The organism is Bradyrhizobium sp. dw_411, from assembly GCF_018449695.1.
GTDB lineage: Bacteria > Pseudomonadota > Alphaproteobacteria > Rhizobiales > Xanthobacteraceae > Bradyrhizobium.
Map to the genome: position 1 here is coordinate 288,151 of NZ_JAAVUY010000008.1, position 56,121 is coordinate 344,271.

The 56,121-nt window shown below is 61.8% G+C and carries 49 protein-coding genes, 1 other RNA gene and 1 riboswitch (1 of these 51 only partly in view); of the genes, 28 read left to right on the forward strand and 22 right to left on the reverse strand.

The features are described 5' to 3' along the window. Together serB and HB676_RS16360 are read left to right on the forward strand one after the other, a co-directional pair. Positions 1-505: the 3' portion of a phosphoserine phosphatase SerB gene (gene serB, locus HB676_RS16355; protein WP_213738861.1), read on the forward strand. Its footprint begins 389 nt before the window's first position; 505 of the gene's 894 nt are visible here — the last part of the coding sequence; the start codon falls outside the window, past its left edge; its stop codon occupies positions 503-505. Between the two features lie 4 nt (positions 506-509). After that, on the forward strand, positions 510-746 hold the full coding sequence (locus tag HB676_RS16360; RefSeq protein ID WP_213738862.1) for a DUF2442 domain-containing protein: 237 nt from the start codon (positions 510-512) through the stop codon (positions 744-746). Positions 747-877: 131 nt separating this feature from the next. Here HB676_RS16360 and HB676_RS16365 read toward each other — a convergent pair whose 3' ends face one another. The 5 genes from HB676_RS16365 to HB676_RS16385 form a co-directional block, all read right to left on the reverse strand. Beyond that, the gene (locus tag HB676_RS16365; protein WP_213738863.1) at positions 878-2,404 is read right to left on the reverse strand and encodes a Do family serine endopeptidase; all 1,527 of its coding nucleotides are present in this window, start codon (positions 2,402-2,404) and stop codon (positions 878-880) included. Positions 2,405-2,681: 277 nt separating this feature from the next. Continuing rightward, positions 2,682-2,882, reverse strand: coding sequence for a DUF2065 domain-containing protein (locus HB676_RS16370; protein ID WP_213738864.1), 201 nt, complete (start codon positions 2,880-2,882; stop codon positions 2,682-2,684). 88 nt (positions 2,883-2,970) lie between these two features. Further along, positions 2,971-3,873 (reverse strand): protease modulator HflC, encoded by a 903-nt coding sequence (locus HB676_RS16375; protein WP_213738865.1) that lies wholly within the window; start codon positions 3,871-3,873, stop codon positions 2,971-2,973. Further along, positions 3,870-5,027: an FtsH protease activity modulator HflK gene (hflK, locus tag HB676_RS16380; RefSeq protein WP_213738866.1), complete on the reverse strand. Its 1,158-nt coding sequence runs from the start codon at positions 5,025-5,027 to the stop codon at positions 3,870-3,872. Before hflK ends, HB676_RS16375 begins: the two co-directional genes overlap by 4 nt. 160 nt (positions 5,028-5,187) lie before the next feature. Beyond that, complete coding sequence (locus tag HB676_RS16385) at positions 5,188-5,700, reverse strand: dihydrofolate reductase (RefSeq protein WP_213738867.1); 513 nt, start codon at positions 5,698-5,700, stop codon at positions 5,188-5,190. A gap of 313 nt (positions 5,701-6,013) precedes the next feature. Here HB676_RS16385 and HB676_RS16390 point away from each other — a divergent pair, with 313 nt between their 5' ends. Then, on the forward strand, positions 6,014-6,877 hold the full coding sequence (locus HB676_RS16390; RefSeq protein WP_213738868.1) for an alpha/beta hydrolase: 864 nt from the start codon (positions 6,014-6,016) through the stop codon (positions 6,875-6,877). A 10-nt stretch (positions 6,878-6,887) separates the two neighbouring features. Here HB676_RS16390 and HB676_RS16395 read toward each other — a convergent pair whose 3' ends face one another. From HB676_RS16395 to HB676_RS16410, 4 genes are all read right to left on the reverse strand, one after another. Next, entirely contained in the window at positions 6,888-7,376 is a 489-nt protein-coding gene (locus tag HB676_RS16395) for a GNAT family N-acetyltransferase (RefSeq protein WP_213738869.1), read from the reverse strand. Between the two features lie 31 nt (positions 7,377-7,407). Further along, on the reverse strand, positions 7,408-8,202 hold the full coding sequence (locus HB676_RS16400; RefSeq protein WP_213738870.1) for a thymidylate synthase: 795 nt from the start codon (positions 8,200-8,202) through the stop codon (positions 7,408-7,410). Positions 8,203-8,415: 213 nt separating this feature from the next. Then, positions 8,416-8,940, reverse strand: a complete 525-nt coding sequence (locus tag HB676_RS16405) for a chromate transporter (RefSeq protein ID WP_213738871.1) — start codon at positions 8,938-8,940, stop codon at positions 8,416-8,418. Beyond that, complete coding sequence (locus HB676_RS16410; RefSeq protein ID WP_213738872.1) at positions 8,937-9,539, reverse strand: chromate transporter; 603 nt, start codon at positions 9,537-9,539, stop codon at positions 8,937-8,939. Before HB676_RS16410 ends, HB676_RS16405 begins: the two co-directional genes overlap by 4 nt. Before the next feature lie 90 nt (positions 9,540-9,629). Between HB676_RS16410 and ssrA the strand changes: the two genes are divergently transcribed. The 14 genes from ssrA to HB676_RS16480 all read left to right on the forward strand — a co-directional run bounded on the left by ssrA (position 9,630) and on the right by HB676_RS16480 (position 22,039). Further along, positions 9,630-9,988: a transfer-messenger RNA gene (gene ssrA, locus HB676_RS16415) on the forward strand. Positions 9,989-10,123: 135 nt separating this feature from the next. Next, complete coding sequence (locus HB676_RS16420; RefSeq protein ID WP_213738873.1) at positions 10,124-10,645, forward strand: ClpXP protease specificity-enhancing factor SspB; 522 nt, start codon at positions 10,124-10,126, stop codon at positions 10,643-10,645. Between the two features lie 81 nt (positions 10,646-10,726). After that, positions 10,727-12,160, forward strand: coding sequence for a class II fumarate hydratase (gene fumC / locus HB676_RS16425; protein WP_213738874.1), 1,434 nt, complete (start codon positions 10,727-10,729; stop codon positions 12,158-12,160). 189 nt (positions 12,161-12,349) lie between these two features. After that, positions 12,350-12,532, forward strand: coding sequence for a hypothetical protein (locus HB676_RS16430; protein ID WP_213738875.1), 183 nt, complete (start codon positions 12,350-12,352; stop codon positions 12,530-12,532). Between the two features lie 11 nt (positions 12,533-12,543). After that, a complete protein-coding gene (locus HB676_RS16435) occupies positions 12,544-12,747 on the forward strand; it encodes a DUF4169 family protein (RefSeq protein ID WP_213738876.1) in 204 nt (67 codons plus the stop codon). Continuing rightward, positions 12,744-12,995, forward strand: a complete 252-nt coding sequence (locus HB676_RS16440; RefSeq protein WP_213738877.1) for a ribbon-helix-helix domain-containing protein — start codon at positions 12,744-12,746, stop codon at positions 12,993-12,995. The genes HB676_RS16435 and HB676_RS16440 overlap by 4 nt, the downstream gene beginning before the upstream one ends. Positions 12,996-13,296: 301 nt before the next feature. Continuing rightward, positions 13,297-14,226, forward strand: a complete 930-nt coding sequence (locus HB676_RS16445; RefSeq protein ID WP_213738878.1) for a cation diffusion facilitator family transporter — start codon at positions 13,297-13,299, stop codon at positions 14,224-14,226. Positions 14,227-14,613: 387 nt separating this feature from the next. Continuing rightward, a riboswitch (cobalamin riboswitch) is annotated at positions 14,614-14,834 on the forward strand. Between the two features lie 126 nt (positions 14,835-14,960). Next, the gene (locus HB676_RS16450) at positions 14,961-17,876 is read left to right on the forward strand and encodes a ribonucleoside-diphosphate reductase subunit alpha (protein WP_213738879.1); all 2,916 of its coding nucleotides are present in this window, start codon (positions 14,961-14,963) and stop codon (positions 17,874-17,876) included. Positions 17,877-17,904: 28 nt separating this feature from the next. After that, positions 17,905-19,032, forward strand: a complete 1,128-nt coding sequence (locus tag HB676_RS16455) for a ribonucleotide-diphosphate reductase subunit beta (protein WP_213738880.1) — start codon at positions 17,905-17,907, stop codon at positions 19,030-19,032. A 343-nt stretch (positions 19,033-19,375) separates the two neighbouring features. Continuing rightward, positions 19,376-20,149 carry a hypothetical protein gene (locus tag HB676_RS16460; RefSeq protein WP_213738881.1) on the forward strand — a complete coding sequence of 258 codons (774 nt, stop codon included), beginning with the start codon at positions 19,376-19,378 and terminating at the stop codon, positions 20,147-20,149. 11 nt (positions 20,150-20,160) lie between these two features. Further along, positions 20,161-20,556 carry a DUF6152 family protein gene (locus HB676_RS16465; protein WP_213738882.1) on the forward strand — a complete coding sequence of 132 codons (396 nt, stop codon included), beginning with the start codon at positions 20,161-20,163 and terminating at the stop codon, positions 20,554-20,556. 4 nt (positions 20,557-20,560) lie between these two features. Continuing rightward, positions 20,561-21,067, forward strand: a complete 507-nt coding sequence (locus HB676_RS16470; RefSeq protein ID WP_213738883.1) for a DUF6644 family protein — start codon at positions 20,561-20,563, stop codon at positions 21,065-21,067. After that, positions 21,067-21,570, forward strand: coding sequence for a DUF6644 family protein (locus HB676_RS16475; RefSeq protein ID WP_213738884.1), 504 nt, complete (start codon positions 21,067-21,069; stop codon positions 21,568-21,570). Before HB676_RS16470 ends, HB676_RS16475 begins: the two co-directional genes overlap by 1 nt. Positions 21,571-21,574: 4 nt before the next feature. After that, complete coding sequence (locus tag HB676_RS16480; RefSeq protein ID WP_213738885.1) at positions 21,575-22,039, forward strand: hypothetical protein; 465 nt, start codon at positions 21,575-21,577, stop codon at positions 22,037-22,039. Between the two features lie 55 nt (positions 22,040-22,094). Here HB676_RS16480 and chrA read toward each other — a convergent pair whose 3' ends face one another. The 3 genes from chrA to HB676_RS16500 all read right to left on the reverse strand — a co-directional run bounded on the left by chrA (position 22,095) and on the right by HB676_RS16500 (position 26,626). Then, positions 22,095-23,489 carry a chromate efflux transporter gene (chrA, locus tag HB676_RS16485; protein WP_213738886.1) on the reverse strand — a complete coding sequence of 465 codons (1,395 nt, stop codon included), beginning with the start codon at positions 23,487-23,489 and terminating at the stop codon, positions 22,095-22,097. Beyond that, positions 23,486-24,304, reverse strand: coding sequence for a sulfurtransferase/chromate resistance protein (locus HB676_RS16490; protein ID WP_213738887.1), 819 nt, complete (start codon positions 24,302-24,304; stop codon positions 23,486-23,488). Before HB676_RS16490 ends, chrA begins: the two co-directional genes overlap by 4 nt. Positions 24,305-24,529: 225 nt before the next feature. Further along, positions 24,530-26,626 (reverse strand): TonB-dependent receptor, encoded by a 2,097-nt coding sequence (locus tag HB676_RS16500; protein WP_346347354.1) that lies wholly within the window; start codon positions 26,624-26,626, stop codon positions 24,530-24,532. A gap of 524 nt (positions 26,627-27,150) precedes the next feature. On the opposite strand from HB676_RS16500, the gene nikR reads away from it, so the two are divergent. Both nikR and HB676_RS16510 read left to right on the forward strand, forming a co-directional pair. After that, a complete protein-coding gene (gene nikR / locus HB676_RS16505; RefSeq protein WP_213738890.1) occupies positions 27,151-27,627 on the forward strand; it encodes a nickel-responsive transcriptional regulator NikR in 477 nt (158 codons plus the stop codon). Between the two features lie 382 nt (positions 27,628-28,009). Continuing rightward, positions 28,010-29,260, forward strand: coding sequence for an MFS transporter (locus HB676_RS16510; protein ID WP_213738891.1), 1,251 nt, complete (start codon positions 28,010-28,012; stop codon positions 29,258-29,260). 148 nt (positions 29,261-29,408) lie between these two features. Here HB676_RS16510 and HB676_RS16515 read toward each other — a convergent pair whose 3' ends face one another. The 7 genes from HB676_RS16515 to HB676_RS16545 form a co-directional block, all read right to left on the reverse strand. Then, on the reverse strand, positions 29,409-34,667 hold the full coding sequence (locus HB676_RS16515; protein WP_213738892.1) for an autotransporter domain-containing protein: 5,259 nt from the start codon (positions 34,665-34,667) through the stop codon (positions 29,409-29,411). Between the two features lie 299 nt (positions 34,668-34,966). Next, on the reverse strand, positions 34,967-38,704 hold the full coding sequence (locus HB676_RS16520; protein WP_213738893.1) for an AsmA-like C-terminal region-containing protein: 3,738 nt from the start codon (positions 38,702-38,704) through the stop codon (positions 34,967-34,969). 172 nt (positions 38,705-38,876) lie between these two features. Further along, positions 38,877-40,109, reverse strand: a complete 1,233-nt coding sequence (locus tag HB676_RS16525; protein ID WP_213738894.1) for a cytochrome P450 — start codon at positions 40,107-40,109, stop codon at positions 38,877-38,879. Between the two features lie 100 nt (positions 40,110-40,209). Then, positions 40,210-41,499 carry an MFS transporter gene (locus tag HB676_RS16530; protein WP_213738895.1) on the reverse strand — a complete coding sequence of 430 codons (1,290 nt, stop codon included), beginning with the start codon at positions 41,497-41,499 and terminating at the stop codon, positions 40,210-40,212. An 81-nt stretch (positions 41,500-41,580) separates the two neighbouring features. Continuing rightward, on the reverse strand, positions 41,581-42,027 hold the full coding sequence (locus tag HB676_RS16535) for a hypothetical protein (protein WP_213738896.1): 447 nt from the start codon (positions 42,025-42,027) through the stop codon (positions 41,581-41,583). A 56-nt stretch (positions 42,028-42,083) separates the two neighbouring features. Continuing rightward, a complete protein-coding gene (locus HB676_RS16540) occupies positions 42,084-42,500 on the reverse strand; it encodes a hypothetical protein (RefSeq protein WP_213738897.1) in 417 nt (138 codons plus the stop codon). A gap of 153 nt (positions 42,501-42,653) precedes the next feature. Further along, positions 42,654-44,072: an FAD-linked oxidase C-terminal domain-containing protein gene (locus HB676_RS16545; protein ID WP_213738898.1), complete on the reverse strand. Its 1,419-nt coding sequence runs from the start codon at positions 44,070-44,072 to the stop codon at positions 42,654-42,656. A gap of 179 nt (positions 44,073-44,251) precedes the next feature. On the opposite strand from HB676_RS16545, the gene HB676_RS16550 reads away from it, so the two are divergent. Beyond that, positions 44,252-44,701, forward strand: coding sequence for a thioesterase family protein (locus HB676_RS16550; RefSeq protein ID WP_249780292.1), 450 nt, complete (start codon positions 44,252-44,254; stop codon positions 44,699-44,701). A gap of 10 nt (positions 44,702-44,711) precedes the next feature. Here the strand turns inward: HB676_RS16550 and HB676_RS16555 are convergent, their stop codons facing one another. Beyond that, a complete protein-coding gene (locus HB676_RS16555) occupies positions 44,712-44,885 on the reverse strand; it encodes a DUF1328 domain-containing protein (RefSeq protein ID WP_213738900.1) in 174 nt (57 codons plus the stop codon). A gap of 303 nt (positions 44,886-45,188) precedes the next feature. Here HB676_RS16555 and HB676_RS16560 point away from each other — a divergent pair, with 303 nt between their 5' ends. The 5 genes from HB676_RS16560 (at position 45,189) to HB676_RS16580 (ending at position 51,417) form a co-directional block, all read left to right on the forward strand. Continuing rightward, positions 45,189-47,810, forward strand: a complete 2,622-nt coding sequence (locus HB676_RS16560) for a UvrD-helicase domain-containing protein (RefSeq protein ID WP_213738901.1) — start codon at positions 45,189-45,191, stop codon at positions 47,808-47,810. Positions 47,811-48,168: 358 nt separating this feature from the next. Continuing rightward, positions 48,169-49,293, forward strand: a complete 1,125-nt coding sequence (locus tag HB676_RS16565; RefSeq protein WP_213738902.1) for a DUF2336 domain-containing protein — start codon at positions 48,169-48,171, stop codon at positions 49,291-49,293. 30 nt (positions 49,294-49,323) lie between these two features. Beyond that, entirely contained in the window at positions 49,324-49,536 is a 213-nt protein-coding gene (locus tag HB676_RS16570; protein ID WP_213738903.1) for a hypothetical protein, read from the forward strand. A gap of 199 nt (positions 49,537-49,735) precedes the next feature. Next, positions 49,736-50,659: an ABC transporter ATP-binding protein gene (locus tag HB676_RS16575; RefSeq protein ID WP_213738904.1), complete on the forward strand. Its 924-nt coding sequence runs from the start codon at positions 49,736-49,738 to the stop codon at positions 50,657-50,659. Continuing rightward, positions 50,656-51,417, forward strand: coding sequence for an ABC transporter permease (locus HB676_RS16580; protein WP_213738905.1), 762 nt, complete (start codon positions 50,656-50,658; stop codon positions 51,415-51,417). The genes HB676_RS16575 and HB676_RS16580 overlap by 4 nt, the downstream gene beginning before the upstream one ends. Before the next feature lie 76 nt (positions 51,418-51,493). Here HB676_RS16580 and HB676_RS16585 read toward each other — a convergent pair whose 3' ends face one another. Further along, the gene (locus HB676_RS16585; RefSeq protein WP_213738926.1) at positions 51,494-51,817 is read right to left on the reverse strand and encodes a hypothetical protein; all 324 of its coding nucleotides are present in this window, start codon (positions 51,815-51,817) and stop codon (positions 51,494-51,496) included. A 329-nt stretch (positions 51,818-52,146) separates the two neighbouring features. Here HB676_RS16585 and HB676_RS16590 point away from each other — a divergent pair, with 329 nt between their 5' ends. From HB676_RS16590 to HB676_RS16600, 3 genes are all read left to right on the forward strand, one after another. After that, the gene (locus HB676_RS16590; RefSeq protein WP_213738906.1) at positions 52,147-52,968 is read left to right on the forward strand and encodes a L,D-transpeptidase family protein; all 822 of its coding nucleotides are present in this window, start codon (positions 52,147-52,149) and stop codon (positions 52,966-52,968) included. Between the two features lie 143 nt (positions 52,969-53,111). Next, positions 53,112-54,035 carry a glycerophosphodiester phosphodiesterase gene (locus HB676_RS16595; RefSeq protein ID WP_213738907.1) on the forward strand — a complete coding sequence of 308 codons (924 nt, stop codon included), beginning with the start codon at positions 53,112-53,114 and terminating at the stop codon, positions 54,033-54,035. 73 nt (positions 54,036-54,108) lie between these two features. Continuing rightward, positions 54,109-55,527, forward strand: coding sequence for a TAXI family TRAP transporter solute-binding subunit (locus HB676_RS16600; protein WP_213738908.1), 1,419 nt, complete (start codon positions 54,109-54,111; stop codon positions 55,525-55,527). 143 nt (positions 55,528-55,670) lie between these two features. Here the strand turns inward: HB676_RS16600 and HB676_RS16605 are convergent. Then, positions 55,671-56,121 (reverse strand): integrase core domain-containing protein (locus HB676_RS16605; protein ID WP_213738909.1); only part of this gene is annotated, 451 nt, incomplete at its 5' end.

Sequence of the window (56,121 nt, forward strand, 5' to 3'; positions counted from 1 at the left end):
CGAACGCGTCGCGCTGTTGAAGGGACTGCCGGTCAGCGTGGTCGACGAGGTCTTGAAAAGCCGCATCACGCTGACGCCGGGCGGCCGCGAACTGGTCGCGACCATGCGCGCGCACGGCGCCTGGACCTGTCTCGTTTCAGGCGGCTTTACGCTGTTCACCAGCGCAGTCGCCAACATGATCGGGTTTCAGGAAAACCGCGCCAATCAATTGCAGGTCGAGGACGGCAAGCTCACGGGCGAAGTCATCGAGCCGATTGTCGGCCGCGCCGCCAAACTGGCCACGCTGACGGAGCTTCGCGAATCCTTCGATCTCGACAACATCGACACGCTGGTGGTCGGCGACGGTGCCAACGATCTCGGCATGATCGAGCAAGCCGGCCTCGGCGTCGCCTACCACGCCAAACCCGCCGTCGCCGCCGCAGCCGCCGCCCGGATCGACTACGGCGATCTCACGGCTTTGCTCTATGCGCAGGGGTACCGGCGCGAGGAGTTTGTGGGGGGATAGGGGCATGATTGACGTCGGCGATATCAGGCCGGTCTCGGTTGCCTTCACTGCGGACGAACTCGTGGTGACTTTGGCGGATGGCCGCAAGATTGCGACCCCGCTCGCATGGTATCCGCGATTGCGGGATGCCGGGGCAACTGCGCGCGGCCGGTTCGAACTAATGCCGATGGGCATTCACTGGCCTGACCTGGATGAAGACCTGGGCATTGCTGGAATGCTGCGGGGCCGTCCGGCGGTGTGAAGCAGATTTTTCCCACGGCTTGTTATGCAGGGGGATGTTGCGAGATTTCTTTTTGATTACTGACGACGGTGGTTATGGGTCCCGGCTTTCGCCGGGACGACACTTCACTTTTTGTGCGCGCGCCGACCCGACTACTGCACACTCAGCGCGACAAACCGCAATTCGCCGTCGGCGTTCGACACCAGAAGCAGGATGGATTTCTTGCCGTCCTTCTTGAGCTGGTCGACACGCTTCTTGACGTCGGCGGCGTTGCTGACGGCTTCCTGCGCGACCTCGACGATCACGTCGCCGGCGCTGAGCCGCTTCTCGGCCGCGTCGGAGGCGCCATCGACATTGGTGATGATGACGCCCTTGACGCTGTCCTTGATCTTGTAACGGCTGCGCAGGTCCTTGCTCAGGGTGGCGAGATCGAGACCGAGCGCCTTTTGCGTCACCGGCTTCTCGACCGGCTCCGGCGTCTTGTTGGACGCCTGCACGGCCTTCTCGCCGTCTTCGAGGCGGCCGAGCGTGACCTTCTTGGTTTCTTCCTGGCCCTTGCGGATCACGACGACGTCGACTTCCTTGCCCACCGCGGTATCGGCAACGACGCGCGACAGATCCTTCGGCTCCTTGACGTCCTTGCCGTCGAACTTGACGACGACATCGCCGGGCTCGATGCCTGCCGGTTTCGCCGGGCCCTTGTCATCGACGCCTGCAATCAAGGCACCGCGCGCGGGCTTGATGTTGAGGCTTTCGGCGATTTCATCCGTAACCTGCTGGATGCGCACGCCGAGCCAGCCGCGGCGCAGTTCGCCGAACTGCCGGAGCTGCTCGACCACACTCGCCACCGTCTTCGAGGGCACCGCAAAGCCGATGCCGATCGAACCGCCGGTCGGCGAGATGATCAGCGTGTTGACGCCGATCACTTCGCCGTCGAGGTTGAACAGCGGTCCGCCGGAATTGCCGCGGTTGATGGCGGCATCGGTCTGGATGTAGTTGTCATAGGGCCCCGAGGCGATGTCGCGGTTGCGCGCCGAGACGATGCCGGCCGTCACCGTGCCGCCGAGGCTGAACGGATTGCCGATCGCGATCACCCATTCGCCGAGCCGCATCTTGTCGGAATCGCCGAACTTCACCGCGATCAGCGGCCGTGGCGGCTTGAACTTCAGCACCGCCAGATCGGTCTTCTTGTCGACGCCGACCAGTTCGGCCTTGATCTTGGTGCCGTCATTCATGATGACGTTGATCTCGTCGGCATCGGCGATGACGTGATTGTTGGTCACGACGATGCCCGAGGTGTCGACGATGAAACCCGATCCGAGCGAGTTGGTCTTGTGCGGCTGTAGATCGCCGCCCTTGGGACCGCCCGGACCGCCGCGGCGGTTCTTGAAGAAGTCGTCGAAGAATTCCTCGAATGGCGAGCCTGGCGGCAATTGCGGCATCGCGCCCCGGTCGCCACCACCGCCGCCCGGACCACCCTTGGCTTCCACGGTCTGCGAGGTCGAGATGTTGACCACTGCGTCAATCACTTTCTCGGCAACGTCGGCGATGCCATCGGGGCCGCGCGCCAGGGCCGGCGCCGCGGTCAGGACGCTGGCGGCGCCAATGCTGGCGCTGAGCCACATCGCGGCCATCAACGGGCGCAGGCGATGGCTCAAGGCTGGGGTCGCACCGGTCATATCAGATCTCTCTTCTTGAAAACGGGACGGGATTTAAATGCCACAGTGCGCCCGAACGGGGTGGCGGCGCAAGCATTTGAGCCCAGCATTCCGGCGAAAAACAGACCGCGCCCGCTCACGATGGCGTTGATATGGCAGCCTTTTTGAGAGGCAGTGAAGGAGCCGTCATTCCGGGGCGGCGCGTGAGCGGCGAGCTACGATGTGCGGTTGCACATCGGAGAATCTCGAGATTCCGGGTTCGCGCCAAGATGCGCGCCCCGGAATGACGGCAGTTCTTTTACCGCCGGACCACCCAGATCAGAATGAGGCCGGCGACCGCCGAGCCGATGCCGACCACCCGCAGGATGTTGTCGGGCGTCGCCAGCGCGCTCTTCATCGCCCGGCGCATCCAGGCCGGGCTCGCCGCGAACAGCAGACCTTCAAGCACAAAGAGAATTCCCACACCGATGAGGAAGTCGGCGAACGCTATGGACCTCATCGGATGGGAACCTCCCGGTTGCTGTTGTTTTTTCTTGAAAGAAAGCGAAGCGAACCCGCTTCGCCGCCGTCTTGATGTGTGCGGCGCCTTACGGCTTCGCCGGTTCAGCCGCGACCGGCGCCTTGCCGGATGCGTTGCTGAAGAACTTGAAGAAGTCGGAATCCGGCCGCAGCAGGAACCTGGTGTCGCTGCTCTTCAGCCCGTTCTCATAGGCTGACATCGAACGGTAGAACGCAAAGAAATCGGCGTCCTTGCCATAGGCTTCGGCGAACAGCCGGTTGCGCTCGCCGTCGCCCTCGCCGCGCACCTGTTCGGCGGTCGAATTGGCTTCGGCGACGATCACGGTCGCCTCGCGGTCGGCGTTGGACCTGATTTCCTGCGCCTTCTGGCCGCCCTGTGCACGGAATTCGGCGGCCTCACGCTGCCGTTCGGTCTGCATGCGCTGGTAGACCGCCTGGCTGTTCTGTTCGGGCAAATCGGCCCGGCGGATTCGCACGTCGACCACCTGGATGCCGTAACCGCCGGCCTCCTTGTCGAGCTGCTCGCGGATCTTCCCCATCAGGGCTTCACGCTCGTCGCGCACCACCTGAATGAAGGTGACCTCGCCGAGCACGCGGCGCAGCGACGCGTTAAGCAGCGTCGTCAACTGGACGTTGGCGGCCTGGATCGAACCGATGCTCTGATAGAACTGCAGGGCGTCCTTGATGCGATAACGCGCAAACGCATCGACCACCAACCGCTTCTGATCGGAGGCGATGACTTCCTGCGACGGATTTTCCAGATCGAGAATCCGCTTGTCGATCGGAATCACCGTGTCGATGAAGGGCGCCTTGAAGTGCAGGCCCGGATCGGTGGCCACATCGACGGGCTTGCCGAGCCGCACCACCAGCGCCTGCTCGGTCTGCGACACCGCGAACACCGAGCCGTAGCCGATGATCACGAGCACGAACAGCAACAGCAGCGTAACAATACCTGTAACGGGCGATCTCATCGGGTTGCTCCGCTCTGCGGTTGCTGCGGCTGGCCTGTTGTAGGCGCAGCCGGGCGTCGCGGCGTCAGTTCACTTAAAGGTAGATACGGCACGATGCTTTGTCCTGACGACGACCCGCCGCCGTCATAGACCAGCTTCTCGGAGCCGCCGAGAATACGCTCCATCGTTTCCAGATAGATGCGCTGCCGGGTGACGTCAGGCGCCTTCTTGTATTCGTCGTAGACTTTCAGGAAGCGCGCGCTCTGGCCCTTGGCTTCGGCGACGGCCTGCTGCTTGTAGCCTTCGGCCACCTGTATGATCTGCGCGGCACGGCCCTTCGCATCGGGGACGACACGGTTGGCATAGGTCTGCGCTTCGTTCTGCAAACGCTCGAGGTCGGCACGGGCCGCCTGTACGTCGCGGAACGAATCGATCACCTGCGCCGGCGGATCGACCTTCTGCATCTGCACCTGCTGCACCAGGATGCCCGAACCGTAATTGTCGAGCGTCTTCTGCATCAATTCCTGAACGCTGGCTTCGGTGGTGGTGCGCGCGCCGGTCAGGATCGGCTGGATGTTGGATTTGCCGACGATCTCTCGCATCGCGCTTTCGGCCACCGCCTTCACGGTGCCTTCAGGATTCTGGATGTTAAAGAGGAAGTCGGCGACGCCTTTCGGCTTGATCCGCCACAACACCGTAAAATCGACATCGACGATGTTCTCGTCGCCCGTCAGCATCAGGCTTTCCTCGGGCACGTCGCGCATGGTGCGGCCGCGGCGAGCCGGATCGTCGATCAGCGTCATGCCGATGCTGAGCGTCGAGACGCGCAGCGCTTTGGGCAGCAGCACGGTCTCGATCGGATAAGGCAGATGGTAGTTCAAGCCGGGCTGCGCATCGCGAACATACTTACCGAAGCGAAGCACGACGCCGAGTTCTTCCGACTGAACGCGATAGAAGCCCGACATCGCCCAGATCACGATCGCTGCAAGCAGCACGATGGCGATGCCGATGCCGCTGAAATACCCGCCCGGCAGCAATTGCTGCAGCCGGTCCTGCGCGCGGCGCAGAAGGTCTTCAAGGTCGGGCGGCCTCGGTCCCACCGGCTGCGGGCCGGACCCCCAGGGTCCCTTCGGACCCGAGCCCCATGGGCCTCCGCCTTGATTCTTCCACGGCATGAACGCTCTCCTTCGCGGGCTTAAAGGGGCCAAACTGCCCCGCCTCGCAGTATTCCGCAGGCTTTATAGGGGACGGCCCCCGCCCTTACAACGCAAGCTTACGGCCTGCAGGAGCTATGCTTGAGGCCATAATTGTCAATGTAAACATTGGTGGGTGGGGTTAACGCGCGGCCCGGCGGCGATATGTGACAAAGGAGAAGTCGGCGCTATCGTCCGGACCGGCCGAATTGCGAACCCGCGCCACCTCTTCCCACACGGCCGTATCAATAGTGGCGAAATAAGTATCGCCTGCAGGCTTTGTGTGCACTTCGGTGATTTCCAGCCGGTCGGCGGATTCCATCCATTGCTTGTAGATTTCCGCACCGCCAATGACCGCGATTTCAGTGGCTAAACGCCGCAGCGCGTCGCCGGTCGCGACTGCACGGGCGTCCGCCAGCGAGGTCGTCACGACGGTGCCCGCGGCCCGAAAGTTAACGTCGCGGGTCACGACAATATTGGTGCGTCCCGGCAATGGCCGGCGCAGCGAGACGAAGGTCTTGCGCCCCATCACGATCGGCTTGCCCAGTGTCAGCGTCTTGAAACGTTGCAGGTCGGTCTTCAGCCGCCATGGAATGGCGCCGTCCGAACCGATCACGCCGTTATCCGCAACGGCAACGATGAGGACGATTTCCATCACACCACTACCCCCTGCCAAGCGACCGATCAGGTCGACTTCCGATCTCAGCGAAAACGACGGGAAATCAAGGAGGCCACCTGAGGGTGCATCATCAACTCAGGCATTTACCCCGGCGGAAATGTTTATGGTCTGTCTACGATGTTTGCAAGTTATCGGGTCTTCACCGAGACCTGTAACTATAAGGAGTCGGACGTTCAAACTTATCCGACCATCCTGTAGTCAGACCCGTGAAGCCTGGATGAACATTGCCATCCGCTGCTATTCACCGCCCCGGGCGACAATAAGCCGATCCGTTGCAGGAGTTGAGCTTATGATCGAGACCAAACGCATCCTGATTGCGACTTTGCTGGTTGCGACCTTGCTGACCGCCGCGGTGATCCCTGGTCTATCGATCGCTCAGACCCGGCCTCTCCCCGATCGTGGCGATAGCCCGCTTCAGCAAGATGCGGCTGTGAGCGCCGACGCGAATGAGCGGATCATTGACGTGCCGCTGACGGGAGGTGAGCGCCAGCGAGTGCTCTACGCGGCGCCGGCGCGGCCCAAAGCGACCATCGTCATGCTCCCGGGCGGCGCGGGTAAAGTCGGCCTGCGGCGCGACGGCGAGGTGCGTCACGGCGACAATTTCGTCGTTCGCACACGCGCCCTTTGGATCCAACGCGGTTACGCCGTGTTGATCCCTGACACGGTGGATCATGCAAACCTCCGAGGCTTGCGCAGTTCGCCCGAGTATGCGGCGCTGGTACTGGATTTGGTCCGCGTTGCCCGGGAACAGGCGCCCGGCCCGGTTTTTCTGCTGGGCACGAGCCAAGGCTCTATCGCCGCCATGAATGGCGCTGCCCACGCCCCGCCGGGCGCGATAGCTGGTGTGGTGCTCACCGAATCGGTATCGCAGATGGGCGGTAGCGGAGTGTTTAGCGCCGCCCCGCAGGATGTGCGTGTGCCGGCGCTCATTGTCTCGAACAAGGATGATCAGTGTAACGTCGCGCCTCCGGCAGATGCCCCGCGTATCGCTGCCGCCATGACGAATTCGGTGAGTGTTCGCGTGCTGTCAGTCGCCGGCGGCGTTCAGAAGTCGCGCAAGCTGTGCGGCTCGCTGACTCCTCACGGCTACTTCGGAATAGAGTCTGAGGTTATCAGCCAGATCGACAATTGGATGCAACAACGCAGCCAATGACCTGAACGGGTCACACTGCTTTTGCTTGCGCCAGCGCAGTCAGCGCTTCGCCGCCAACCCGGCATACCGTCCACTCGTCCATCAAGACGGCGCCGAGCGATTTATAGAATTCGATCGACGGCGTGTTCCAGTCGAGCACCGCCCATTGCAACCGCGACCAGCCGTTCGCCACGCACTCTTTCGCCAGATGCGACAGCAACGCCTTGCCGATGCCTTGGCCGCGTTGCGCCGGGCGCACGAACAAATCTTCCAGATAAATTCCGGCGCGGCCGCTGAAGGTGGAAAAATTGATGAACCAGACCGCGAAGCCCGCCACCTCGCCATTCCATTCGGCGATGTCGCAGAACAGCCCGGGGTTATCGCCGAACAACGCCGCGCCGATACCGGCTTCGGTGGCTTCGACTTCGTGAAGCAGTTTTTCGTATTCGGCGAGTTCGCGAACCAGTGACAGCACAAGCCCCGCTTCATCAGGGCGCGCGCGACGGATCAGGAGCGACATTCGACGCTCACACCGCGATTCATACAGCCACTCATACAGCAACCTGGGCCTTGATATGCGGGTGCGGGTCGTAACCTTCGAGCGCGAAGTCTTCATAGCGGAATGCGAAGATATCCTTCACGGCGGGATTGATCTTCATGACCGGCAACGCGCGCGTCGGACGTGTCAGTTGCAGCCGCGCCTGCTCGAGATGGTTCGAATAAAGATGCGCGTCGCCGAGCGAATGGACGAAATCACCGGACTTGAGACCGGTCACCTGCGCCACCATCATCGTGAGCAGCGCATAGGATGCGATGTTGAAGGGCACGCCGAGAAACACGTCGGCCGAGCGCTGGTAAAGCTGGCAGGATAATTTGCCGTTGGCGACATAGAACTGAAACAGGCAATGGCATGGCGGCAGCGCCATCTTGTCGACATCGGCCGGGTTCCACGCACTCACGATCAGGCGGCGCGAATCAGGATTGCGCCGGATCATGTCGACGACATTGGATATCTGGTCGATGCTGCGCCCGTCCGGCGCCGGCCAGGAGCGCCACTGCGATCCATAGACCGGACCGAGATCGCCATTGGCGTCAGCCCACTCATCCCAGATCGAAACGCCGTTGTCCCTGAGATAGCCGATATTGGTGTCGCCCTTGAGGAACCATAACAGCTCGTGGATGATCGCTTTCAGCGGCAGCTTCTTGGTGGTCAGCATCGGAAATCCGGCGCCGAGATTGAAGCGCATCTGATGGCCGAAGACCGACAGCGTACCGGTGCCGGTGCGGTCATGCTTTTCCGCGCCGTCAGAGAGAATCCGTTCGAGTAGGTCGTGGTACTGGTTCATGGCTTAATGCTGCGGACCTTTGGCGAGCCGATGGGGCTGGCGGGTTTTAACGTCCGGGCTGCCGGTTCGACAGCCGATTCGGCCGGTGGGATCGCTTATACCCCAAAAAATGAGGGTCCGGCCGGCCAACGGCAAGGGGACGTCCGAGGGGATATCCAAGGGCAAATCAAAGCGTGGAACAAAGGCAGAAAAGGAGAGTCTCCGGCCCTTCTCTCAGCCGATCAGGCCGGCAAATCCCAGGCATCCCCCGGCCAGCAGTATCCAGAACGGATTAAGCTTGGTTCCGGCGGCCAGTGCTGCGGCCCCGATCGTAAACACGGCGGCGACCCAGGTATGGTCGGAAGCCCGCGCCAGGATGAAGCCGCTGGCGCCCATCAGCCCGATCGACAGCGGAACCAGCGCCGACTGGATGATGGCAGGCCAGCGCGAATGGCTGGATTTGGTCAGGATGCGGCTCACGCCATAGGCCATCAAGGCGGTGGGAAGGCACATCGCCAGGGTCGCGACCAGCGCACCGGTGATGCCCGCAACGCTGTAGCCGATCAAGGTCACGATCAGCACATTCGGGCCCGGCGACAGTTGCGAGATCGCGAACGCATCCGCGAACTGCTTGTCGGTCAGCCAGTGCTGAACATCGACGGCCACCCGATGCATTTCCGGCAACGCAGCATTGCCGCCGCCGACCGCGAACAGCGACATCACGCCGAAGGTCCATGCCAGCGTCCAGACCGGGTTCATGCCGACTTCCTTTGCCGGACGATATAGGTGATGGCGATGCTGACCGGGATCGCGACCAGCAACACGCTCGCCAGTGGCAACCGCAACACCCCGATTGCGATAAACACCGCGGCCAGGATCATAAGCCCGATCACATCGCGCTTGTTGATCAGCGGCTTCATCATCCGGAACACCACCGCGATCAGAAGGCCCACCGCGGCGCAGGACACGCCGGCCAGGATCCGCCGCAGCATTTCGATCTCGCCGAAGTGCTGATACAATATCCCGAGGATCGTCATGATCACGAGAGGCGGCCCCAGCAGGCCGGAAAACGCAGCGATCCCGCCGGCAATGCCGCGAAAGCGCGATCCGAACACCATCGTGAAATTGACGATGTTGGGGCCGGGCAGGAAATGGCACAGCGCGAAGGTCTCGTTGAACTCTTCGGCAGTCATCCATTTGTGCTGGTCGACGATGCCGCGCCGCGCCCACACCAACACGCCGCCGAAACCCGCCAGCGACATCTTGGCGAACGCGACAAACAGCGCGGCCAGAGTGGGGGGCGATGAGATCAGGGGATGCGGCGCCGGAACGGCGGCCGGCGGCGAATCCGGGGGCATGGCCTGAGATTTAGAACGGCCGCGGCGCAAGGCCAACCCATATTTGGGGTATTCCAAGCCTGATTGTTCCCGGTCCAGTCAGGCTTTCCGGCCCTGTTTTTCTCGACTTTTGCGCCCTATATTAAGGGCGCCGGTTCGCCGGCTACGGAAATAAATTGCCGTCGCAATAAACCATTCGGACCCGGGGGCAGCACCCGGCGCCTCCACCCAAGCCCGCCGCCTCAAAACGCGGGCTTTGGCGGGGGCGAAACAGGATCGACGAGGGCGTAAAGGACGTGTTTTTTCCCGGTATGGTTCCGCCGTTATCGGGCTATGCAATAGTTGCAAACGACAACTATGCTCCGGTTGCTCAGGCCGCTTAAGCGGTTTGAAAAACCAAGTCTGAAGTCCTGGTGGGTTAAGCTCCGCTAGGCGGGGTCCGGAGGCACCTGGCAACAGAAGCCTCCACTTCAATCTGCTGGTATATCCACCGCCGCCGACGGCAACGCCTGCTGACCTCAGGGCGCTGCCGGGGTAGCATGCGGCTTGGGCGAGTCGGGTTACCGCATCCTCGCCGGCCAAATCTGAACGCGACAGGACCAATCATGGCGACCGATCACATCCGATATGACGTCCTGGCGCGCGATGCATTGCGCAGCGTGTTGCGCCGTGTGCTGGCCGACGCCGCCGAGCACGGCCTGCCCGGCGAGCATCATTTCTTCATCACCTTCCTGTCGACCGCCGAGGGCGTGAAGCTGTCGCCGCGGCTGCTGGCGCAATACCCGGAAGAGATGACGGTCATTCTCCAGCACCAGTTCTGGGACCTGGTCGTGACCGACGATCGCTTTGAAGTCGGGCTGTCGTTCGGCGGCATTCCCGAGCGCCTGGTGGTGCCCTTCAACTCGATCAAGAGCTTCTTCGACCCGTCGGTGCAGTTCGGCCTGCAATTCGAGCCGGCCGATGCGGCAGAGGCTGCGGCTGCGACCAACCTTCCGGCGGTGCCTGCCGCGACGTCTTCGGCGCTGGCGGTTCCTCCTGTGGCTGTTGCCGAGACAACCGACGACGAGCCAGCCAAACCAAGCGAGGGCGCCGAAGTCGTGCGGCTGGATCGCTTTCGCAAGAAATAATCCGCGCGCCAACTGCAAAGCTGCCTGTAGAATGGATGTCCTGCCGCGAAACCGATCGCGGCGCGTAACGGACATTCATCCATGGCTCGATCGACCACCGCCTCCTCCACTCGTTCCAATCCCTCCAGTGCCACGCGCTCGGAAACCGACAGCTTCGGTCCGATCGAGGTTCCGGCCGATCGCTATTGGGGCGCGCAGACCGAACGCTCCCGGCAGAATTTCCGCATCGGCCAGGACCGGATGCCGATCGCCATCATTCATGCCCTCGGCATCGTCAAGCTCGCCGCGGCGCAAACCAACCGCGAACTCGGACTGCTCGATCAACGCCGCGCCCGCGCCATCATCCGCGCCGCGCAGGAAGTGATCGACGGCAAGCTCGACGATCATTTTCCGCTGGTGGTGTGGCAGACCGGCTCCGGCACGCAGACCAACATGAACCTCAACGAGGTGATCGCCAATCGCGCCAATGAACTATTGGGCGGCAAGCTCGGCGCAAAGTCTCCGATTCATCCCAACGACCACGTCAATATGAGCCAGTCGTCGAACGACTCGTTCCCGACCGCGATGCACATCGCCGCCGCGACGCGCATCACGACCGACCTCATCCCCGCCCTCGAGATCCTGCACCGCGCACTGCGGAAAAAAGAAAAAGCCTTCGCCCGTATTGTGAAGATCGGCCGCACCCATACCCAGGATGCGACGCCGCTGACGCTCGGCCAGGAATTTTCCGGCTATGCCGCGCAGGTCGAAAACGGGCTCGCGCGGTTGCGCATCGCAGTCAGGGAACTCTATCCGCTCGCGCAAGGCGGCACCGCTGTCGGCACCGGCCTCAATTCAAAGCCCGGCTTCGCGCGCGCCTTTGCCAAACACGCAGCCAAGATCACCAAACTTCCTTTCACCAGCGCCGCCAACAAATTCGAAGCGCTGGCTTCCAACGACGCCTATGTGTTCGCCCATGGCGCTGTTAATTCGATGGCGACCGGCCTGTTCAAGATCGCCAACGACATCCGCCTGTTGGGATCGGGGCCGCGCTCTGGCCTTGGCGAATTGATCCTGCCGGAAAATGAACCGGGTTCCTCGATCATGCCGGGCAAGGTCAATCCGACTCAGTGCGAGGCGATGACCATGGTGTGCTGCCAGATATTCGGTCATCATGCGTCGATCACCGTCGCCGGCAGCCAAGGCCATTTCGAGTTGAACGTCTATAAACCGGTATTGGCATATGGCATGATGCATTCCATACAATTGATGGCCGACGTCGTCAGGTCGTTCACCGAGCATTGCGTCGACGGCATACGCGCCGACGAAAAACGCATCCGGGAACTGATGGAGCGTTCGCTGATGCTGGTGACTGCGCTCGCTCCAAGAATCGGCTACGATAATGCCGCGAAGGTTGCCAAAACGGCCCATGCGCATGGCACGACGTTGAAAGAAGAGGCCGTGAAGCTCGGTTTCGTTTCTGCCGATGAATTCGATCGGCTGGTCAAGCCGGACAAAATGACGCGGCCCGGGTGACCCGCACGCAGCAAACCCGTTGAATTACGGGCTCTAAATTTTTTGTTAGGGAGCATATCCCCGTAAAGAACTGACGAGACCGGCTATCGCACTTGCGCTGTCGCGTGGTACGGCTCAAAATATTTTGGTTTTCGCAGAGCGAAACGCATTTATTGGTGTTATCAGTGGTCTTAATGGGGATTTTCTTAAATGACGATCGAAATGCCTAACGCGCGTCCCGGCAGACGGGATGCGGGTTTTGGGAATAGCATGCGCGCGAAATTTATTGTTCACAGTACTTTCATATCGCTGACCGCATTTTTTCAGATGAACGGAACGCCTTCCGATTATCGTAGCTTTCATCAATCCTTTGCGCGTCGGCTGGTTGGATGATGGAGGCTGGCATGGGGGATGTCGTCAATCTGAAACGTTTCAAGAAGCGCACTGAGCGACAGCAGTCGGAGCAGCAGGCCGAGACCAATCGCGCGCGGTTTGGCCGAACCAAATCCGAACGCGTTCTGGACGAGCAGCGTGCCACGCGCGCCAGCGATCTCCTGGATCAGCATCGCATCCTGGATCAGCATCGCGACGGCGAGGACGCGTCATGAAATCGCCAGTCGTCAAACGATCGATCGTGGTCGCCGGTCACAAGACCAGCGTCAGCCTCGAAGAGGCATTCTGGAACGGCATGAAGGAAATTTCCGGACTGCGGAACATGACACTGTCCGAACTGGTCGGCGAGATCGACAGCAATCGCCAGCAAGGCAATTTGTCGTCGGCGATCAGACTCTTCGTGCTGGATTATTTTCGCTCGCGTGCGATGGCCGCCACGCCGGAAGTCAAGCCGCAGGTATAACGCCGCTGTTGCACAGTACCCTTGCAGGGTGGGCAAAAGCGCGCTTGCGCCGTGCCCACCGAATGCAACGAATGCCGAAAATGGCGGGCACGCGGAGCCCGTCATCGGGCGCACATTCACGCACCCCGTTGGCTTTGCCCAGCCTATGCATCCGATTGAATTTTCAAACAGCCAATTCCGTCATTGCGAGCGTAGCGAAGCAATCCATTTCGCCGCGGCGCCGTAATAGTATTCGCTATCACCCGGCTGTAAGTTCGGCTCGTGCGAAACAAAGTCCGATCGCAAAAGCCGGCCAGTCGCCATGCAACATCATCACCACGACCATTCCCATGCCGACGGCAATGTCGGTCACTCCCACGCGCCCGACAGCTTCGGCCTGGCGTTTGCTATCGGGGTCGTGCTCAACACCGCTATTGTTGCCGCAGAACTGGTGTTCGGTTACGCCGCCAACTCGCTGGCGCTGATCGCGGACGCCGCCCACAACTTCTCCGACGTGATCAGCCTGTTGCTGGCGTGGGGCGCGGCGTGGCTCGCCCTCAAACAACCCACGCGGCAACACACCTATGGTTATCGTCGTGCTTCGATATTGGCGGCCTTGACCAATGCCGGTCTGTTATTGATTGCCGTGGGCGGCATAGCCGCCGAAGCCATCGGACGATTTAAGGACCCTTCGCCCGTCGCCAGTCAGACCGTCATCTACGTTGCGATTCTGGGCATCGTCGTGAACGGCGCGACGGCATTGCTGTTCATGCGAGGCCGTCATGGCGACCTGAATGTTCGCGGCGCTTATTTGCACATGGTGGCGGATGCCGGAGTTTCGCTTGGCGTGGTCATTGCGGCGCTGCTTATCAGGTGGACGGGCTGGCTGTGGATCGATCCTGCGGTCAGCCTGGGCATTGCCGCGGTCGTGCTCGCGAGCGGATGGCAATTGGCCAAAGACAGCGTGAACCTCGCAATGGATGGCGTACCGAAGAACATCGATCTGGCTGTGGTCGAAAGCTATCTTCGCGGACGCGAAGGCGTGATCGAAGTTCACGACTTGCACATCTGGGCCATGAGCACGAACGAGACGGCGTTAACAGCGCATCTGGTTCGGCCGGGCGGTGTTGACGATGCCTTTCTAGGTAAAGTATGCGATGAACTTTCGCACCAATTCAATATCGCACACGCCACGCTGCAGATCGAAACGGGTAACGGCGTGTGCAGGCTGGCGCCCGCCGAGGTGGTCTAGCCATCAGGCATCCGCTCAACCGGCAATCCACTTCGTTGATAGTTGCGGCAAGAATATCCAAAGGGATTGAATGCCGCCTCTGGAGAAATGCATGCGCTTCTGGATTGAATGTACGAGGTTTGAGACGGGGCTGCCGTATCACGTCAATATATCGATGGTCGGGAGCATGTGGCGTGACGGCGACCGCACGATCCTTGCCTTCGTCGGAAGCGATGCCCAGAGAGTCGAGGTGCGGGAGACGCCCGAACAGATTCTGAGCATGCATCTCGGTCCCACCGCAACGTCATGGAATCGACAAGCAACCGCGACCGGACAGTCAACTGAGTGGCTTCAACAGTTTTCGTTAAAGACGCGCAATAGTGGCATTGACAGCCGTTCGCGAATAACACCACATGTGGATGTCACGGTTCCATCAGATCGCAAGATTTGGTGGCTAAGAGGGAAGCCGGTGGATCGCGCATCTGCGCGAGATTCCGGCGCTGCCCCCGCAACTGTAAGCAGCGAGTTTCATCCGATTTTACGTCACTGATGCGCATCAGCGCATTGGGAAGACCGGATGCAGCGACGACCTGCGAGCCAGGAGACCTGCCGCGACACCAGAAACGTCCACGGGCGGGGTGTCCCGGTGGTCGCTTGCACAGTCATGCCGGCGTTTGCCGTCGGCGTGCCCTGCGGCGCCCCCAAACGACAACCAGCCCCAAACTGCAACAACGCATCACCACGGGGATCTGCCGATGTCACTCTCTCTCGAACGCGAAGCCGCCAAAACCGCTCCCATCATCCAGTTGCGTCCGGAATCCCTTGCTCCGCCGGCCACCGAGCCCGGGATGCAGATCATCCGCCGCAACGGAACCGTGTCGCCGTTCGACGCCGGCAAGATTTCGGTCGCGATGACCAAGGCGTTCCTGGCCGTCGAGGGCCACACCGCGGCCGCCTCGCGTCGCGTTCATGAAGCCGTCGAGCAGTTGACGGGCGAAATCGTCGGCGCGCTGACGCGGCGGATGGGCGAAGGCCGCACCTTTCACATCGAGGATGTGCAGGACCAGGTTGAACTGGCGTTGATGCGCAGCGAGCACCATAAGGTCGCGCGCGCTTATGTGCTGTACCGCGATGAACGGACCAAACAGCGCGCCGAAGCCGAAGCGGCCAAGGCGGCAACCAGGCCAACCGCGGGACCCCTGCTGCACGTTACGCTCGCCAACGGCACAAAGGTGCCGCTCGATCACGATCGGCTCAATCTGATTGTCGGGGAAGCCTGCGCCGGTCTCGACGGCACCGATGCGAGTGCAGTGCTCGCGGAAACCCACCGCAATCTTTACGACGGAATCAGCCAGGACGAACTGGCCCTTGCCGGCATCATGGCGGCGCGTACACTGGTCGAACAGGAGCCGAACTACGCCTATGTCAGCGCCCGCTTGCTGCTCGACAGGCTGCGCACTGAAGTGCTGTCATTTGTGCATGCCGTCCCCACCACCGCCTCGCAGGCGGACATGGCGACGCGCTATGCCGAATATTTTCCGGCCTACATCAAGACCGGCATCAAGGCCGAGCTGCTCGATACCGATCTCGGCCGCTATGACATAAAGCGCCTCGCCGCCGCCCTGAAGCCGGCACGCGATCTCACCTTCCAGTTCCTCGGGCTGCAAACACTCTACGATCGCTATTTTCTCCATTCCGATGGCACCCGCATCGAGCTGCCGCAGGCCTTTTTCATGCGCGTCGCGATGGGTCTTGCGATGCGCGAGATCGACCGCGAAGCCAGCGCCATCGAGTTCTACGACCTGCTGTCGTCGTTCGACTTCATGGCCTCGACGCCGACGCTGTTCAACTCCGGCACGCTGCGGCCGCAGCTATCGTCCTGCTTCCTGACCACCGTTGCCGACGATCTCGACGGCATCTTCAAATCGGTCAAGGACAATGCGCTGCTGGCAAAATATTCAGGCGGCCTTGGCAATGACTGGACCCGGGTGCGCGGCCTCGGCGCGCATATCAAAGGCACCAATGGCGAAAGCCAGGGCGTGGTGCCGTTCCTTAAAGTGGCCAACGATACCGCGATTGCGGTCAATCAGGGCGGCAAGCGCAAGGGCGCGGTCTGCGCCTATCTGGAAACCTGGCATATCGACATCGAGGAATTCCTCGATCTGCGCAAGAATACCGGGGACGACCGCCGCCGCACCCACGATATGAACACCGCCAATTGGGTGCCGGACCTGTTCATGCAGCGGGTCGAAGCCGACGGCGAATGGACGCTGTTCTCGCCGGACGAGACACCCGATTTGCACGACCTCTATGGCAAGCCATTCGCCGAGCGCTATGCGGCCTATGAAGCCAAGACCCGGCGCGGCGAAATCCGCGTCTTCAAGCAGGTTCGCGCCACGGACCTGTGGCGCAAGATGCTGACCATGCTGTTCGAAACCGGTCACCCCTGGATCACGTTCAAGGATCCCTGCAACCTGCGCTCGCCCCAGCAACACACCGGCGTCATCCACTCTTCGAACCTGTGCACCGAGATCACGCTCAATACCTCCGACGACGAAGTCGCGGTCTGCAACCTCGGCTCGGTCAACCTGCTCAATCATATTCAGGACGGCCGCCTGAACGACATCAGGCTCAAGCGCACCGTGACCACGGCGATGCGGATGCTCGACAACGTCATCGACATCAATTTCTACACCATTCCCGAAGCGCGCCGCTCGAACCTGCAACATCGTCCGGTCGGTCTCGGCCTGATGGGCTTTCAGGACGCGCTGCATGCGATGCGGCTTGCCGTCACGTCGGACGCCGCGGTGGCCTTCGCCGACGCCAGCATGGAAGCGATTTCCTTCCACGCGATTTCGGCCTCCGTCGATCTCGCCGCGGAGCGCGGCCGCTATCCGTCCTTCAACGGTTCGCTGTGGAGCCGGGGCATCCTGCCGATCGATTCGATCGAAATCCTGGCCGAGGCGCGCGGCGAGCTGGCGATGGACCGATCTGCGACGCTCAATTGGGGTCCGCTGCGCGAACGGGTCAAATCGGTCGGCATGCGCAATTCCAACGTGATGGCGATTGCGCCGACGGCGACGATTTCAAACATCTGCGGCGTCGCGCAATCGATCGAGCCCGCCTACCAGAATCTCTATGTGAAATCGAACATGTCGGGCGATTTCACCGTGGTGAACGAGTTCCTGGTCCGCGATCTCAAGGCGCGCGGGCTGTGGGACGAAGTGATGGTCAATGACCTGAAATATTTCGACGGCAGTGTGGGATCGATCGACCGCGTGCCGGACGATCTCAAGGCGCTCTACGCTACTGCTTTCGAGATCGACAGCGCCTGGCTGATCGAAGCTGCCGCGCGCCGTCAGAAATGGATCGACCAGTCGCAATCGCTCAATCTCTACATCGCCAACCCCTCGGGCAAAAAACTCGACGCGTTGTATCGTCTCGCCTGGTCCCGCGGCCTGAAGACCACCTATTATCTGCGCTCCCGCAGCGCGACCCATGTCGAGAAATCGACGCTGAAGGGTACCGACGGCAAGCTCAACAGCGTGTCTTCGACCGCGATGATGTCGGCGAATGCGCCGATCATCGTCCCGCACGCCAACACCGCCCCGGACCTGTCCGGCGCCCTCGCCTGCTCGATCGACAACCCAGAATGCGAAGCCTGCCAGTAAGCAGCACGAACCCTTGAGGAGAAACCACATGCTTGACTGGTCCGAGACAACAGCGGCCACGCCGCTGCCCACGCCCCTCGCCTTGAAGTCGCAGCCCGCCATCGATCAGACCGGGCTCGGCGTAATCGATCGCGCCGGCGGCCGGGTTTCAGTCGATCATAAGCGCATGATCAACTGCCGCGCCGACGTCAATCAGCTATTGCCGCTGAAATACCGATGGGCATGGGAGAAATATCTCGCCGGCTGTAACAATCACTGGATGCCGACCGAAGTCTCGATGCAGGCCGACATCGCACTGTGGAAATCGCGCGACGGCCTCACCGAAGACGAGCGCCGCGCGATCAAGCGCAACCTCGGATTTTTCGCGGCGTCCGAGAGCCTCGTCGCCAACAACATCGTGCTGGCGATCTATCGCCACCTCACCAACCCGGAATGCCGCCAATATCTGCTGCGGCAGTCCTTTGAGGAGGCGGTGCATACGCACACCTTCCAATACATCGTCGAAAGCCTCGGCCTCGATGAGGGCGAGCTGTTCAACATGTATCGCGAGGTGCCCTCGATCACCGACAAGGCGGCATGGGCACTCCAGCATACCCAGCATCTCGAGGATCCCGATTTCAGGACCGGGACGCCGGAAGCCGATCAGGCATTCCTGCGCGACCTCGTCGCCTTCTATGTCATCTTCGAAGGCATGTGGTTCTACACGGGGTTCGCACAAATCCTGTCGCTGGGCCGCCGCAACAAGATGGTCGGGATCGCCGAGCAGTATCAATACATCCTGCGCGACGAATCGATCCATCTGAACTTCGGCATCGACGTGATCAACCAGATCAAGATCGAGAACCCGCATCTGTGGACCAAGGCATTCCAGGAGGAGATTCGCGCCATGATCCGCATCGCCGCCGAACTCGAAGCCGCCTATGGCCGCGATACCATGCCGCGCGGCTTCCTCGGGCTCAATGCGGCCTTGTGCGAAACCTACATGCACTTCATCGCCAACCGCCGCTGCGCCCAGCTCGGGTTATCGCGGGTGTTCGACGAGACGGAAAATCCGTTCCCGTGGATGTCGGAGGCGATGGACCTGAAGAAGGAGAAAAACTTCTTCGAGACCAGGGTCATCGAATACCAGAACGGCGGCGCGCTCGACTGGGGGTAGGCTCGAGCCGCTGCCTTGCCTGCCCTACGCATCTATCAATGTCGTCCCGGCGAACGCCGGGACGACATTGTGGGAACATACACCCACATTCCGCGCCCGACATCGCGGCAATTCCGAAACGGGATAGCCGCATGCGGAAAAATGATGAGCCTTTTTCGATTCCCTGATCTAACATCCTCTGCGGGAGCGTGCTCCAACCGCTACCGGCTGCTTTTCTTTTCTGAACGCCGCGACTAAACTATTCTACCGCCCGGGTCGTTTAGCGAACTGTCTATGCTGAATTTCGGGGCGGCTCGATCTGACTGATCCCTATAACCAAAAACAACGGCTGGTCAGCGTGCACATGGTCAGGAAACGATTCACGGCAGTTTTGCGTCTTGTAGCGCTCGCCGGAGCCTTCACGGCTTCAGGAGCCTTCGCGGCGCCGCCCGATTTCAGCGGCGTATGGGTTCCGGACATCAAGGATCAGAAGCGTCAGGAGGTGCAGATCACGCCGCCCTGGAAGCCTGAGGTTCTCAAGCAAATCCAGCATATGGTGGCCGAGGAAAAGGCCGGGCGGCCTTTTCTCGTACTCAGCCATTGCATGCCGCACGGCATGCCGAGCTGGATGCTGATCCCGCACAATGCGATGGAAATTCTGGTGACCCCCGGCCGCATCACCATGCTGGGCGAAGGCGATGGCAACCGGCTGCGGCGAATCTATACCGATGGCCGCCCGCATCCCGAAGACCCCGATCTGTCGTTTCACGGCCACTCGATCGGTCATTGGGAAGGCGATACGCTGGTCGTCGATACCGTAGGTATCGCGCCGCAGGCCTATATCGCGATCAGCGAGGCGGCTGGCATCCCGAACAATGGCGACATGCATATCGTCGAGCGGCTGTATCTGGCGAAGCCGAATGTTCTCAACGACGATCTTGAAATAACGGCGCCGAACGTCCTGACCACGACCTGGAAAACGACGCGAATTTTCCGGAGTTATCCCGAGCGTCATTACGAGATTATCGAAGGGGAATGCGCCCAGGAAGATCTGCACGCCGGAAAGGATGCGTTCGGCAACGATATCTATATTCCGGCCCCGCAAGGCCCTTACGGTTCGGTCCACGTCGCGAAATAAGGACAATCTAAATGTCGCCGAGAATTATCGTACTTGCTGCAAGCCTGATCCTGAGTTTTGGCGGTATCGCCATGGCGCATCATTCCAACGCCGCCTACGACCTCGATAATCCCAAGACCATGGAAGGCACGGTCAAGGTCGTCAACTGGACCAACCCTCACATCACCTTTGTCATCGAAGCCGACGGCAAGCCTGGCGAGCCGTCTGCTTCGGGGGTGTTCGAAGTGTCGAGTCCCGGCGTTCTCACGCGCTCAGGCTGGACCAAGCGCTCGCTACAGCCCGGAGATCATGCGGTATTTCGCTATGCGCCGCTTCGGGACGGCAATCCCGGCGGATTCCTGCTCAAGGTCACGCTGCCGAGCGGCCAAGAGCTGAGCTACAGCCTGACGCCGCCTGCCGATCAATGATGTCATGATTGACGCTGTGATCGGCGAGTTCTCCGGTTGGCTGGCGACGACGTCGCTCAGTCACACCATCCAGACGACCGGCTGGATTATTCCGACTGTTCAGACGATTCACATCCTGAGCGTCGCAATCGTGTTTTCTTCCGCGGTCCTTGTCGATCTCAGGCTCTGGCGGCTGCTCAACCGCGATGTGCCGTTGCCCGAGATCACGCGGCGCTTCCTTCCGGTGATCTGGCCGGTGCTGGCTGTTCTCTTGATAACAGGCGCGTTGCTGATCATCGGCGAGCCGCGACGCTCCCTGCAGAATTCCACGTTTTACATCAAGATGGGATTGCTGGCCTTCGCCATCCTGCTGACGGCGTGGCTGCAATGGTCGGTGTCGTCGTCGCCGAATTTCTGGGACAAGGATCGGGGGCGGCGACTGGTGGGACAGCTCGCCGCGTCGGTATCGATACTGGTGTGGTGCGGCATTCTCTTCGCCGGACGCTGGATTGCTTACACGCAGGCGGGATAATGCAGTTCCTTCACGATATCATTTCGTATTTCGAGAACAGCGTTTTGGCGGACAATATCCGCGAAAACGACCTGCTGTTTCCCCTGATCGAGTCCATCCATGTGGTCGCGATTTGCCTGGTGGTCGGATCGATTCTGGCGGTCGACCTGCGATTGCTTGGGTTCGCCTCCGTTCACCGCTCCGTCAGCCGCGTCACGGCCGGCATTTTGCCCCTCACCTGGGTCGCGTTTGCCGTGGCAGTTGCGTCGGGTGGCCTGCTGTTTATCTCCAACGCGACCAAATATCTGGAGAACGGCTATTTCGTCGCCAAGCTTTTCCTGATTGGCCTGGCCGGTTTGAACATGGTGGTCTTTCATCTCGTCAGCGCCAAGGACATGGCGCAGTGGGATAGCCAGTCCCGGCTGCCGTTTCGCGCTCGGCTGGCAGGAGGGTTGTCGGTTCTGCTTTGGATTTCGGTGGTCGCGTGCGGGCGCTGGATCGGCTTCACCATGCGGGTTGGGTGAGATGATGAAATCCCGTTTCTTTGCCAAAGTGATCGCAGCGGCTGTCATCACATTTGCGGCCGTATCGCCGTCGATATCCGATGATGCTGCCGGCGCGCCTCCCTACAAAGCCTATGTCGACATGAAGACCTTCATGGAGCATGTGCTCAGCCCGTCCGCGGCCGTGATCTGGAGAGTCAACGGCGTGATCATCGACGCCAAGGGCGAGCACGATCTCTCCCCGAAAACCGATGACGACTGGGAGCAGATCGTGAGCGGCACGGCCACGCTGGCCGAGGCCACCAACGCGCTGATGATTCCGGGGCGCGCCCGCGATGCGAGCTGGAATCCATACGTCAAGAAACTCGCGGACGCGGCCGATAAGGCCTATCGCGCCGCGGAAGAGCATGACCTGAAATCGATCTCGGAGGTCAGCGACCAGCTCGACGGTATCTGCGCGGCGTGTCATCGCCACTATGGGCTGGAATAATTTCCGGGATTATTCCCCGAGTGGACATTGGCGCCGGCCTGACGAAATGGTGCCATTAAATTACTCCCGATATCCGCAGCGCCACACCCGCCGCGCACGCTCCTGACAGCACCGTCAGCATGCCCATGTTGAAGCGGAAGATCGCGATCGCAGCCGCCACCGCCAGAGCAAGCGCCGCGAAATCGATACTCGCCCACACCGGCATATCGAACGAGAACCCGAACGATCGCATCGGCAAGGTTTCCCGGAAGATCGTATGCAGGGCGAACCAGATCGACAGATTGAGAATCACGCCGACAACAGCGGCGGTGATCGCCGTCAGCGCGCCCGCCAGTCCCTTGTTGCCGCGCAGGGTCTCGATAAACGGCGCGCCCATGAAGATCCAGAGAAAGCAGGGTGTGAACGTCACCCAGGTCGCCAGCAGGCCACCGAGTGTTCCCGCCAGCATCGGCGATAGCGATCCGGGATCGCGATAGGCGGCCATGAAGCCAACGAACTGCAGCACCATGATCAGCGGGCCCGGTGTGGTCTCGGCCATCCCCAGGCCATCCAGCATCTCTCGCGGCTGCACCCAGTGATAATGCTCGACCGCCTGCTGCGCGACATAAGCCAGCACGGCGTAGGCGCCGCCAAACGTCACCATCGCCATTTTGCTGAAGAACAATGCGATCTGGCTGAAGACGTTGGCCTGTCCGAAAGCGATCAGCAATACGCCGACCGGCACCAGCCACAGCAGCAGCCAGATCGAGCCGATCTTCAGCGCGCGGGAAACGCTCGGCCGCACATGGTCCGGCAATTCGTCGCCGAGCATGCTGTCGATGGCGGCAGCGTTTTTGCCGCCGCCATGCGGGACCGCGCCAAATTCGGGCCTCCCGCTTTTCGCGCCGAGATAACCGATCACGCCAGCGGCGATGATGATGACCGGAAACGGCACGTTGAAAAAGAAGATCGCGATGAAAGCCGTGGCCGCAAGCCCGATCATGATGCGGCTGCGCAGCGCGCGCTTGCCGAGGCGAACCACCGCCTGGATCACGATCGCCAGCACCGCAGCCTTCAGGCCGAAGAACAGCGCTTCGATCACCCCGACATTGCCGAAAGCGGCGTAGACGTAGCTTAAGCCCATGATGCAGATGATGCCGGGCAGGATGAACAGGCCACCGGCCATGATGCCGCCGGCGGTCCGGTGCAACAGCCAACCGATATAGGTTGCCAATTGTTGCGCCTCCGGACCCGGCAGCAGCATGCAGTAATTGAGCGCGTGCAGAAACCGGCTCTCGGAAATCCAGTTTTTCTCCTCGACCAGAATACGATGCATCACCGCGATCTGTCCTGCCGGTCCGCCGAAGCTCAGCAGCGCAATTCGCAACCAGACCCGAAAGGCCTCACCGAAACCGATGCCGTGACCCGCATCCGTTCCGGTAACCTTTGCATTTGCCGCGATATCGCTCATGGCTTTGCCTTGCTGGTCGGCCAGTTGTGAGTTTCATCCGTCGCATCGCGGCACCAGCGGTAGAACGCGTCGTAAAGCGTAAGGCCGGCCTCGAGCTGTTCGAGATCGTCGCTATACATCCGCGACAGGCCGAGCGATGCCGCCAACAGTCCCGGCGCTTCCGGTGACAGATCGAGCCTGCCGGTATCCGCGGCGCGCACCATGGTGGCGAGCCGCAGCAATGGCGGCGTCGCGAGGCCCAATTCCTCGATCATCACATCGAAGGTGCAGAGCTCGCCGCGATGGCTCCAGAACACGTTTTCGATATCGAAAGGAGCGGCATTGAAGCGCTCGCCGACCGCGATCACCTCCGAAGGCGCCACGAACAGAAACACGGCATTGGGGTCGATGAAGCGGCGGATCAACCAGGGGCAGGCGATGCGATCGACCTTCGGCCGCGCCCGCGTCACCCAAACCGTGCGCCCCTGCCTGTCGCGCGCGGGTAATTTTGCGGCGGGCACCAGCGGCAGCCTGGCGGCCTTCCAGCCTTCAAAGCCGCCTGCCAGGGTTTCAGCCGAGACGTTGACATGCCGCAGCCACGCCGCGGTGCCTTCGGCGAGTTTCTGGCCGCGCAAGCAGACGACAATGGCCGCCTGCCCGGAGAACTGATGACCCCACTCGGCGGCGTCTTCATGATTACGTCTGACCGCGCCGGGAATCAGCCGCGGGTCGGCGGCGAAGTCCTCGTCGGTGCGCACGTCGATCAGGACCGGCGTCTTCGCGGTGCCGATCAGCCGTGCAAGCTTATCCGGAGCTATCGATGTAAATGACGACATGGGGGCGCCCTCGTGAAAAAAACGGGACGCGATACTTGGGCTTGTCGCCTCGTGGGGAGATCGCAGAACCCCATGTGCCGAATACAACGGAAGATGCAGTTCCTGTCAATCGCATTGCATCGCATCATCGACCGCCCGGAAATACAGGAACAACAGCCGGGGCCGCCTGTCCAGCATATGACTGTGAACGGCCATGACGGCGATGGTCGTGCCCTACGACGCCGGTCAGAACGATCCGACAAGCGTCAACCGTACCGCCAGCGGCTCAACCGGATGCAGGACGTAATCCATCACGCCGTTCTGGCACACGGCTGTCGGCGCCGTCTGGACCGGGAAACAGAGACTGTAGAGGCTGTCGGTCTTGATCAGGGATCCATAGGCATAGGTGATCTGGTTGGCCTTGCTGTTGAGCAAATTGAGCCCGTCGAGCTGGACGCGCCAGCCGTTCTCAAAACGATAGCCGATGCGGCCGTTGTAGATGCCGGTCGGCGGCGAGCGGAAGGCGTTGTCTTCGGTGAGGGGGCTGGTTCCGAGATAACGCCAGCGCAAGGTTTCGAACCAGCCGGTCTTCTCGCCGATCGTGATGCCCGCGGACGCCACGATGGCCGGCGCGTTCGGGATATAATTGCCGGGCGCGTTGCCGATCTGCGCCTGCGGAAATCCCGCCAGCGAGGCATAGAGCTCGGCCTGCTCCGTATCGAAGCCGACAAAGCGAGCATGCGACAGCGCGACATCGCCATCGAGCGTCAGCCAGGAGGCTGGCTGATATTTATTGGTCCACTCGATCCCGTAGCGCCGGCTAGGCCGGCTCGCCGAGGTGTCGCCCGCGTCGCCGTTGAAAACGATCTCGGAGGCCTGATCGAGCAGGAACACGCTGATCGAGGAGTCGAGGCCCCGGACAAATTTGCTGCGGACCCCGACCTCAACTCCCTCCGTACGCACCAGCAAGGGAGAGGCGGACAGCTTCATGCTTGGATCGGTCGGCTCTTCCGTGATGGTGGTGCCCCGCGCGTCGTTGCTGTGCATGCCCATGCCGGCGCCGAAGAAAAACTCGGTCTTGTTGAATGGACCCAATACCATGGTGAATTTCGGGCTGGCGAGCGCCGCCTGCGAGCTTCCCGAATTGTTGCCGTCGAAAATCGAGAAGACATTCGCGTCATAATAGTCGCCGCGCAGACCCACCGTGGTCCTGATCCAGTCGGTCCAATGAACCGTGTTCTGGGCGTAGATTCCGGTGCTGGCTTCACCCACCTTGTCGCTGCGGACGTTCGAGAGGAAAGAACGCTGAACGGTGTCAGTCAGGGCAAGACTGATGTCATCGTAACGGGTCTGGATGCCGAAGGTGGTTTCCATCGACCGGCCGGCAAAGGACCCGTTGAGGGTTCGCGAGGCGTTGAAGCCTGTCAAAATGCGATCGTCGTGCTGATGAAACTGATCGCCCAGGGTTGGATTGCTCAGAAAGTAGGTAAAATTATTGAACAGATCGAGTTCGCTTTTGACGACATAGGCATTGGCCTTCCACGATCCCGCGTCATCGGTTTGGGCTATTCGTGCCGAGAGCGCAAACCGGCTGGTGTTGCCGCCATCGCTCGGATCTTCCTCGCCATAGAGTCCGATCTGGCCCGATGTGATGGCGCGTTGCGGCACCTGATCGGTTGAATTCCATTTGTTGGAATAGGCCATGCCGGTGATGGAGACGCCATCCGTCGCCGTCCCCTGGCTGTAGCGCATCAGACTATTGATCTTGCGCATGTCGTCCGGATCGGCCCACGGCCCGTTATACAAACCGGCTTCTCCGGCCAGCAGCAGCGTGCCGTCGCCGAGTTTGGTCGAGCCCATGCCGAAGACCCGTTGATAGCCGAAGCTGCCGGCCGTGATCGAGGCAATGCTCCTGTTGACGCTGTCGATCAGGCCGATGTGGAGATTGCCGGCCGAGCCGAAATCGCCTTCATCTGCAAAATAAGGTCCCTTGCGGACCTCGACGGTGTTGACCGTTTCAGGCATCAGCCAGTTCAGGTCGGAATATCCTTGCCCATGGGCATGGGTGCGCAGGTTGATCGGCACGTCATCGACCCAGATCGCCATGTCGGTGCCGTGATCGAGATTGTAGCCGCGCAGGAAATACTGGTTGGCTTTGCCCTCCCCGCTGTGTTGCGTAACGATAAGGCCCGGAACGGCCTCCAATATCTCGCCAGGGCGCGTGACCGGACGCGCGTTGAGTTCCTCACCGGTCAACGTGGTTTGACTGGCCAGACCGGGCGGGGAACCCGGTCCGCCGCCAATATTGGAAGCCCCGGAGCCGGTATCTGTCGCTGGTGCCACCCTGGCAGCGGCCGCAACCGTGGCGGCACGTTTAGACCGCCGCGCGACGCGCACGCTTCGTTGATGAGGCTTGGGCGACGCGCCCACCACGACGGGCGGGAGGGTTGTCGGACCTGCCGACGGGACTGCAACGGCGGCTGGCGTATCTGTCTGCGCATCTGCGGCTGGCGCAAACAGGATGATCGACGAAGCGGTCGATATAAAAAGCAGACGCAAAGAAAGACCGCACAAAACCTCGTCCCCGCATGAGGACTGTTGCGATCGCGACAGCCCCGTTAACCCGGCGGAAAAGGCTAACATCCCTTAGTATGATATTTCAAACAATACATCATACTTGGTCTACCTGAAATTACCGCGAATTGCCCGAATTTATCGCGAACCGGCGGCACGCCGCTTTGCGGCACGGCGCAGGATGATTCCCCGCAAACTTCGCGCCTGTCGGATGGAGGGACCCGATACGGAAATTATTTGCGTGCCGTGCCTATATCCTGTCAGTTTAAAAAGACCCACCAAGGAGACGACCGATGCAGCGCTTGACGATCACCATTGATGACGATCTCGTCGCCGTCGTCGATGCATTTATCGAGGCAAAGGGCTACGCCAACCGGTCGGAGGCGATCCGCGATCTCGTTCGCAGCGGCCTCGAACAGTCCGGCAATGAAGTGACGCGCGATCGCGACTGCATCGCGACCTTGAGTTATGTCTACGATCATGCGGCCCGCGAATTGCCCAAGCGCCTGACGCAGGAATTCCACGATCATCACCACCTCGCGCAGGCAACGCTCCACGTTCACATCAGCCACGACAGTTGTCTCGAAGTGACCGTGCTCAAGGGACGCAGTTCCGAAGTGAAGGCGTTTGCCGACCATGTCATCGCCGAGCGTGGCGTGCGCCATGGTCATGTTGCGTTCATGCCGGCAGACGCTGCTTCTGGCCCGCACGGCCGCGGCCACAGCCATAGCGATCACAGCCATCGCGCCGTCAAAAAGCGTCCTGTGTGACGCAGATCGAGCATATCCCTATATCGATAGCGGCTTATTCTCCTCCATATTGAATCCGAGGGCCCCCAACAGCTCCTACCCATGCGATAACGTTTGGCTGATGGCAATTCTTGCCTCTGGTCGCACCGGCCTCTTCGTGCGAACGAAATATAAGCGCAATCAACATAAGTATTCCTGCGCTCGCGCGGGCGCCGATTTCGGTGCCTGTAGAACAAATCAAAAAAATCGGGAGAACGGCCGATAGCGCGGATGGGCGCCATCGAACACACGGTACTGCGATCTTGCAGCGTGGCCTCGATGAGCAGGAAACGAGGAAAGGCCGTGGGTCGAGAACTCTTATCGAGTCCAAGGCACGCAATATGGCAAGCAATGGAACTGGACGATGCCCCAAGTCGCGAAGAAGCAACGGCAGGAATTAACGGACTTCCCGCCATCATCGCCCTCCACCGCCCAGACTCCGGACCCGTCGCCCCGAACATTCCATCCCGGCATCGTTCATCTCGCGCTGGCCGTCGGCGGCTTTGCAATCGGCATTACCGAATTTGCGACGATGAGCCTGCTGCCCTTCTTCGCGCGCGACCTGCATGTCAGCGAACCGGCGGCGGGCCGGGTGATCAGCGCTTACGCGATTGGAGTCGTCGTGGGCGCCCCGCTCATCGCCGTGCTCGCAGCACGGCTGCCACGCAAAACGATGTTGATCTACCTGATGGGGTTCTTCGCATTGATGAACGGGCTTTCGGGCCTCGCTCCCGATTACTACTCCATGTTGGCGGTGCGCTTCCTCGCTGGTTTGCCGCACGGAGCTTATTTCGGAATCGCGATGCTGGTCGCCGCCTCGCTGGTGCCGTCGAACAAACGCGCGGGGGCTGTCGGACGGGTGTTACTGGGGCTCACGGTGGCAACGATCATCGGAGTGCCGATGGCCAACGGCGTCGGCCAGGCCTTCGGCTGGCGCTGGGCTTTCGCCATTGTTGCCAGCCTCTCGCTACTGACGGCCGTGCTGGTGTGGATCTTTGTCCCTCGTGACGCCGTCCATGCCGGGGCCAGCCCACGGCGCGAACTCTCGGCACTCCGCCGCAAACATGTCTGGCTGACATTGGCCATCGGAGCCGTCGGCTTCGGCGGACTGTTCTCCGTTTACACCTATCTGGCGTCGACCATGCTCGCGGTGACGCATGTGCCTGCAACGCTGGTGCCCGTGGCTCTATGCGTGTTCGGTATCGGCCTTACCGCCGGCAACATTATTGTCCCACGGTTCGCGGATCGCGCCTTGATGCCCACTGCAGGCGGTCTTCTCCTATGGTCGGCAGCCATGTTGGCCCTTTATCCATTCGCCGCGGAGCATTTCTGGACGCTCCTGGCCGACGTCTTTCTGATCGGGCTGGGCGGAGCGCTCGCCACCGTATTACAGACGCGCTTGATGGACGTGGCCGGCGACGCGCAGACCCTTGCGGCCGCGCTCAATCACTCCGCTTTCAATATGGCCAACGCGCTGGGCCCATGGCTGGGCGGGATGGCCATCGCCGCGGGCTATGGCTGGACGTCGACAGGCCTTGTGGGCACGGGCCTGGCCATGACGGGCTTCCTCGTGTGGGTGGTAGCAGCGGCGTTGGCAAGGCGTGAAGGTGTGTAGACCGGATTTGCCGCCGGCCTGCCGTTTCGTCACGCCGCCGCGCGCGCGTTCGGTGCGGTCAGCGCGTTGAATGCGCGCGATGCGACCGCGTTTTCTTCAAGCGAACCGGCATCTACTTCGCTCGAAAACGCTGTGCGCTGGCGTCCGCTTACCAGCTGTAACGCGCCACGCCTTTGCCGGCATAGGATCGCGTCATGTTGGAAAACTCGCCATCGAAAGTCGCCGCGAGCGAGAAGCCGTCCATCCATTTGATCTCGGCCGAGGCCGAGGTCAGCGCGGAATTATGTGCCGGCGCCGCGCCGTTGACGACAAAGCTCGATCCCGGCAGCGACTGGAAGGTCGCGCCCACGCCGCGGCTGGTGTTGTAATCATACGCCCAGGCGGTGCGGCTGCGCAGCGTCAGCACCGCATTGGTGAGGGCATAGGATCTGTCGGTGCGAAGGCCGAGTTCGCTGCGCGGATCGGTGACGGTCTGGGCGCCATAGGCCAGCGCAAAGTTGTTGGTGCCGGCGACCGCCTGTTCGGCATAGGACGGCAGAACGAAGGTGGTGAACTGGCCGGCCGCATAGGGCGTGATCCCGGCCCAGGGCAGCGCGAAGCGATAGCCGCCCTCAATGCGTCCCGAGAAGGCGTTGGCGTCGAAATTGGCCTGCAACTGATCGAGGCCTGCCACCGTCACGCTGCGTGTGGTGGTGACGTCCTGCCAGCCATAGGCCAGCGCGCCGGAAATATAAGCCGCGCCCTGGGTGTGCTTGATGAAAGCGCCGGCCTGGAACAGGTCCGAACGCCCGCTGCCGCCTCCATTGACCGAGAAGCTGGTGCCACCACCGGCCAGCGCGAAGCCGGCCACGGTATTGGGCGAGATGCGGTAGTCGGCGCCCACAGCCATACCGACGATGCTGCTGGTGCTGCCGTTCGATCCGGCCGCCGCATTGCCGTCGGTGGTCTGCGAGCCGCCGAAGCTCGACACCCACACGCTCCAGCGCTGCGCGAACAGATCGGCCGGTCGCGGCGGCACTTTGTTGTAGATCGCGGCATAGGCATCGCGCTCGCTCTTGGAGCCTGACGGCCCGTTCGAGGCATAGGCGTTCGCCTCATCGGCATATTGCGAGGCGCCGGGGGTTGCCGCGGGATCGCCACCGCCGCCGACGTGATCGAGCAGCGAGCCCAAAAATTGGGTCATCGCGCTGAACGTCGTCTGCTGCGAACCAGTTCCGACCTCACCCGACAATTGCGTGAGCACGCCGGGGAGCGCCGCCGGGGGAAGACCCAGCAGCGCAGAGAGGCCCGCCGGCAGCGAACCGCCCGTGTTGGCCGCCCGGTCGATCGCCGAGGCAATCGTCTTCTGGTTGGTGTTGAGCCCGGCCGCCTGTTCGAATTGCAGCGACAGCCCGAGCGAGACGTTGTTCGGCGTGTAGCTCAGCGCGCCGGTAATAAAGTTCGGCAGGCTCAGCGAATTAAACTGCGTGCCGCCGAGGCCGTTATTCGTCGTCAGGATCGTGTAGGGCTGGTTGAACCTGTAGCTGTTGGTCGGCGAAACCACCTGAACCGTGCCGGCGAGCATCGTGGCGCCGGAAATAACATTGACCATGCTTGCGCCGGCCTGCGTCACCTGAACCAGATATTGCGCCGCCGTGGTGAACGCGAGATTGCCGTTGACAGTCAGCGTGCCGGTCGCCCCGGTGGAATTGTTGCCGGGCACCAGCGTGCCGCCATTGACGAAGGTGTTGCCGACCGTGCCGGTGCCGCCGAGCGCGCCGCCGGCGTTCACCGTGGTCAGGCTTGAAGTGGCGATCGAACCGTTGACGCTGAGTAGACCGCCATTGACCGTCGTCGTTCCGGTATAGGTGCTGGTGCCGTTGAGGAACTCGGCGCCGGTGCCGGACATCACCAGATTGCCGGTGCCGGCAAGCACGCCACCGAAGTTGAAGACATCGCCGCTGCCGACATTGAGCGTCAGCGTGTTGGCGTTGAGCTGTACGGCAGTATTGTTGCCGGTCTCGCTCATCAACCCTTGAAGGGTGTTGTTGGCACTTAGCGCCAGCGTCGCGGTGACCGGACCACCGGCCGGCGCAGCGCCGGTTCCCGTGGGACCGCCGACGCGGCCGAGATCGACGCCGCTGCTGCTGGCGACCGCATTGGCGACGCCAAGCGTCAGCGTGCCGGCTTCAACGAAAGTCCCGCCGGAATAGGTCTGCACCGCTGATAATGTGAGATTGCCGCTGTTGGTGCCGGTCGAATCGTCCTTGACCAGGCTGCCCGACAGCATCGGACCCGACGTCGCCAGCATCTGGCGGCCATCGCTGATGACGCCGCTATACGTGCCGTTGCTGGCCTGATCGAACACGAGCAGACCGCCGGCGTTGGTGATGTTGGCATTGGTAGTGGAGACGTTGGCGGTGGTGAGATCGAGGGTCGAGCCCTGCTCGACCACGGTGCCGCCAGTATAGGAATTAGCACCGGTTAATTGCAGGGTGCCACCAATCAGGTGGACAAGACCGGCGCCGGAGATCGCGCTCGCAAACACGCCGCCGCCGCTCTGGGCAAATTGCAACTCGGTTCCGACATTGTTGAGAACGATGGCGTTGGCATTTTTGAAGATATTTGCCGCGACGCGCAGCTCACCGCCATTGACGATCACGGTACTCGCCGCAACGAGGTTGAGCTTGTTTTTGCCCATGCCGGACAGATCGAGCAGGCCCGAACCGTTCTTGGTCAGTGCACCGGCTGTGGCCGCGCCGGATTCAGTAATGTTAGACGACAGGGTCGAAGACAGATTCTGGCCGTCGCCGATGGTCAGCTTCGCGCCGGCGCTGATGGTGACCGTGCTGTTGCTGCCGACGCTGTTGAGCGACGCGATCGTGTTGTTGGCGGCGATCGCGAGCGTTGCCGGGGCCGGCTTGGATGAGGTGTCGGCTAGCAGGATGGTGGGATTGGTCACAAAATAATTGGCGGTCGCGAGCGTGAGCGTACCGGAATCGATGGTGATCGCTCCGGTCAGGGTCGAGGTGCCTGACAGGGAGAGGCTGCCGGAGCCCGCGATGGTCATGCCGCCGGTCCCGGTCAGGGTGGTCGTGGTGATGGCGCTGGTCGCGCCGAGCCAGACCACCGCTTCGCTGCCGCCGAACGCCAGGGTGCCACCGGTGAACGGGGTTGCGGAGGAAAGAATCAAACCGGCGGGATTGGTGCCGTCGCCGAGCGTCAGCGTATTGCCGGTGAGCGTCATGGTGGTGCCGCTCTCGACCTTGAGCGCATAGGCCGATGCGTTCGCGCCTAGCGTCTGGGGCGCATTCACATCGACCACGGAGGTTCCGGTCCCGGCACCCACGGCGTTTACGGTGTAAGTGGTCTTGACGAGACCGCTGGCGGTGTTGGTGACGAAATCGTAGGGGCCGCCGCCGTTGGTGACGCCGTTATTGGTGACGATCCAAGGCGCAACAATGCCATTGGTATTCGTCGTATTAGGCGCGAACACCTTTTCAGTGGCTGTACCGAGCGAACTCGCATTGGTCGGCTGGAGCACCAGCGTCGCGGCAGACTGCCGAACGATGTTGCTGAACGTAATGGTCTCGCCCGCTGCGCCACCGGCCAATTGCAACGGCACTGTGCCACCGCCGACGACAAACGAACTGAACGTCACCGCACCTGCAGTCGCCGTGTTGGTATTGAGGATTTCCAATCCGCGCTGGACGTCGGTCAGGCTTCCCCAACTGGTCGCGAATCCATTGACATCGATCTTGCTGGCGCTTTGCAGGAACATGTTTCGTTCGGTCGCGGTGAACAAAGCGCCGGCCTGCAAGGTGCCGCCGTTCAGCTCAATCTGTCCGATCGTTGCCGCCGGACCGGTAGTGTTGCCCAGCGCCGCGTCGTTCATCACCTCCACGGTCGGCTTGTTGGCATTGCCAATGATGAGATTGCCGAAGAAATTCGGACTCGCGGTGGACAAGATCAGCTTGCCGGCGTTGTTGCTGTTGTCGTCGATCGTCAGATCCGAAAAGCCCGTGGCATTGCCGACCCCGACGCCACCGACGCCGACGCCGAGCGATACGATCTGACCGGTGAGCGTGGTGATATTGCCATTGAGGTTGATGGTGGCGGTTTCGCCGCCGACGGCGATGGTCCGCGCGGTCGTGAAGGTGGTCGCGCCGGTTCCGACGGCGGTCCCCAGGGTCAGTGTGCCGTTGCCCTCATCCAGACTGTTGAAGATGATGCCGTTCGCCGCCTGCACGCTGGTCTTGATGTTGTGGAGATCGATCGCCGCACCCGTGGGCGCCGCACCGAGTGCGGCGTCGTTCGCGACGATGAGGTTACCAGCCAGGATCGAGGTGCCGCCGGTATAGGTGTTGGCGCCCGTGAGGGTGATACTGAAACCCTTGTCGTTGCCGACCTGCATGATAAGGCCGACATTCGGCGTGCCGATAGTAGCCGGCTGCGCGGCGGTGCCGACATTCAGCGATGTAATCCCGGTGAACGTTCCGTTGCCATCGATCGCGCCGGTGGCGAGGGTCGCATTGCTGATCACACCGCTCTCGGTGAAGTTGCTGTTCAGGATGAAGCCCGGCAGTTGCGCCGCGGTGACGGTTCCCGGGACATTCGGCAAGGTCGTCGTGCTTGCCGGATTCAGATTCCACCTGGTCGCAATGGCAATATCGCCCGGCGACAGATAGGGAAGACCGAGGCCGTTATTGGCGCCGCGATAGGCGTCGGCCTCGAAGAAGTCCGAATAGAACCCGGTCATCTTGTCGAGGCCCGCCGTCGATGCACCGACCGCACCCGTGATGTTGCCCGCTGTCGTGAAAAGAATGGAGCTCTTGTTCTTCAGGATGCTGTATTCGAGGCCGCGATAGGGATCGCTGGTCAATCCCGTCAGGGCCGACGGGATCGGCGAACCGTTCGAAAGGTTGATCGGCGTTGAGACACCCTCATTGATCGGCAGCAGGAAATTCAGCGCCTGCATCTGCGCAAAGAACTGCGCCGTCGTCAGCGTCGAGAAATTGGCGATGACGTTGACGAAGACGTTCGGGTTGGAGGGCCCGTAGATCGAATCTTGCAGCGCCGTAAAGGTGTGATGACCGTCGGTGAGGTAAAGCTGACCGCCGGGCCCGATCACGACCGGCTCGATCGAGGTCAGCAGATTGGCCTGCAATTGCGAGGGCGTCAGCAGATCGAAACCGGCGGTTTTCTTGCCGACTTCGGTGAGGCCTTCGTTGAGCTGTGTCGGATGGATGCTGTCGACCGGAACCTGAAACAGCGCGAGCGCGCCGGGCACGATGGTCGAGGCCATCGCCGGATCGTAGGTCGCGAAAGACGACAGCGAGGCCTGTCCGGCCTGCGCGCTGCCAATGACGCTGATCGCGATGGCGGATGCCGAACATAACAGCGTCAGACGCCGCAGGGCTTTGCCCATCGAAGGCGAAACGGGTGAAATTGACGCCGCAGAAACCGACGCAGCACGAAACCCGCGGCCAAAGCCGCTCAACACTGACACAACCACTCTGCCCAACCCCGTATTTTTACTTCTCAGTCCCGGAGCGGGTCTTAGGGTTGGTCCTTAACAGATATGTGACAAAGGCGTCGCCGTGCGGCTTCGGAGCGAAAACAAACACATGCAAGCGCGAATTAAAAAATTTTCTGTTTCGGAATATATCAGAAAGATGAGTTCAGGTTGAATCTTCCAAGAACGATTCAACTTGGGATCATCACCGTCTAGTTGGTCGGCGATGCGGGATTCGCGAATTGTGGTGTCAGCACCAAAGGCGGTCTTGGTTTAGGCGGACGCGGCGCGGGGCCGGGCGCGGGACGCACTTCGATCGGCGGCGGTAGCGGCGCGAGCTGCTGACTCACAACAGGCGCATTGGTGCCCGGCAGCGTACTTGTAACGGGCGGGGCAATTGGACGCGGCGCAATCAATGGCGCACTGGTTCTTGGCTTCGGCAGCGGCGGCCGGCGCAGATCGGGCAGCGGCGCCTCGGAAGCGGGTTGGCCGGGCAGAAGTGCATTCGGAACCACGCTTGGTACCAAACTCGGCGCCGCGATCGGCGGCTGTGCAGCCGGCGGAATCGAGGCCGGGGTTGCCGGCGGCACCGGTTCGCCGCGCTCGATCGAATCCAGCCGGCGGGTCTCGCGATCGATCGCCCTCACCGCCAGCCATGACGACAGCGCCGCGACATCGACCGTGCGATCCAGCGCATCGGGCGAGCCGGCCGCGAAGATCTGGATTTCCGGGCGGCTGCTCACTTGTCCGATCGCCGCCGAGGCAATGGTCGCGCGAATATCGGCTTGATCCGCCGGGATATCGTAGCCGCCGGACACGACGGCGCGGGCGACATCGGAATCGAGCGTGGTGGGACCGACACGAAGCCGGCCGTCACGGATCGTGAACGGAATTTGCGCCGACGCGACCAGCAGCGCGCCGCCGGTAAGCACCGGATCGACGATCTCGCGCAGCCTTGTATCGCTGGTGGCCTGCCCGGCATCGCTGGCGCGGATCGCCACATCGAAGGCATGGGGATCGAGACCGCGGATCGCCGCCGACTCAAGCGTCATGGTGCCGCTGCCGGACATCGCCCCCGTCAGCGCCGACGCGCTTCGGCCCTGGCTCGCCAGCGTCATTTGCATCGAGGCGCGCCCTGCCGGCATTTTCAGCGCGCGATAATGCAAGGCCGTGCCATCGACTCCGCTGAATTGAAGCCGCGCATTGAGCGCGATGCCATTCGCGGTCTGCCGGGCGTCGATGCTGGCAGTGGCCTGACCGCCGCCGATACCGCCCTTGAGAGCGTCGAGCGTCAACGATTGACCGTCGCTTCTGACCGTCCCGCTGAACGGACGCAACTCACTGCCATCGAACAATTGACCACGCAGCGCCTGAAACGCGATCCGGCCGCGCCAGCCTTTTACCAGCCCCGATCCGAACGGCTCGGCCGCGTCGCGCCCGCGCGAACCGATTGCGAGCGAGAAGGCGGGCGCGAGATCAATCGCGTCGAGACCGATTTCGCCATCGACATTGCGTTCGTCGTCCAGCGTCAGCGACACCCGCCCGCGCAACCGCGAACCGGCCATCGCGCCGTCCAGATCGTCGAAGGTGAGTTTGCCAGCGAGTAGCGATACCCGCGAGGTCACGCTGATATTCTGCATCAGCCGGTCGGCCGGCTTGAGATCGAACAGCGGCGCGAGATTGATGTTGTGCGCTTTCAGATTGAGCGCGGCCTTGGGCTGTGCGGCCCAGGGCTCGGCGGTGCCTTGCGCTTCGGCGTCGAGGCCCGTGCCCGACAAATTGATCTTCAGCCGCAACGGCGCGCGCCATGCGCCGCTTACCGATCCCTGAAACTGCGTCGGCCCCTCCGCTGCGACCATGCCGCCGAGCCCGAGCAAGGCCAGCAGCGGATTGCCATTGTCCGACGACAGTCTGGATTCGATCGTCACTTCGCTGCGCTGGAGTTTGTCGAGATCGAGCGCGCGCAACGCTGCGGCTTCGGGCTTCGCCGTGATGGTGGCAACGCCTTTCAACTGCGGCGCATCAATATCGAGGGCGGCATGCGCGCTGGTGCGATCGGCGCGTTCGGAATCCTTGTCGAGCGCGAGCGCCAGTTTGAGGCGCGCGGGTCCTTGAGACGATCCCATCGCATTGAGGCGGGTGGCGAGCGCCGGCGCCAGCGGCGCGATCAGTCCGGTGATCTGGCCGAGCGATGCGGCGCTTGAATTCAGCGCCAGTTTTCCGGTCGCAGTGACCCGGTCGAACGCGCCGGCGCCCTCCAGCGTAACGCCGTTGGCTTCGCCGATTTTCAGGCCGTCGAGCGAGATCGCCTTCGGACTGTAGCCGAGCTTGGCCGTGAACGGATGCAAATCCTGGCCGCTCGAGATGGCGTGGCCGATATCGAGCGACAAGCGCACTTCCTCAGGCCATTCGGCCTGCGGGCCGAGCAGCGAACGCACAAAGGCCGTCGAGGCATCGAGATCGAGCCGCTCCGCTTTTAATTCCGCATCGATCCGGGCGCCTCTATCAGCGGCGGGATCCGTGATCGCGATCCGTCCTTCAATGGCGCCGCCATCGATCTCGGCCTTGATGGCATCGATCGCGACACGATCCGCCGATACGTTGACGTCGCCGCGCAGGCGCATCGGTTTCTGGTTGCGATACGTCACCTCGCTACGGCCCTGCAGCCACGCCGCCAGCGTGTCCGGGTCGGAGGAATCGACGCTGAGCGCGCCCAAAAAACGTCTGGATGGGCCGGGCTGCGCGTTGGTGCCGCTCAGCGAAACCCGCGTCGTTCCCGGCGCGCGAAAATCCAGTTGGTTGATGGTCCATGATTTGGCGTCGGTCCGCAGATCGGCGGCGAAGTTCTGCAACGGGCGCCCGCCGAACATGATCTGTTCGGAGCTGAGTTCGATTTGCGTCGCGATCGGCGGCTCCGGGGCGGTCGCAATCAGCGCGCGCAGCGCCGGCAACAACCGGATCGGCTCGGCGGCGGTATTGTCCTTATTATTGTCCTTGGCCGCGAACTTGTCGACATCGAGTTGCTTCGCCGCGAGCACCGCATGCAGCAATGGCGAAGCGCCGAACCTGACGTCGCCGAGCCCGACGAATTTCAGCGACGCGTCATCCGGACCATAGCTGGCCTCAATCTGCTCGAGCCTGGCCGTGGCCGGATCGGCCTTGATCTTGGTCGTGATGCGCCACGGCGTCGGCGCATCATTGTCGCCCTTCTTCGACTTGGGTGCAGCGGGTGCGGCCAGCGTCAATGCGCCCTCAAAACGCGGCGCGCGGGACTCGAAGCTCAGCACGCCCTCGAGATCGGCCGCGAAAGCGCGCAAGGCAGGATCGATATTGAGATGAACCCTGGTGCCGTTGCCGTCGGCGCTTTGGCCGGATGAAACCCGAAACGGATAGCGCGTTCCCGACAGCATGAAATTGCCGTCACCGCGCACCGAGCCGGCCAGCGAGCGCACATCGCCGCTGAAGGCGATGTCGTTGAGTTCGAGCGTGCCGCGGCTTGCGGCATCATGCAGCGCGATGCGGCCGGTCAGGTTCAGGCGATCGATCGCCAGCGTCCCCAGATTGAATTTGCCGGTCGATGCCGGCCAGTCGATCCGCCCTTGCGGATCCAGCCCGAGATCGAGCGCCATGCCGTCGATCGTGAGTTCAGTGGCCCGCCACTCGCCGCGCATCAGCGAGCCCAGACTGAATTCGACGTCGAGCTTGTCGGCGCGCACTTTACCAAGATCGTTGGCGCCGCCGACCACCACCGAGCGCAGCCGCAGCGATGGCGACGGCAACAGCCGCGCGTCCATCTTGCCGGAGACGCGCACCGGCGCACCGATGACCTGCGTGGCCTGCGCCTCGAATTGCGGCCGGAACTGATCCCAGTCGATAAAATACGGCCCGACCAGCGCGGCGACCAGCGCAATGATGAAGGCAATCGCCAATCCGAGCAGCGTCGTCTGCACGGTGTCTCCCCTTGAGCCCGCTCCGGCTCACCTGGCTTGCGCGGCATGGTGCCGTCCATTCCGCGGTGAGCCACCCGCACCACGCAAAAATCAGGACCGGAACCGTCCTATATATAGAGACAAAAATGGCGAAGTCACAGCAACCTCGCGTAACGGCACACCGGAAAGGCCGTCACCAGCTCGCGGGCAGGCGCTTGAGGCCGCGCAGCACGAAGGTCGGACGCCATTCCGGCGTCTGCGCGTCATCGAGCCGCAGGTCCGGCAGACGCCGCAGCAGCGTCCCGATCGCGACCTCTGCCTCGATCCGTGCCAGTTGGGCCCCGAGACAGAAGTGAATACCCCCGCCGAACGACAGCGGACGCACATTCGGCCTGGTGATATCGAGGCGATCCGGCCGGTCGGGATAGACAGCCGGGTCGCGGTTGGCCGAGCCCAGCAGGCAGAGCACGGTTTCGCCCTTGGGGATTTTCTTGCCGCCGAGGTCGTCGATGTCCTCCAGCGCAACCCGCCCGGTCATCTGCACCGAGGAATCATAGCGCAGGAATTCCTCGATCGCGTTGGTGATCAGGGCCGGATTGGCCTTGAGCAGCGCCAGTTGGTCGGGATTGCGATGCAGCGCGAGTAGCCCGTTGCCGATCAGGTTGACAGTGGTCTCGTGACCGGCCCCGAACAGCAGAATGATGTTGCCGGTGAGTTCCTCATTGGAGAGCTTGCTGCCGTCTTCCTCGGCCTGCACCAGTTGCGTGGTCAGGTCGTCGCCGGGGTTTTTACGTCGCAGCTCGAACAACTGCTGGAAATACATCTGGGCCGCGACGTTGCCGGTATTGGCCTCGGCGATTTCCGCCGGCGACAGCGGCACCGGATCGAGCAGCCGACCGCCATTGCGCGAACTGGTGTAAAACACCTCGCGATGCTCGGGGGGAATCCCGAGCATGTCGCAGATGATGGTCACCGGCAGGCGGAACGCGAAATCCTCGATCAGGTCCATATGACCTGATGGCGCGATGCGATCCAGCGTCTCATCGACAATCGCCTGGATGCGCGGGCGCATGTCCTCGACCCGGCGCGCCGTAAAAGCCTTCACCACCAGGCCGCGCAGGCGGGTGTGATCGGGCGGATCCTGCTGCAGCATCCAGTGCCGCATGCTGCGAAACACCGGCTCTTCCATGATCTTCGGCCCGTAGCGCCGCGTGGTCCGCTCGACAAAGTCCTTGCCGAACCGCTTGTCGCGCAAAACCAGACTGACCTCGGCATGCCGGCTGGCCAGAAACGAGCCAAACGGCGTGATGTGCATGGGATCAGTGTTGCGCAGCCGCTCATAGGACGGATAGGGATCGCGAATGAATTCCGGCGCCAGCGGATTGAAAAGCGGCTCGGTCGTCGCAGCCTGAACATGCTCGTTCATGGCGCCCTCCTTGCAAGTCTGCTTCGCTGAAACACGAACGAAATCCACCTGCCGTCGACCACGGCAACGCGGTGAAATGGTGGCTTGTCAGGGATCGCGCTCAAGCTTGCGCCCGGTCCAACCGGCCCGCGACCGCGCGAATCTTGCCGGGCGCCGCCATCCAGATCGACAACCCCGACAATGCGCATACTGCGATACCGATCACGAAGGCCAGCGTATAGCTCCCTGACAGGTCGTGCAGAATACCCGTGATCCAGGGACCAGCGGCGCCCCCGGCGAGCGCCGCCAGCATGATGGTTCCGAAGATGCTGCCGTAATGCTTGCCCTGAAAGATCTCCATCACGACAGCGCCCATCACCGAGGTCACGCCGTAGCCGAGCGCGCCCTGCGCCACCACCATGACGTAGACCAACGTCAGCGTCGGAAACCGTTCGAGCGCGATCAGGGCTGCAAAACAGATCGCAAAGCCGAGACAGCTCGTGGTCCAGATCCATTCGCGCCCGACCCGGTCGGAGACATGTCCCATCAGAATCTGTCCGGGAATCCCGAGCAGGCTGACCGCGCCGAGCGCCCAGACCGCGACATTGGGACTGAAGCCGATGTCGATCAGGTATTTGGTCTGGTGCACTTGCACCGCGTACCAGACATACAAACCGCCGAAATAGCCGATTGCGAGCCACCAGAAGCGCGAGGTCGCGAGCGCGCGCTTCAAGGTCCAGTCGACACCGGCCCATTCGGGATCGATGATATTCGAAACCGGTTTCGGCGAGGATGCCGACGGCGCCGCGTCACCATCCGGCTGCAGCCCGATGTCCTCCGGCCGCATGCGTACCAACAGATTGATCGGCAGCAGCGTGACCAGAACCACCACGCCCATCGCCGTGCAGGCCGTTCGCCACCCGGTTTGCTCGATCATGTGCTGCACCCATGGCAGCAGCGTGATCGAACCGATGCCGACACCCGCGAAGGCAAGCCCCATCGCGAGGCCACGCCGGCGAATGAACCAGTTGGGCAGATACAGCGATTGGCCGGAGTAGCCGAGACAAATGCTACCCGCGCCGACCAATACGCCGATGGTCAAATACAGATGCCATGGCTGCGTCGTCAGCGGCGCCAGCAACAGGCCTCCCGCCATCAGCACGACGCCGAGTTCCATCACCGCGCGCGGACCGAAACGATCCATCATGCGGCCGATCAAGGGACTCATCACGGCCGAAACCAGAAAGCCGAACGAGAAGGCGCCCGCGGTGACGCCGCGCTCCCACCCGAACTCGTTGATAATCGGCGGAAAGAACAGCGAGAATGAGGTGCGCGCGTTGACGCCGATCGCCATGGTGACGAACGTCACCGCGATGATGACCCAGCCGTAAAAGAAAGGGAGTCGCCGCATCAGGAACCTTTTCGCAAGCCGGCGCACCTGGCGCCCGTTACTCGACGACCGGGCGCGGGATTGCCCTGTCCGCACCCGTGATTATTGCCGGAGCACCGGATGGTCATTCAGCACCTCCGCTTTGATCGATGGGGTCTGAATGGCGCGAAACAGGATCCGCGCCGTCCGCAGATCGCTGGCCTTCATGCACAGATCGACGATCTGGCGCACCGAAGCGTCGCGCAACAGACCGTCGGAAATCTTGATGGCGATTTCCATCGCGGCCTTGGCAGCGCGTTCATATCGATCGGCTTCATGGGCGTCCCTCCTGCTGTCTTTGTTTTTATTATTTTTGTTGTTCTTGCTGTTCTTGTTGCTGTTCTTGTCGTCTTGGCGTTCCGCAACGCCGCCGGTTCTTTCCGCGCTATCGGCGGCAGAGCGGCAGATAGCGCGGATGATCTGGGCCGCCTCGATGTCGCCGATCGGTCCCTGGATTTCTTCGTCCCAGACCTCCTTGCGTTTGCTCTTGCTCTTGCCGAACCACCACATCGCCCTGCCCGAAGCCGGTCTGTAAGCCTGTCCGCTGGTATCGCATATCCGGCATATTACCGTCTTGCTTCGGCGGCCGCACGGCGCGCGGCTTCGGCAGCTTCCGGATGGCGCCGATAATAATCGCATTCGCCGGGCTTTGCAGCGCGATCCAGACCTTCCTGCACGGCGGCCTGCCGCAGGCTTTCGTCTTTGGTGTCGACCACCGTCTGCTCGCCGACGTAAGCGAGATAGGACTGGCTGCTGGTGAGCGGAAGAATGCCGGCCTCGCTGGCCAGCACCTTGCAGCCCACCGCGAAATACAAATCCTTGGTGCGATGCAGGAACCGGTCGCGCTTCTCCAGATATTTCGCCTTGATCCTGGCGCGCAGTGATCCCGATGCTGGATCAGCCTGCTGGGCTGCCGCCGGCAGCGACCCCGCGAGCAACGCAATGATAACGAAAGCTATGATGCCTCGAACATGCATAGTCACGATCTCCCCCCTGATGCCGCCGATTGTTTCGCAACCGATGGTATCCCGCAAGACCTATTCGACTGGAGGTGGAAAACATCGATGAAACGGCTGATGCTGTCCGGATTTGCGACAACCTCAGCGCGCGCCGTCAGGTCTATGTAAGTATCAGCCCTATGCGGCCGGCAATATTTTTCCGGGATTGAAAATGTTCTGCGGGTCGAGCGCCGCCTTGACCGCGCGCATCGCATCGAGGGCTTCGGAGCCAAGCTCGGCCTTCAGATATTTCTGCTTGCCCTGCCCGACGCCGTGCTCGCCGGTGCAGGTGCCGCCCATCGCTTGCGCGCGTTCGACCAGCCGGTGCATGAACTCCTCGCTGCGCGCCATCTCGTCGGGATCGTCGACATCGCACAACAGCGAGCAATGAAAATTGCCGTCGCCGACATGGCCGACAATCGGCGCCTGCAGCTTGAGACGCTCGATATCCGCCTCGGTTTCAGTGACGCAATCGGCGAGACGCGAGATCGGCACGCAGACATCGGTCGCCACCACGCCAGAACCGACGCGCAGCGCCTTGACCGCCCAATAGGCGTCATGCCGCGCCTGCCACAGCCTGGTGCGATCTTCCGGCCTTGTGGTCCAGGTGAAATCCCCGCCGCCGCATTCCCCGGCGATCTCGGCGAAATTCTTCGACTGCTCGGCGACATCGTTGGCGCTGCCGTGGAATTCCAGCAGCAACAGCGGCGTCTCCGGCAGCGACAATTTCGAATAGGCGTTGCAGGCGGCAACTTGTTCTGCATTGAGCAGTTCGATCCGTGCGACCGGAATGCCGGTTTGAATGGCAAGGATAGTGGCTTGGCAGGCGCCGCGCACGCTCTCGAATGAACACGCCGCCGCCGCGATGGTTTCGGGAATGCCGCGCAGCTTGATGGTGAGCTCGGTGATGATCCCGAGCGTGCCCTCGGCACCGACAAACAGATGCGTCAGGTCGTACCCAGCGCTGGATTTCTTTGCGCGCGTACCGGTCGTGATGATCTCGCCGTCGCCGCGCACCACTTTGAGCGCCAGCACATTGTCGCGCATGGTGCCGTAGCGCACCGCATTGGTGCCGGACGCGCGGGTCGAGGCCATGCCGCCCAGCGACGCATCTGCGCCGGGATCGATCGGAAAAAACACGCCCTGGTCGCGCAGATATTCGTTCAGCGCCTTGCGGGTGACGCCGGGCTGGATCACGCAATCGAGGTCGTCGGGGTGGACTTCCAGCACCTTGTTCATGTCGCGAAAATCGATGCAGACGCCGCCGGCCGGCGCATTGACCTGGCCCTCCAGCGAGGTGCCGGTGCCGAACGCGATCACGGGAACGCGGTATTTGGCGCAAATCCGCACCACATCCTGGACGTCGGCGGTTTCCTGCGCCATCACCACCGCGTCCGGCGGCTGCGACGGCAGCCAGGTGGTGGTATGGGCGTGCTGGTCGCGCACCGCCTGCGAGGTGATCAGCCGGTTGCCGAACCGCGCGGCGAGCGCTTCGAGCGTGCTCGCCAGCGCCTGCGGTTCCGGACGTTGCGGATTATTGGTGATGGTCGTACCCAAAGCGATATCCTCCCGGCAAAAATACCGTGGCAAAGGATATATTGGGGGTCAAGGGACCATGGCCCTGCGAATGGGGATGAACGATGACGACGCCTGTGACGCCGCTTGTAACGCCGCTCGTTACGCCCCTTGCCGCAGGTGACGACCTGCTCCGGCCCGCGCCGTTCCGCTCGTCGGTGATGCGGATCGAGCCGCAATGGATCGACTATAACGGCCATCTCAACATGGCCTATTACAATGTGATGTTCGACCGGGCGATCGACGAATTATGGCTGCAGCTCGGCATCGGGCCGACCTATATGAAAGCGCGCCAGGGATCGACCTTCACCGCCGAATGCCATGTGCGGTATCTGCGCGAGATCCATCTTGGCGATCCCGTACAAATCTCGATCCTGCTGGTCGGCGCGGACGAAAAGCGGCTGCATACGTTCGAGGAATTGCGCCATGCCGATGAAGGCTGGCTATCGGCCACATCGGAAAACATGACCCTTCATATCGACATGGCGGCGCGCAAGACCGCGCCGTTTCCGCCCGATATTCGCGCCCGCGTCGAGGCGGTGGCGAAGGCGCATGGCGCCGTGGCGCGGCCCGAGGGCATCGGGCGAAAGATCGCGATGCCCTCGAAATAATCCTTCAGCATCAGGCCCGGCTACGTCCGCGCGCGAGGCCGACCACGGCCGAGATCAAGAACAGCACCACGGCAATGAAAAAGATCGCCTTGGCGATTTCGATGGATGCGCCGGCGATACCGCCAAAGCCCAGAATACCTGCAATCAACGCCACAATCAGGAACGTAACGACCCAGCTCAACATGACCGAACCTCTGTTTGTATCTTCGCCTTGTATTCGCGGCCGAGAACGCCGCTTCCCTGGAAATAAGCCTGCGCGGGAACAAATGTTCCCGCCTGTTCCAAGGCCGGAAACCACGAAAAATTGCTGATTCAACGGGAACAAATCAGGGTGCGCCCGAGCCTGGCAGCCCAAATCGCGGCGTCAGTCGTGACGGGATAACTCCTGTCAAATCGGCCATCGAAGCCCTATATGCCCTTCAATCCTGCTATGAAGGCTCCCCTTCAGGGCCCCACGGTGCCATCGTGGGCGCAAGACGATTCGCATATGACCGAGCCGAACAAACTGACCCATCACGGCGTCCCCGACCACCAGCCTGCCGCTGGCGGCATTGCCGCGCGTGCGCGGGCGGCCGCGACCCCGCAATATCTGACCGGGCTCAACCCGGAACAGCGCGAGGCGGTCGAGACCCTGGATGGGCCTGTATTGGTGCTGGCCGGCGCCGGTACCGGCAAGACCCGCGTGCTGACCTCACGCATCGCCCATATATTGAGCCAGGGCCGCGCCCGCCCCGGCGAGATTCTCTCGGTCACCTTCACCAACAAGGCTGCGCGCGAGATGAAGCTGCGGCTCGGCCACATGCTCGGCCAGGCCGTCGAGGGCATGCCGTGGCTCGGCACGTTTCATTCCATCGGCGGACGCATCCTGCGCACCCATGCCGAACTGGTGCAGTTGAAGTCCAATTTCACCGTGCTCGATGTCGACGACCAGATCCGGCTGCTGAAACAGCTTCTGGCCGCCGACAATATCGACGACAAGCGCTGGCCGGCGCGGATGCTGGCCGGCCTGATCGACGGCTGGAAGAACCGCGGCCTGACGCCCTCGCAGGTGCCGCCGGGCGAAGCCGCCGTGTTCGGCAATGGCCGCGGCGGCAAGCTCTATACGCTCTATCAGGAGCGGCTGAAGATCCTCAACGCGGCCGATTTCGGCGATCTGCTGCTGGAAAACATCCGGCTGTTTCGCGAACATCCCGACGTGCTGCGGCAATATCAGCATCGCTTCAAGTTCATTCTGGTGGACGAATATCAGGACACCAACGTCGCCCAGTATCTGTGGCTGCGGCTGTTGTCGCAGGCCCCGGCGGCCAAGCCGGGCGCGCCGCTATCGGCGATTATTCCGGGGTATGTTTCATCCCCCGTCATTCCGGGGCACGCCGAAGGCGTGAGCTACGATGTGCAATCGCACATCGGAGAATCTAGAGGTAACGTGGACTCCGCTCGAGATTCCGGGTCTGGTCCTTCGGACCATCCCGGAATGACGGCGCAAGCTTCCGCCCCCAAAAACATCTGCTGCGTCGGCGACGACGATCAGTCGATTTACGGCTGGCGCGGAGCCGAAGTCGACAACATCCTGCGCTTCGATCACGACTTTCCCGGCGCCAAGGTCATCCGGCTTGAGCGCAACTACCGCTCCACCGGCCACATCCTCGCCGCTGCGTCGCATCTGATTGCGCATAATGAAAGCCGGCTCGGCAAGACCCTGCGTACCGAGGATGTCGACGGCGAAAAGGTCACCGTCACCGGCTCCTGGGACTCCGAAGAAGAAGCCCGCGCCATCGGCGAGGAGATCGAGGAGCTGCAGCGCGCCGGCAACAAGCTCAACGATATTGCGATCCTGGTGCGGGCCTCGTTCCAGATGCGCGAATTCGAAGATCGCTTCGTCACGCTTGGTCTTTCCTATCGCGTGATCGGCGGTCCCAGATTCTACGAGCGCGCCGAAATCCGCGATGCGCTGGCCTATTTGCGCGTGATCAACTCAGCGGCCGACGATCTTGCGTTCGAGCGTATCGTCAACGTGCCGAAGCGCGGCCTCGGCGACGCTACCGTGCAGATGCTGCACGACCATGCCCGCAAGCGCCGGATTCCGCTGTATGAGGCCGCCCGCGCCGTGGTCGAGACCGACGAGCTGAAACCGAAAGCGCGCGGCAGCCTGCGCGATCTGATTGCCAGTTTCGAGCGCTGGCGGGTTCAGCGCGATGTGGTGTCGCATACCGAGCTCGCCGAAATCGTGCTCGACGAGAGCGGCTATACCGAGATGTGGCAGAAGGACCGTTCCGCCGACGCCGCCGGACGGCTCGATAACCTCAAGGAACTGGTGCGTTCGATGGAGGAGTTCGAGAACCTGCAAGGTTTCCTCGAACACATCTCGCTGGTGATGGACCGCGACGGCGGCTCCGACGACGACGCGGTGTCGTTGATGACGCTGCATTCGGCCAAGGGACTTGAGTTCGACAACGTATTCCTGCCCGGCTGGGAGGAAGGCCTGTTTCCGAGCCAGCGCACGCTCGACGAACAGGGCCGCGCCGGCCTCGAGGAAGAGCGGCGCCTCGCCCATGTCGGCCTCACGCGCGCGCGCCGCCGCGCCAAACTCTATTTTGCCACCAACCGGCGCATTCACGGCACCTGGTCGACCACCATCCCCTCGCGCTTTCTCGACGAATTGCCGGCGCACAATGTCGAAATCACCGAATCAAAGGGCGGCTCCGGCTGGGGCGGCGCCAGCGGCTACGGCCCGTCACGCTTCGACAATGTGGAATCCTTCGGCTCCAGCTATACGACGCCGGGCTGGCAGCGCGCGCAGGCCAACCGTGCGCGCAACCAGAGCGGACGCAATGGACAGGCCGGCGGCGGCTTCAACGAAAGCCAGTCGCCGTTTTCGAATTCGCGCAATGACTCATCCTCGCGCACCAAGCGCGCGCCGATGACCATCGAAGGCGAGCTGATCGCGAAATCCACCGGCACGGTGTCGGAATTCTCGCTCGACGACCGCGTGTTCCACCAGAAATTCGGCTACGGCAACGTCGTCAAGATCGACGGCAACAAACTCACCATCGCGTTCGAGAAGGCCGGCGAGAAGAAGGTGGTCGATAGTTTTGTGGAGCGGGTGTAGGGCTTCTGCGGTAACCGCTCGCTTTCCGTCATAGCCGGGCGTAGCTGGAAATCTCTCGGAAGCCCCTCTACTTCTCCCAAACCTGCTTGGAATATGGCAATTTCCCCGGTCCTTTTCTTCTGTTTCCTCAGGCTTTTCTTGCATTTTTCTCGCACGCGCCTGGTTTTTGCCAGGCCTTGCGGGGAGCGCGCCGCCGATGCGAGCTGCGACGGAAGATTAACGAAATGCATCGCATTTGAGCGAATTTTTAGAAGCAATACTTCTGCGGAACCTTTACGGAAAAATTGCGTGTGCGTGCCTATGATGCACGTGAATTTCGCTGCCGCGCGTTTTTGCGCGGGCTTTAAGGTCTGTTAAAATGACTGAACAAAAATCGTTTCTTCGGGATCTCGACGAAGCCGTCCAGCGGGGAACCGCTGAAAGCCGCGCGCGGGCGCTGTGGCACACCACCGATCTGATGATCACCGGCCGCTATAGCGAGGACGAGATCTGGACCTTCGGCGAGGTCATCGGACGCCTCGCCGACGAGATTGAAGTCGCGGCCCGCGCCCAGCTCGCCAAGCAACTGGCGCGGTTCGACCAGGCCCCGGTCAATATCATCCACAAACTCGCCTTTGACGATTCGATCGAGGTAGCCGGTCCGATCCTGCGCGATTCCGTGCGGCTCGAGCCCTATGCCCTGGTGGCCAATGTCTGCACCAAGGACCAGTCGCATATGCTGGCGATCACCCAGCGCAAATCGCTCGACGAGTCCGTCACCGACGTGCTGGTGACGCGCGGCGACCAGGAGGTCGTGAAATCGGTTGCGAAAAATGACGGTGCGCGGTTTTCGGATTTCGGCTTTCTCCACATGATCCAGCGCGCCGAAGGCGATTCCATTCTCGCCGAGCAACTCGGTCTGCGCAAAGACATTCCGCGGCACGTGTTCCAGCAATTGATCGCCAAGGCCTCGGACGACGTGCGAAAGCGGCTCGAACGCGAGCGTCCCTCGATGGTCGGCGACATCCAGACCTCGGTGACCGATGTCGCCGGCGAGCTTCAATCCAAATTCGGCCCGGTGTCGCGCAGCTACTTCGTCGCCAAGCGCGTGGTGATGACGCAGCACAAGCAGGGCAATCTGAACGAGACCAGCATTTCCGGCTATGCGCGTTTCCACAAGCTCGAGGAAGTCACCATCGGACTGTCGCTGCTGTGCGCGTTGCCGGTCGACGTGATCGAGCGCGCCGTGCTGGACAAGAACCGCGAGATGCTGCTGATCCTGGCCAAGGCGCTGGATTTTTCATGGGCAACGACCATGTCGCTGCTTTTTCTCGGGGCCAAGGATCATCGCATCACCGCGAAAGACCTGAAGGACACAGAAGCCGAATACGGCCGTCTCAATGTCGCGACCTCGCGCAGCGTGCTGAAATTCTACCAAACGCGCAAGACCGGCGGAGGCACCGAGTCCGAAGTGAAGCGCCAGCCTGCGCTCGCCGTGCACTAAGTTCCTGAAACCGGCGCCGGGACATCCGCCATGAACAACTTCGTAATCGGCAAGGCTGGGCGTGCTTCCAGCGAGCCGGCGGCCGACCAGCCGCTGGATGCGGCCTGGATGGTGCTCGAAGCCGCAAACGATCTCGGCGATCACCAGACCGTCGAAGTTTGCCGGCGGGTTATCGATGCGAGCCTCAACGGCCGGCCCGCCTCGCCGTTCGACCTGCACATCATCGTCGAATATTTCAGTTAAAGCGCGGCGACACAGGCGAATTGGTTCCTGCCCGACAAGCGGGATCTCCGGCAAATCCCACTTTTAGGATCTCCGCCTGACCTCGCACCGGCGCTTGCAGGATGGTTAAGGCGTGCTTATCTGTAGTTACCCGCCCCTGCGCAGGCCCGAGCGCCGCGTTATCTTATCCCCGTATTGAAATCAGGCCGTCGCATCGACCATGCCATCGATCATATCCGTTTCAAATCTGTCGAAGACCTATGGCTCCGGCTTTACGGCGCTGAAAAACATCAATCTCGAGATCCAGCGCGGCGAGATTTTTGCGCTGCTGGGACCGAACGGGGCCGGCAAGACCACGCTGATCAGCATCATCTGCGGGATCGCCAACCTCAGCGAAGGCCGCGTTACCGTCGACGGCCATAATATCAGTACGGATTACCGCGCCGCGCGCTCCCTGATCGGTCTGGTGCCGCAGGAATTGCACACCGATGCGTTCGAATCGGTATGGGGAACCGTCAGCTTCAGCCGCGGCCTGTTCGGCAAGCCGAAAAACCCCGCCCATATCGAAAAGGTGCTGAAGGACCTTTCGCTGTGGGACAAGAAGGATTCCAAGATCGTCACATTGTCCGGCGGCATGAAGCGCCGGGTGATGATCGCCAAGGCGCTGTCGCACGAGCCGCAGATCCTGTTTCTCGATGAACCCACCGCCGGCGTCGACGTCGAATTGCGCAAGGGCATGTGGGAAGTGGTGCGCACGCTGCAGGCGGCGGGCGTCACCATCATCCTGACGACGCATTACATCGAAGAGGCCGAGGAGATGGCCGACCGGGTCGGCGTCATCAACAAGGGCGAGATTGTCCTGGTCGAGGACAAGGCGAACCTGATGCAGAAGCTCGGCAAGAAACACCTGAAGCTGCATCTGCAAGGCAAGATCGATAAAATTCCGCCCGAGCTTGCGGCCTACAATCTCGAACTGTCCGATCAGGGCAATGAGTTGACCTACAATTACGACACCAAGGGCGAACGCACCGGCATCACCAGTCTTCTGGGCGATGTCCGCAACGCCGGCATCCGGTTCTATGATCTCGACACCAGCCAGAGTTCGCTGGAAGACATCTTCGTCAGCCTGGTGAGGGCGCCATGAATTACCGGGCTGTCGGCGCAATCTACAAGTTCGAAATGGCGCGCACCTGGCGCACGCTGCTGCAAAGCATCGTTTCGCCCGTGGTTTCGACCTCGCTGTATTTCGTGGTGTTTGGTGCTGCGATCGGCTCGCGCATCACCTCGGTCGAAGGCGTCAGCTACGGCACCTTCATCGTGCCGGGGCTGGTGATGCTGTCGGTGCTGACGCAGAGCATCGCCAACGCCTCGTTCGGCATCTATTTTCCGAAATTCGTCGGCACGATCTACGAATTGCTGTCGGCGCCGGTCTCCTATTTCGAGATCGTGCTCGGCTATGTCGGCGCCGCCGCGACCAAATCGATCGTCCTTGGCCTGATCATCCTCGCCACCGCCGGCCTGTTCGTGCCGCTGCAAATCCATCATCCGGTGTGGATGCTGACATTCCTGGTGCTCACGGCCGTGACCTTCAGCCTGTTCGGCTTCATCATCGGCATCTGGGCCGACGGTTTCGAAAAGCTGCAGATGATCCCGATGCTGGTGGTGACGCCGCTGACCTTTCTCGGCGGCAGCTTCTACTCGGTGAATATGCTGCCGTCGGGCTGGCGCACCCTGACGCTGCTCAATCCGGTGGTCTACCTGATCAGCGGTTTCCGCTGGAGCTTCTATGAAATCGCCGACGTCAGCGTCGGCCTCAGCATCGCCATCACGCTGTCGTTTCTCGCGCTATGCATGATCGCGGTGTGGTGGATCTTCAAGACCGGCTACCGGCTGAAGAATTGACGCGCGCAAGCGCGTGGGCGGGTAACCGTCATTCCGGGCCGATGCGAAGCATCGAACCCGGAATGACGACAAGATATCACCGATAGCAGCGGAAGTGGCCGTAGCGGTTGTAATAGCCGCGACAGCGGTAACCACCGCGATAGGGAATGCCCAGAATGCCATCTACCGCGCCGACCGCGCCGCCGACGCCGGCGCCGACTGCGCTACCAACCACGCCGCCGACCGGTCCGGCAATCCGGTTACCTTCATAACCACCCTGCTCCGCGCCACGGACGATGCCCTGCGCGTGGCCGGCATGAGGGACCGCAAGCAGCGCGAGCGCCAAGGCCGCACCGGCAAGATAAAGCCGCGCCGGAGAAGGTGCCGGCAGCGAGGCTACTTTAGTCCCAGTGGTCTTCATCTTGTTCATCTCAATTCCTTGGTGATGGGTCGTATGACACGACAGGATGGATATGTATAACGCCGGTGTGACAAAAAGGTTGCCTCCTCCCTGACGCATTCGCAATCAGATGAACGGCTGATCTGACGGAAAATTAACGCCCGCGCCAGATTCAGCCCCCGCTCGGCCATGTTTGCGCCCGCCTCCACATTAACGATGGACCGACGCCCCACTGGTACCAGAGCTGCATTTCAGGCATATTCCATGTGGGGACGGAGAGCGCGGCGGCGTTAATATTCAAGGCCTGGAGGCCCAGGTAACTTGTTAAGTAACTTGGAGGACAAAGTAAAATGCGTTCCTTCCTCATTGCCGTTACAAGCCTGCTGCTATTCGCCACCGGCACCGCGCAGGCCAAAGTCGCCATCACCGTCGACAAGGATGCGCAGATGCTGACCGTCGCGGTTGACGGCGTCGCACGCTACCAGTGGCCGGTCTCGACCGGCAATCCCTCGCATGAGACGCCGAACGGTTCGTTTCGCACCTTCCGCATGGAGGCAGATCATTACTCCAAGGAATTCGACGACGCGCCGATGCCGCACTCGATCTTCTTCACCAAGGCCGGCCACGCCATTCATGGCACCGAATCCGAAGGCCGGCTCGGTACGCCGGTTTCTCACGGCTGCGTGCGGCTTTCACGCGCCAACGCCACCACGCTCTATGCGCTGGTGCAGGAACAAGGCGTGCTCAACACCACCGTGACGCTGACCGGCTCTTCGCAGGTCGCGCTGGCGCGCAATCCCCAGAGAACCCGTCCCGCTGCCGTCGCGCGCCGCGATCCAACCCAACTGGACTTAACTCGACAGGATTCTGCCCAGCAATACCAATCACCATATGATGCGAACGGCGGTGCCGTCGCGTTGGCGCCGCAGCCGCGCCAGATCGTGCCGCAGGCGCAGGCCACGCGGCCTCAAGTCGATGACGGCTATATCTATCCGGCCGACGGCAGCTCGAGCGACGCGCGTTATCCGGCACCACGCAGCAGCCGGCGCGTCTATGACGCGCAGGTCTACCAGCAGCAGCAATATTACGATAACCGCGGTTACTATCAGCAGCCGCAATATGCCCCGCAGGTCTATGCGCCCAGACCGTATTATCAGCGCGGGTATGACTAGCGGGACGCCTACTTTCTGTTCTGCGCGCCGGTCCCTCCGGGTTCGGCGCGTTCTTTATCTGCTAAACCTCGTTGGTGATCATGGCGGCCATCCGCACCTTCGCAATCGCTGCCGCGCTTTGGTGTTCGATAAGCGGGGGCGTTATGGCGTTCGACCTTGAAGCCCATCGCGGCGGACGCGCGCTGTTTCCCGAGAATACGCTGTCATCGTTTGCCAACGCGCTGACGATGGGCGTGAATACGCTGGAGCTCGATATCGGCGTTACCAGCGATCAGGCGATCGTCGTCTCCCATGAACGCGGGCTCAACCCCGACCTCGCCCGTGGCCCCGACGGCGCCTATGTCGCGCCGCCCGGAATTCCCTTTGTCCAGTTGCGGCTGGAAGACGTCAAAAAATACGACGTTGGGCAAATTCGCCCCGATAGCACCTATGCCAGGCAATTCCCCGATCAGCATGCGGTGCCGGGGACGCGGATACCGACGTTGAAGGAACTCTTCGCCCTCGTGCGCAAATCCGGCAACCGCGATGTGCGCTTCAACATCGAGACCAAGATCGACCCCAACCACCCGCAGGAATCGCCGGACCCGGAGCGCTTCGTCACGTTGTTGCTGGATCTGCTGCAGGCCGAGAAATTCACCGACCGCGTCATGGTGCAATCGTTCGACTGGCGCACGCTGCAGTTAGTCCAGAAGATGAATCCGGCGATACCGACGGTTTACCTGACCCTGCAATCGGGAAAGGGCGCAACAGTATTTCTGGACAAGGCTTCGAACTGGACCGCGGGTTTTAACCCGGTCGACCACGGCGGCTCGCTGCCGCGCGCGATCAAGTCCGCAGGCGGCGCGATCTGGTCGCCCTATTTCGGCGACGTCACCCCCGCGCTGATCTCCGAATCCCACGGCCTCGGCATCCCGGTGGTGGTGTGGACGGTGAACAAGCCGGCCGATATCGCGCGCATGATCGACATGGGCGTGGACGGTGTTATCTCGGATCATCCTGATGTTCTGCGCCAGATCGCCGGCGACAAGGGCCTCGCCTTGCCGGTGGGATCGCCGGTCACGCCTTAGATGACCCGGGACCGGCGCAAGGAAGCATGCTAAAATTCCCGGTCCGTTGGATCATTCGTAGCTTGGCGGCCCTATGTCCACATCAGACGGCTTGAACGCCGACACATCTGCGCGGCGACGCAAGGGCGGCTCGCCGTTTCTGGTTCTGGCCGCCGGATTGCTGCTGTTCGCCGCCGTCGCCGCCACGGTGTTCCTGGTGACGCGGCCAACCACGCTGCGTATTGCGGTGGGCCCGTCCGGCAGCGCCGACCAGAATGTGATTCAGGCGCTGTCCGAAATCTTTGCCCGTGAGTCGCGGTCGGTGCGGCTTACGCTGATTACGACTGCCGGCCCGGTCGAAAGCATCGAGCTGCTGCGCGGCAAGAAAACCGATCTGGCGGTCGTTCGCGCCGATGAAGACCTGCCCAACGGCACCGAGACGGTCGCGATCCTGCGCAAGAACGTGGTGGTGCTGTGGTCGGCCCCGGCTCCTCCTCCCGCGTCAACTTCTTCCACATCTGCGCGCAAGCCACCGAAGAAAGACGCCAAGCCGAAGGTCAAGAGCATCGACGATCTCGAAGGCCATCGTGTCGGCGTGATCGGCCGGACGCCGGTCAATATCACCCTGCTGCGCGTCATCCTGACCGAATCCGGCATCAACCCCGACAAGGTCGCGGTCAGCCAGTTCAGCACCAGCCAGGTCGCCGAGATGGTCCGCGATCCCACCATCGATGCGTTCATGACGGTCGGCCCGCTCGACAGCAAGATCACCGCGGACGCCATCAGCGCAACCGCGCGCGCCAGGGGCGAACCGACGTTCCTGCCGATCGAGGTTTCCGAGACCATCGAACACAAGCACCCGCTGTATGAGTCCGAGGAAATCCCCGGCAGCGTTTTCAGCTCGTCACCGGCGAGACCCGATGACAAGATCGACACGGTCGGCGTCAATCACCTGATCGTTGCACCCAAATCACTCTCCGAAACCGAGGTCGGCGCCTTTATCCGCGCGCTGTTTACGGTCCGGCCTTCGCTGATCCGCGAGGATCCGAACGCCGCCAAGATCCAGAAACCGGATACCGACAAGGATGCTGCGCTGCCGGCCCATCCGGGCGCGGCGGCTTACATCGACGGCACCGAGCGGACGTTCCTCGATAAATACAGCGACTATTTCTGGGGCGCGATCCTGGTTTTCTCCGCGCTCGGATCCCTCGGTGCCTGGATGCGGCATTATCTCAAGCGGGACGAACGCCTGCTGACGACGGAGCACCGCGACAGGTTGTTGGCCGCGATCACGCAGGTTCGTAAAATGGACACGATCGAGGAACTCGATGCCGCGCAGCATGAGGCCGATGAGCTGCTGCGCGAAACGCTGGAATGCTACGACGACGGCGCGATCGAGGAAGGTGATTTGTCCGCCTACGGACTCGTGCTCGAACAATTCCGTCACGCCATGATCGACCGCCGCGCGGCGATCAACGCCGCCGCGGGCGTTCCGCGAATGCGGGCGAGCTAGGTTAGCGCTGGAGCGGAATCAGTCGAATTAGCTTCGGTGGCCGCAGCTTCACTTACCTCTCCCGCTTGCGGGGGAGGTCGACGCGCTCGCAGAGCGCGGCGGGTGGGGGAAAGTCTATCCTCCGCACCAGCGCGATCTGTGGTTCAACCGGGATGATTGTCGACATTTTGAACCGGCATGATCCCCGACAGTTTGGGTTTAGCGGGCTCTTCACCCGGTTCGTGGAGCCCCTCACGCGGCGGAGCGAACCGGGTGAAGAGCCCGCGACGGTCGATAAGACCGATATCCAGGTCGCAGAATCGCACGACGTAGTCGCCGGTGTTGAGTTCAGCAACGCCCACGAGTTCATCCACCAGCGTCTCGCCGATGAAGACAAACTCGCCCTTCCATTTGATCTCGCCGTTGCTGCGGACGCGCCGGACCTCGTGATCGGCATCATACCAGGGGTCTTCTGCTCGAGGCGGCATAGCGCGCGGGGACTGGGTATAGGCCTCCGCCGGCGGCCGTTGGCCAAGCGCTTCGTGCGGGCGCTCCTGATTGTAATGGCGGCGGAAGTCGTCGAAGCGAGCCTGCTGCTCGGGCGCGTTGTTGGCT

Excerpts from the sequence above, each read along its gene's own strand:
- HB676_RS16360 (WP_213738862.1), top strand. The coding sequence starts at position 510 with ATGATTGACGTCGGCGATATCAGGCCGGTCTCGGTTGCCTTCACTGCG.
- HB676_RS16365 (WP_213738863.1), bottom strand. The coding sequence starts at position 2,404 with ATGACCGGTGCGACCCCAGCCTTGAGCCATCGCCTGCGCCCGTTGATG.
- HB676_RS16370 (WP_213738864.1), bottom strand. The coding sequence starts at position 2,882 with ATGAGGTCCATAGCGTTCGCCGACTTCCTCATCGGTGTGGGAATTCTC.
- HB676_RS16375 (WP_213738865.1), bottom strand. The coding sequence starts at position 3,873 with ATGAGATCGCCCGTTACAGGTATTGTTACGCTGCTGTTGCTGTTCGTG.
- hflK (WP_213738866.1), bottom strand. The coding sequence starts at position 5,027 with ATGCCGTGGAAGAATCAAGGCGGAGGCCCATGGGGCTCGGGTCCGAAG.
- HB676_RS16385 (WP_213738867.1), bottom strand. The coding sequence starts at position 5,700 with ATGGAAATCGTCCTCATCGTTGCCGTTGCGGATAACGGCGTGATCGGT.
- HB676_RS16390 (WP_213738868.1), top strand. The coding sequence starts at position 6,014 with ATGATCGAGACCAAACGCATCCTGATTGCGACTTTGCTGGTTGCGACC.
- HB676_RS16395 (WP_213738869.1), bottom strand. The coding sequence starts at position 7,376 with ATGTCGCTCCTGATCCGTCGCGCGCGCCCTGATGAAGCGGGGCTTGTG.
- HB676_RS16400 (WP_213738870.1), bottom strand. The coding sequence starts at position 8,202 with ATGAACCAGTACCACGACCTACTCGAACGGATTCTCTCTGACGGCGCG.
- HB676_RS16405 (WP_213738871.1), bottom strand. The coding sequence starts at position 8,940 with ATGAACCCGGTCTGGACGCTGGCATGGACCTTCGGCGTGATGTCGCTG.
- HB676_RS16410 (WP_213738872.1), bottom strand. The coding sequence starts at position 9,539 with ATGCCCCCGGATTCGCCGCCGGCCGCCGTTCCGGCGCCGCATCCCCTG.
- HB676_RS16420 (WP_213738873.1), top strand. The coding sequence starts at position 10,124 with ATGGCGACCGATCACATCCGATATGACGTCCTGGCGCGCGATGCATTG.
- fumC (WP_213738874.1), top strand. The coding sequence starts at position 10,727 with ATGGCTCGATCGACCACCGCCTCCTCCACTCGTTCCAATCCCTCCAGT.
- HB676_RS16430 (WP_213738875.1), top strand. The coding sequence starts at position 12,350 with ATGACGATCGAAATGCCTAACGCGCGTCCCGGCAGACGGGATGCGGGT.
- HB676_RS16435 (WP_213738876.1), top strand. The coding sequence starts at position 12,544 with ATGGGGGATGTCGTCAATCTGAAACGTTTCAAGAAGCGCACTGAGCGA.
- HB676_RS16440 (WP_213738877.1), top strand. The coding sequence starts at position 12,744 with ATGAAATCGCCAGTCGTCAAACGATCGATCGTGGTCGCCGGTCACAAG.
- HB676_RS16445 (WP_213738878.1), top strand. The coding sequence starts at position 13,297 with ATGCAACATCATCACCACGACCATTCCCATGCCGACGGCAATGTCGGT.
- HB676_RS16450 (WP_213738879.1), top strand. The coding sequence starts at position 14,961 with ATGTCACTCTCTCTCGAACGCGAAGCCGCCAAAACCGCTCCCATCATC.
- HB676_RS16455 (WP_213738880.1), top strand. The coding sequence starts at position 17,905 with ATGCTTGACTGGTCCGAGACAACAGCGGCCACGCCGCTGCCCACGCCC.
- HB676_RS16460 (WP_213738881.1), top strand. The coding sequence starts at position 19,376 with ATGGTCAGGAAACGATTCACGGCAGTTTTGCGTCTTGTAGCGCTCGCC.
- HB676_RS16465 (WP_213738882.1), top strand. The coding sequence starts at position 20,161 with ATGTCGCCGAGAATTATCGTACTTGCTGCAAGCCTGATCCTGAGTTTT.
- HB676_RS16470 (WP_213738883.1), top strand. The coding sequence starts at position 20,561 with ATGATTGACGCTGTGATCGGCGAGTTCTCCGGTTGGCTGGCGACGACG.
- HB676_RS16475 (WP_213738884.1), top strand. The coding sequence starts at position 21,067 with ATGCAGTTCCTTCACGATATCATTTCGTATTTCGAGAACAGCGTTTTG.
- HB676_RS16480 (WP_213738885.1), top strand. The coding sequence starts at position 21,575 with ATGAAATCCCGTTTCTTTGCCAAAGTGATCGCAGCGGCTGTCATCACA.
- chrA (WP_213738886.1), bottom strand. The coding sequence starts at position 23,489 with ATGAGCGATATCGCGGCAAATGCAAAGGTTACCGGAACGGATGCGGGT.
- HB676_RS16490 (WP_213738887.1), bottom strand. The coding sequence starts at position 24,304 with ATGTCGTCATTTACATCGATAGCTCCGGATAAGCTTGCACGGCTGATC.
- nikR (WP_213738890.1), top strand. The coding sequence starts at position 27,151 with ATGCAGCGCTTGACGATCACCATTGATGACGATCTCGTCGCCGTCGTC.
- HB676_RS16510 (WP_213738891.1), top strand. The coding sequence starts at position 28,010 with ATGCCCCAAGTCGCGAAGAAGCAACGGCAGGAATTAACGGACTTCCCG.
- HB676_RS16515 (WP_213738892.1), bottom strand. The coding sequence starts at position 34,667 with ATGGGCAAAGCCCTGCGGCGTCTGACGCTGTTATGTTCGGCATCCGCC.
- HB676_RS16525 (WP_213738894.1), bottom strand. The coding sequence starts at position 40,109 with ATGAACGAGCATGTTCAGGCTGCGACGACCGAGCCGCTTTTCAATCCG.
- HB676_RS16530 (WP_213738895.1), bottom strand. The coding sequence starts at position 41,499 with ATGCGGCGACTCCCTTTCTTTTACGGCTGGGTCATCATCGCGGTGACG.
- HB676_RS16535 (WP_213738896.1), bottom strand. The coding sequence starts at position 42,027 with ATGTGGTGGTTCGGCAAGAGCAAGAGCAAACGCAAGGAGGTCTGGGAC.
- HB676_RS16550 (WP_249780292.1), top strand. The coding sequence starts at position 44,252 with ATGCGGATCGAGCCGCAATGGATCGACTATAACGGCCATCTCAACATG.
- HB676_RS16555 (WP_213738900.1), bottom strand. The coding sequence starts at position 44,885 with ATGTTGAGCTGGGTCGTTACGTTCCTGATTGTGGCGTTGATTGCAGGT.
- HB676_RS16560 (WP_213738901.1), top strand. The coding sequence starts at position 45,189 with ATGACCGAGCCGAACAAACTGACCCATCACGGCGTCCCCGACCACCAG.
- HB676_RS16565 (WP_213738902.1), top strand. The coding sequence starts at position 48,169 with ATGACTGAACAAAAATCGTTTCTTCGGGATCTCGACGAAGCCGTCCAG.
- HB676_RS16570 (WP_213738903.1), top strand. The coding sequence starts at position 49,324 with ATGAACAACTTCGTAATCGGCAAGGCTGGGCGTGCTTCCAGCGAGCCG.
- HB676_RS16575 (WP_213738904.1), top strand. The coding sequence starts at position 49,736 with ATGCCATCGATCATATCCGTTTCAAATCTGTCGAAGACCTATGGCTCC.
- HB676_RS16580 (WP_213738905.1), top strand. The coding sequence starts at position 50,656 with ATGAATTACCGGGCTGTCGGCGCAATCTACAAGTTCGAAATGGCGCGC.
- HB676_RS16585 (WP_213738926.1), bottom strand. The coding sequence starts at position 51,817 with ATGAAGACCACTGGGACTAAAGTAGCCTCGCTGCCGGCACCTTCTCCG.
- HB676_RS16590 (WP_213738906.1), top strand. The coding sequence starts at position 52,147 with ATGCGTTCCTTCCTCATTGCCGTTACAAGCCTGCTGCTATTCGCCACC.
- HB676_RS16595 (WP_213738907.1), top strand. The coding sequence starts at position 53,112 with ATGGCGTTCGACCTTGAAGCCCATCGCGGCGGACGCGCGCTGTTTCCC.
- HB676_RS16600 (WP_213738908.1), top strand. The coding sequence starts at position 54,109 with ATGTCCACATCAGACGGCTTGAACGCCGACACATCTGCGCGGCGACGC.